Here is a 54993-nt window from a genome sequence, read left to right on the forward strand (position 1 = left end):
ACCTCTTCCAACCCCACGAGTGCGCCAACTACCTGCACAACTCCGGATACGGTTCCGTCTAATCGAGTCCCGCTCTAGGGGTCATTCTCCCGCTTAGGAACGACAACAACGCCGCGGCATCGCCCGCGGCGTTTGCCGTTGCGCCGCCGTCCGGGACACCCCAGCGGCGCCCACGAAAAAGGGCGGCGGACCGAAGTCCGCCGCCCCCGTTTCGTTAGCTCAGACTGGGCTTAGAAGCGCAGCTTCACGCCACCGAACACCCGACGACCGACGACGTCGTAGGAGGACGGATCGGTGCCGGATTGAACGTTCGGCGCGTAGGTCTCGGCTTCCTTGTTGAAGACGTTGTTCACGCCGAGCTTGAACTCGACATTGTCCGACAGCGCGTAGGTGCCGGCCAGGTCGAGGTACCAGACAGCGTCCGGACCCGTGAACTGGGTTTCGCCCGGGAACTCGACGTTCAGGCGGTTTTCCATCGCCGCGATGTAACGAGCGCGAGCGTCGAACTTGAAGTCACCGACAGACCAGTTGGTGTTGATGGTGGCCTTCCAGTCCGGGAAGCTCGTGCCGAGGCCGGCGCCGAAGTAGGAGACGGTGCCCGCGAAGTCGAGTTCCGGCACGCCGGAAATCGGGTCTTGTTGCTTGAACTCGATCACATGCGTCAGGACCGCGCCGATACGGACCGAACCCCAGTTCGAAGGCGCGCCGAACCATTCCAGGTCGAAGCCGTAATCGAACTGGAAGTCGATGCCGGAAGTCTTCTGGTGGCCGCCGTTGGAGGCGGTGAACTCGTTGTAGCCGTTGTTGGGGTTGTAGACCCAGAGGATGTCCGACCCGGTCCGCAGGATGCCGTCGCAGTTGCTGTTGGTCCGGCTATAGGTCGGGTTGGTGCCGTAGTAGTTGTAGCAGGCGGCCACGATCTGGTTGGGGGTCGGCGTCAGGATCGCATCGCTGATCTTGATGTTGTAGTAGTCGATCGAACCCTGAAGACGCGACAGCCACTGGTTTTCCCACGGGGACTTCCAGACGAGACCGGCGGTGAAGGTGGAGCCTTCTTCCGGCTTCAGGGCCTTGTTGCCCAGCAGGTCGACACCGATTTGCGAACCCGGGGTCTGCACGAAGGTGCTGATAGCGCCCGCGCCGACGCCGCCGTTGAAGCCGGCGGTCTGGCAGAGCGCCGTGACCTGGGCCGCAGTGGCGCCCTTACGGGCCTGGCTGGTGACCGAGCAGGGATCGAAGTACTGGGGCGCCGAACCGCCGCCGGAGAACAGTTCCGAGAAGTTCGGGGCGCGGACCGAGCGCTGGTACGAAGCCCGGGCGCGCAGGAGGTCGTTGACCTCCCAGTTCAGCTCGGCCTTGTAGGCCCAGACGCCGTCCAGCTCGACCTTGTCGCCGGCGATCTTGTCGGCGAATTCGTTCTGCGAGTAGCGGGCGCCGAGGGCGAGTTCCAGGCTCTGGACGAAGGGTTGGTCCTTCACCAGCGGGATGGCGATTTCGCCGAACACGTCCTTGAACGAGTTGGTGCCCCGGTCGGGGTTCTGGGTGTTGAAGCCCGAGATCGGCCCCGAGGCCGAGCCCGGATCGAAGTCGTATTCGAAGCCGCGATATTCGGCGCCGAGCACGATGGCGACGTCGCCAGCGGGCAGTTCGGCGACCTTGCCGGTCACGAAGCCCTGGGCGATCTGGGTGGTCATCGCCGTGGACAGGGTCGTCGCCGAGGCCAGGTAGGTACGGCAGGCGGCCGAGATCGGCTGACGGCCGAAGATGTTGAAGCCGCCGGCGCAGATGCTGGCGCCGCCATCGGCCGCTTCGATCAGGGTCTGCAGCCGCTGGGTGTTCAGGTTCCCGGTCTGCGTCTGGTCGATCTCGGTGCGGCCTTCTGAGACCGAGGCTTCGAAGGTGAAGCCGGTGTCGCCGACGGGGCCTTTCACGCCGGCCATGAACTGGACGACGGTGTTTTCGTAGTTCGACTGACGCAGGCCCAGATCCAAGGAGCGCTGACGCATCCGGAAGGGCTCGGTGGCTCCGGCGCCGACCAGGACCGGGTCATCACCCGTTCGCGAGTTCAGCAGGGTGCGCAGGTCGGCCGAGATGAAGGGGTTGGTGACCGGGATCACCAGCTGCTGGGCGACCTGTTGGCCCGGGGTGATCAGGTTCGACACGACGTCCTGCGTGCGCGCGGTGCTCGCGTTGCGGGTGTTAACCGTCGGGAACGGGGTCGGGGCAAGGGCCGTGGCGGCCTTGTATTCGGTCCAGCCGGCCGAGGCGAAGAACTCGATCCCATTGTCCAACTCGTAGTTCACCTTCGTCATGAAGGAGTACCGGTCGAGCGGCAGGGTAAGGATGTTCACAAAGTCGAAGTTGTAGCTGTACAGATCAGGGTACAGGCTACGGTTCACCGTGCCGTCGATCGGGCCGGTATAGTGCTGCACGTCCAGGGGATTGTTGAACACCCCCCGGTAGAACAGCGAGCCGTTCATATTGAAACCGAGCGTGCCCGATTGCAGGGAAATCTGCGCCGGGGTCACGCCGTACCCGGCGAAGACGGTGTCGAGCGCGGCCTTGGTCGGGGCGTTGGCCGACGCCCAGAACAGGTTGCCTTCCGGCAGGAAGGAGGTGGTGGAGGTGGCGTTCTGCGAGAAGGCGCGCTGCGACTTGATCATCGGCTCGCGATAGGAGCGGTCGAAGCCGAACACCGCGTTGCCCTTGCCGTCGGCGAAGTTGCCACCGATGGCGGCCGAGAGTTGATACTCTTCAGCGTCCCAGAATTCGGTCGAGTTCGAGTAGTTGGCGCGGATGTCGACGCCCTCGAAGTTGCGCTTCAGCTTGACGTTGACCGCGCCGGCGATGGCGTCGGCGCCGTAGGCCGCACCGGCGCCGCCGGTGATGACTTCGATGCTCTCGATCAGGGCCTGCGGAATGGTGTTCAGGTCGACCGTGAGGTTGTTGGCGGACACCATCGGACGACGGCCGTCGACCAGCACCACGTTACGGTTCGCGCCCAGACCACGAAGGTCGATGTTGGACTGACCGCCGTTGCCGGGGTTGTTGGAGGTGGTGGTCCCGGACGGGTTCACCTGCGGCAGGGTGTTCAGATAGGTGTCGAGCGTGATGTCCGCGTTCGCCACCGTCTGCTCGCCGGTCACGGTCGAGATCGGGCTATTGGCCACGTAGTCCTGGCGCACGATCCGCGAACCGGTGACGACGACTTCGGTGACTTCAGCGTCTTGCGCGTAGGCCGCGCCAGCGGCGGCGAACGCCGCACCGCAGATCATGGTCGACGCCAGCAGGCGCGACCGCATTGAGTCAGCTTTCAAGATTAAGTCCTCCAGCGGCTCGACAGGCCCAAGCGACCTTCGACGCACGCTCCCCAGAATCGGATTTCGAAAAATCCCACTGCCGTAACTAAGGCGTCTCGGATGTTACGGGGTCAATCGTCGAAACCGGGCGCACATGTGTTTGACCCCAATCTGTCACATTATCGCCACGCTCCGTCCCGTGCGGGTTCATTCAGGGAACGAATTTTACCGAACTGGTGGAGGGGCAAGGTGCACTTCCCCAAGGTGAGGGCCTGCGCGATGGTGGTTCACCATCGCCTGCGTCACGCCCACGTTTGAAACATTACGAGAATCTTCTCGCGCTCCTGGGTCGGAAGCCGGGCGTTCCCCCAAGCTGACGGCGCGAGCCGCCAAGGCGTGGGAGGGTCTATTTCTGAACTAAGTCGTCGACCTGAGGCAGGAAACGTTCAGCGGCGGCATCGATCTGTGAAACCATCTCCCAAATCCGAACCCCTTGGACTGACCGGCGCCGCGCCCGGCGCCTACTCGCTGCGCAGGGCCGGCGCCGGTCGGCGCGAGAGGGCCTGCAGCGAGGCCAACAGCCCCCCCATGGCCGCCAGCGTCGCCGCGCCGCCGACCAGGGCCGCGATCCCGGTCCAGTCGACGCTCCAGTCAGCCTGGAAGACCAGGGTGACCACGGGCCAGGCGGCGGCGCAGCCCAGGGCGACACCCGCCGCCCCCGCCACCACGCCGACCGCGCCGTACTCCAGGACATAGACGCTGAGAATCTGCCCGCGCGAGGCGCCCAGCACCTTGAGGATCGCGGCTTCTCGCATGCGCGACTGCGCGCCCGCGGCGATGGCGCCGGCCAGCACGAGCAGGCCGGCCAGGGCGGCGACGCCCGCCGCCCCACGGATGGCCAATGCCAAGCGCCCGAACAACTCCGTCGCCGCCTCGAGCTGCTCTCGCACCGAGATCACGTTCACCTCGGCGAAGTCCGATCCCAGCGCCCGCGTCGCAGCGGCTTCCTGCGCCTTGCTGGCCTTGGCGATGGCGACGTGCCGCAGATTGGCGCCCTCCAGGGCCGCGGGGTTCAGCACCAGGGGGAAGCTCGCCCCGAAGCCGCCGAAGTCCACCTTGCGCAGCACGGCGACCCGCGTCTCGATGTCCCGGCCGAGAACCGACAGGGTGACCTGGTCGCCGAGCTTCAAGCCGCCGGCCTTGGCGACGTCGGCTTCCATGGCCAGCAGGGGTGGTCCGGCATAGTCGGCGGGCCACCACCGCCCCTCGACGATGCCCGCCGCAGGCGGCTCCGCGCCGATCGCAGACAGGGAGATGTCGTTATCATAGGCCCAGCGTTCGGAGGCCTCGATCTGGCTGGTGACCACGGGCCGGCCCTTGATCTGGCTGATCCGTCCGGTGGCGAAGGGCGCCCGCAGATACATGTCGGAGGTCAGCGGCACGCCAAAGGCCCCGGTCAGGGCGGCGTCGAAGGCCGCGACGCGCTCGCCGGGGATTTCCGTGAAGACCAGGGCCGGAGCGGTGCGGGGCGCCACCTCCGCCACCTGACGCAGCAGGCTCGACTGGATCAGCACGACCGCCGCCAGCAGGGCGACCCCCAGGCCGATGGCGGGCGCTGCGGTGCGGGCCGCGGAGCGCGGTCCGGCGAGGCTGGCCAGGGCGATCCGAAGCGAGCCCCTCGCCCCGATCCGGGCCCGGCCCGCCAACCACGCCCCGCCGAGACCCAAGGCCCACAGGATGCCGAAGGCGACCACCACGCCGGCGATCATGATCCCGGCCGCCAAGGGGGTCGGGGCCGTCACCACCGCCAGTCCGGCCAGGGCGATGGCCGCCAGGCCCGCGCCGACGATCTCCACTCCCCAGGCGAACCGGGTGGGCAGGTCGTGGCGGAACAGGGTGGCCGGCGAGGTCAGGCGAGCCCGGGCCAGCGGCCCAAGCGCGAAGGCCGCCGCCGAAAGCAGGCCAAAGGCTCCGGCCTTCAGGAGCGGGGTGGGATAGACGCCGAACAGGGCCGGGATCGGCAGGTCGTCAGCGATGAGCGCACCAAGCACCAAGGGCGCCGCCGCGCCCACCGCCAGGCCAATGGCCACGCCGAGGCCGGCCAGAGCGCCGATCTGAATCAGGTACAGATTGCGCACCAGGGGCCCTTCGGCGCCGAGGGCCTTGAGGACCGCGATCACGGGCTTGCGCTGTTCCAGGAAGGCTGAGACCGCGCCGTGCACACCCAGGCCGCCGGCCACAAGGGAGGCCAGGCCGATGAAGCCGAGGAAGTACTCCAGCTGCTCGATCAGTCGCCGTACTCCGGGCGCCGCCTCGTCCCTCTGGCGGACCCGCGCGTCGGCGCCCTTCAACGCCTTGCGCAGGGTCTTGGCGGCAGGCGCCGTGTCGGCGCCCGGCGGCAATGCGATCCGCGCAGTCTCGCCAAACGGCAGGCCGGGCTCCAGGAAGCCGCCCTTTTCAACCACCGGCAAGGCGGTGAGCACGCGGGGCCCCAGCGCGAAGCCTCGCGACAGCCGGTCCGGCTCCTGCACCAGCACGGCGCGGGCGATGATGGGGGTGTTGCCCACCAGCAGCCGGTCCCCCAGCTTCAGCCCCAGGCGATCCAGCAGGACCTGCTCCACCGCCGCCCCAGGCACGCCGTCGACCGACGCCAACGCCTCTGAGAGTGACGAGGCGCCCTGGAGTTCGACCTTCCCGGCCAAGGGATAGCCGCCACCCACGCCGCGCAGCTCCACCAGCCGCCGCTCGCCGGAGGGCGCCTCGGCCATGGCCCGGGCGCTGACGGCGAAGGAGACCTCGCCCATCTTCGCCATGGCCGCCCGCTCGGTCGGCGTGAAGCGGCGCTGCTCCAGGGTGGCGGCCAGGTCGCCCCCGAGGATCTCCCGGGCCTGACCCGCCAAGCCTTGGCGGAACGCCTCCGCCGTCGAGCCCGCCGCGGCGATGGCCGCCACGCCCAGCGCCAGGCAGGCCAGGAAGATGCGGAAGCCCCGCACCCCGCCGCGCAACTCGCGCAGGGCGAACCTCCAGGCTAGCGGGCTCATGCAGCGGCGACCGTCCGGCCGTCACCGATCACAACCTGCCGGTCGGCCCGCCGCGCGAGGATGGGGTCGTGGGTGACCAGCACCAGGGCGGCCCCGGTCTCGATCACCAGGTCGAACATCAGGTCGGCCACGAGGGCCGCATTGGCGGCGTCGAGATTTCCAGTGGGTTCGTCGGCGAACAGCAGGGCCGGCCTCGGCGCCAGAGCGCGCGCCAGAGCCACCCTTTGCTGCTCGCCCCCCGACAGCTGGTGGGGATAGTGGCGACCACGCGCCGCCAGGCCCACCCGCTCGAGCCAGGAGCGCGCCAGTTCGGCGGCGTCGCGGCGTCCAGCGATCTCCAGGGGCGCGGCGATATTCTCCGCCGCCGTCATGTTGGGCAGCAGGTGAAAGGACTGGAAAACCAGGGACACCCGGCCGCGACGAAGACGCGCCCGGCCGTCCTCGTCCAGCTTGCCGAGGTCCTGGCCAAACAGGCGCACGGTCCCGGCGGTGGGCAGCTCAAGCCCCGCCGCGACCGAGATCAGCGACGACTTGCCCGAGCCAGAGGGCCCTGTCACCGCCACCCGCTCGCCGGTCTCGACCCGGAAGCTCAGGTCCCGCAGGATCTCCACCGGTCCCGCCGCCGACGGCAGGCTGAGGAAGACTCCGTCCAGTTCCACCGGCGCACCGGCCTGCGTCGTCTGCGCCAAGTGAACTCCCATCTATTGAGCCGACATGCTGAGCCCTTAAATAGGACAGACTCGTGACCGACACACCTGATCCATGCTGACACGCCGACATCTGATCGCCGCCGCCCTGGCCACCCCCCTCCCCGCCCTCGCCGCGGGCAGGCCCGTGGTGACCATTCTGGGGGATTCCATCACCGCAGGCTTTGGCCTGCCCGCGTCGGCCGCCTTCCCCGCCCGGCTGCAGGCCGAGCTCGCCAAGCTGGGCAAGAGCGCGGTGATCCGGCCCGCCGGCGTGTCCGGCGACACTACGGCCGGTGGCCTCGCGCGCGTCGATTTCAGCGTCCAGAAGGACACCAGCCTCTGCATCGTGGCGCTCGGCGGCAACGACCTGCTGCGCGGCCTGAAGCCCGGGACCACCAAGGCCAACCTCGACGCCATCGTGCGCCGCCTCAAGGCCCGCAAGATCCGGGTGCTGCTGGCCGGCCTTGCGGCGCCGCCCGCCATCGGCGGGGGCTACGCGCGGGAGTTCAACGCGGTCTTCCCGGCGGTGGCCAAGGCTCAGGGCGTCGCCCTCTACCCGAACCTGTTGGGGGGCGTCGCCGGCATGACGCGCTTCAACCAGCGTGACGGCATCCACCCCAACGCCCAGGGCGCGGCCTTGATCGCCCAGCGACTCGCGCCGACGGTGGCCAAAGCCCTCGGCTAGAGCCGCAGGTCGGCCTCACCCTTGGGGAACACCGACTTGACGTCGTAGAGGACGGCGCCGGGCTTGCCGAGCGCGCGGATGGCGGGCAGGCCCATCTCCAGGAAGGCCTGGTGCGCCACGGCCAGGACGACGGCGTCATAGGCGCCCGGCGTGAGATCCGCCACCGGTCGGACACCGTACTCGGCCAACGTCTCCTCGGCGTCGACCCAGGGGTCATGGACATCCACCGCCACGCCGTAGTCGGCCAGCTCGCGGACGATGTCGATCACCCGGGTGTTGCGTAGGTCGGGGCAGTTTTCCTTGAAGGTCAGCCCCATCACCAGGACCCGCGCGCCGCGCACCTTGGTGTCGCGCTGGATCAGGGTCTTGATCAGGGTCTGGGCGATATAGGCCCCCATCCCGTCATTGATCCGCCGTCCGGCCAGGATCACCTGGGGATCATAGCCGGCGTCCTGGGCCTTGTGGGTCAGGTAGTAGGGATCGACCCCGATGCAGTGACCGCCCACCAGGCCCGGCTGGAACTTCAGGAAGTTCCACTTGGTGCCCGCTGCGGCCAGCACCTCCTGGGTGTCGACCCCGAGGCGATTGAAGATCAGGGAGAACTCGTTGATCAGGGCGATGTTCAGGTCACGCTGGGTGTTCTCGATCACCTTGGCGGCCTCCGCCACGCGGATCGAGCTGGCCAGGTGGGTGCCCGCCGTCACCACTGCGCCATAGAGGGCGTCGACGAAGGCGGCCGCCTCCGGCGTCGAGCCCGAGGTCACCTTGATGATCGAGGCCAGGCGGTGCGCCCGGTCGCCGGGGTTAGCGCGCTCGGGGCTGTAGCCGGCGAAGAAGTCGGCGTTGAATTTCAAGCCCGAGACCTGCTCCACCACTGGCACGCAGTCCTCTTCCGTCGCCCCCGGATAGACGGTGGATTCGTAGATCACCACCCCGCCCTTGGAGATCGCACGGCCCACCGTGCGGCTGGCGGCCAGCAGGGCCGAGAGGTCGGGCCGCTTGTGGCGGTCGATGGGGGTGGGCACGGTGACGATGAAGACGTTGCACGCGGCAAGATCGGCCTCGTCCAGGGAGAAGGTCAGCGCGCTCGCCGCCGCCAGTTCCTCTGCGTCCACCTCCAGGGTGCGGTCATGGCCCGCCTTCAGCTCTGCGATCCGCTCGGCGCCGATGTCGAACCCAAGGACGGGATAATGGTCGGCCAGGGCCACAGCCAGGGGCAGGCCGACATAGCCCAGTCCGATCACGCCGATTTTCACCGGGGACTGGGTGAAGGGACTCTCTAGCATTCTTGTCTCGACCCCATCGCGGGCGTCCTCGCCGCGCGGGCCCTGACTAGCATGGATCGCCCGCCTGACAGCCCCCTCAGGCGCTGGCGGCCTCGCGGGCCAGGGGGTTGGGCGTCGGCGCGGCCACTCGGGTCAGTGTATTGCGGTCGGTGTGGTGGACGGGGTCGGGGCGGCCACGGACCTGCATAGTGGTGTCCTGGTCGTACGATCAGGCGCCGTCGGAGTTGATGGTCACCTTCATCCCGAAGCTGGTGTCGCTCGCCTTGGCGTGACCGGCCGCCAACACCACCTGGCCGCGCGGGGCGTCGGCGCGCGCCGCAGGGAACGCGCGGGCAAGCGTGAGCGTTCACTGGCGGCATCGGAGGGGCGCGTGGATCAGGCAAGCAGAGACTATGGCAAGGGGCTGGCCCGCGCCTTCGGCGGCGCGTTGCTGTTCGCCCTGCCCCTGCTGATGACCATGGAGATGTGGTCGCTGGGCGGGTTCGCCATCGACCGCGTCAGGCTGCTCCTGTTTGTACTGGCTAGCCTGCCCATGCTGCTGGGCCTCTCCTACTATGCCGGCTTCGAGCCCACCTTTCGTCTGCGGGACGAACTGCTCGACGCCCTGGCCGCCTTCGCCGTGGGGTTCATCGTGGCCACCCTCATGCTGACCGTGATCGGCGTCCTGACGCCGGACCTCACCCTCGCGGAGATGGTGGGCAAGATCGCGATCGCCGCCGTGCCCGCCGCTGTCGGCGCCCTGCTGGCCGGCAAGCAGTTCGGGACCCGAGACCTGCAGGATACGCGGGAGCGCGAGAACGCCGGCTTCCTGGGGATTCTGTTCCTGATGTCCGTCGGCGCCATCTTCCTGGCCTTCAACATCGCCCCGACGGAGGAGGTGATGGTGATCAGCTACCTGATGTCGCCGGGGCATGCGATCGCCCTGATCGCCGCCTCCCTGGTGGTCCTGCACGCCTTCGTCTACGCCCTGGGCTTCCGCGGCGAACACAGACGAAGAGAAGCCGGCCGGCTCGTGCCCACCTTCCTGCGCTACACCCTGCCCGGCTACGCCATCGCCCTGGTCATCAGCGTCTACTGCCTGTGGACCTTCGGCCGGCTGGACGGGGTGGCCCTGCATGAGCAGGCGACCATGGCGGTGGTGCTCGGCTTCCCCGCCGCCTTGGGCGCGGCGACCGCGCGACTGGTGACCTGAATGGCCAAGACCGTCCGACGCCCGCCTGCCGCCAAGCCGACAAAGCCCACCGCCAAGAAGCCGCCCCCTACCCCGCTGGTGGAATGGCTTGCGGCGGGGGTTGGGTTGTTCCTCGTCGTGGCGACGATCGTGTTGATCGCCTCGGAGGCCTTCATGGCCGACCCGTCGCCGCCCCAGGTGGAGGTCCGCGCCCTCGAGATTCACAGCTCGGGGCCTGGCTTCCTGGTGGTGGTCGAGGCCAGGAACGTGGGCGGTTCGCCGGCCGCGGGCGTGCTGGTGGAGGGTGAACTCGAGCGGGGTGACGCTCCGCCGGAAACGGCCGAGGCCAGCTTCGACTTCATTCCCGACCACTCGTCGCAACGGGGCGGCCTGTTCTTCGAGACCGACCCGCGGCAAGGACGCCTGTCCCTGCGCGCGAAAGGCTATGCCGAACCCTGAGCCTTGGTCCGGCGTCAGTGCTGGAGTCGCGCCTCCAGGCGGGCGCAGGCGGCCTCCAGGGTCTCGATGGCGCCCACCACCTCCTCGCGCTGCTGCTCCAGGGCCGCGATCCGCTGCTGGAAGGCGCGAAGGGCCACGGCGTTCTGCGCCGCGTCCTGGTCGGCCGGATTGTGCAGGTCCAGAACCTCCCGGATCTGGGCCAGGGACAGGCCGACCCGGCGGCCCCGCAGGATCAGCTGCAGCCGGGCGCGGTCTCGGCGGGAATAGAGGCGCTGCTGATCGCGCCTCTCAGGCGCCAGCAGGCCCTGCTCCTCATAGTAGCGCAGGGTGCGGGGCGTGACCTCGAACTCGCGGCAGAGCTGACCGATGGTCAACAGGGTGGTGGGACGGCGAAGGCTGGTGGTCATGGCTGGGCCTCTCTCACGCAATCGATCCTACTCGCTTAGGACTTCACGGTGAAGGACGTGGGCGCGTGCGCCCTGACGACTCGTCTTGGGCGGCGAGCTCCGGTGGATTCACAGGCTTGCCAAATGAGGCGACGCCGACAAGCTATTACCTGACAGCTTGTGGCCGGGAGGCGCGCCGACATGACCGGGATCGACGGCGACGTCCGCAAGGTCAGCCGAGCGGGGGCCAAGGTCTCCTCCCCCACGGCGCCCATGCTCCGCTCCGTCCTTCTCTGGGCCCTCGTTCTCGCCGCCGGCGCGTTTGCTTTGCAGTGGCTGGAGTACCGGTTCCAGGCGCGCGCGCTTTCGCGGGAAATCTACATCGCTCTCATCGGTGTGGCTTTCGCCGTCGGCGGCGTCTGGGTCGGGTGGAAGCTCAACACGCGCAAGGAGCCCGATCCCTTCCAGCCCAACACCGCCGCGGTAGCCTCCCTCGGCCTCACGCGCCAGGAGGTGAAGGTGCTGGAACGGCTGGCGGCTGGCGGCTGGCCAATCCAACAAGGAGATCGCCCGAACCCTGGGGGTCTCGCCCAATACGGTTAAGACCCACGCCGCCAACCTGTTTTCCAAGCTGGAGGTCAGCCGCCGCACCCAGGCGGTGCGCAAGGCCCGCGACCTGCACCTCCTGCCCTGAGCCAAACGGGCGAACCGCGCGATCTCACCCTTTTGGGCGATAGGCGGAAGCTCGGCCATGACCCATCTTGGCGGACACGCATCAGGGGAGCAGACAACATGACCCGCACCATCCTGACCTACGGCCTGATCGCAGGCCTGGTCGCCATCACCGGCATTCTCGGCACGATCTGGACGTCGGACGACAGCCACGGGAACGTATGGCTGGGCTACCTGATCATGCTGGTGGCCCTGTCCTCCATCCTGGTGGCCGTGAAGCAGTATCGCGACAACGTCCTGGGGGGCGTCATCAAGTTCCGCACGGCCTTCCTGCTGGGGCTTGGCATCGCGGTGGTGGCGGCCCTGGCCTATGTGGCGGTGTGGGAGGTCTATCTCGCCCTCACCGGCTACCGGTTCATGCCCGAGATGGTGGCCCAGACCCTAGCCGCCAAGCGCGCCGAAGGCGTCACCGGCGAGGCCTACGCCAAGCTGGCTTCGGACATGGGGGCCATGGCGAAGGCCTACGAGAACCCGCTCTACCGCCTGCCGATGACGGCTGTGGAGATCCTTCCCGTGGGCCTGCTGGTGGCCCTGGTCAGCGCCGGCCTCCTGAGGATGCCCGGCTTCCTGCCCGCCCGCTCAGGCCCCGCGTGACATCAGCGCCTGGACACTGGCCAGGTCCTGGACGATGTGGCCGAGCGACTTGTAGGCGGTGATCTGGTCGGCGGACTGACGGCCCGGGATGGCGCCCGACAGCACCTGGCCGATCTCACCCACCACATGGTCGTCGCCGACCCGGCCTGAGGCCTTGGCCCTGAGGAACTCCGCCCCCTGGGCCAGGACGCCCTCCCGGCTGTCGGCGATGAAGCGGCTGGCGGCCACCAGGTCGTCGTCCACCTCCGCAGGCCCGGCCCGGCTGGAGCCGACGAGGTTGAGGTGAGTCCCCGGCCGCACCCAGGCGCCCTTCAGGATCGGCTCGTCGGCCCCGCTGACGGTGCAGATAATGTCGGCTTGCGCGACGGCGCTCTGGACGTCGTCGGCGGCCACCACCGGCAGACCAGTCTCGGCGGCCATGCGCGCGGCGAAGGCCCCTCCCCGGTCGGGCGAGCGGCCCCAGACGGTGACGTGGCTGATGGGCCGCACATGGCGGAGAGCTCGGAGGTGGGTCTGCGCCTGTTCGCCATAGCCAAGGATGGCCAGGTGGGTGGCTTCAGGTCGGGCCAGGGCGTCGGTGGCTACGGCGCTGGCCGCCGCGGTGCGGATGGCGGTGACTTCGCCGGCATGGGCCACGCAGACCGGCGCGCCGGTCTCGGGGTCGAACAGGATCACCACCCCTTGGTGGGAAGGTTTTCCCTGGGCGAAATTCGCCGGAAAGATGCTGATCAGCTTGGCCCCGAAGACCGCCCGTTCACCCAGGGCACCGGGCATGATCCCGAACATCCGGCCCTCGGCCAGCGGAATGATGGAGCGCAGATGCTGCCGGGTTTCACCGCTGGACAGCGCGATCATCGCCGCGCGCACAATGGGAATACAGACCTCGTAGGTCAGCCGTTCCCGAACCTCGTCCTGATCGATCAGCCGCATGACGAGCCTTATCGGGTCCCGCGCGTTTCGATGGAAGCGGCGCGGGAGAATCTTGCGGCGGCGGCTCTCGCCACTCGACCTCTGAGTCTCGTCTCCAAGTGCGCGATATGGCAGAAACCCAACATGGCAAGTCCCTCGACAGCCCCGCAAACGCCCACCCCGGTCGTGGTCGTGATGGGCGTGTCCGGCGCCGGCAAGTCGACCCTCACCGCCGCCCTGGCCGCGCACCTTGGCTGGGCGCACCAGGATGGCGACGACCTGCACCCGCCGGCGAACGTGGAGAAGATGCGCCGAGGCGAGCCGCTGACCGACGCCGATCGCGCACCCTGGCTGGCCGCCGCCCGGCAGTGGATCGACGACCGTCGCGCCGAGAACACGCCCTGTCTGCTGGCCTGCTCGGCGCTGAAACAGAGCTATCGGGAGGGGCTGCGCGCGGGTCGTCCGGGCCTGCGGTTCGTCTGGCTGACCGGCGACCGCGATGTCCTGCACCGGCGGCTGGCCGAACGCACCGGCCACTTCGCGGGCCCGCAGGGGCTGGCTGGGCAGCTTACCACCCTGGAGCCCCCAGCTCCGCAGGAGGGAGCGATCGTCATCGACATCGCCCTGCCAACGGAACGCCAGGTCGAGCGAGTGCTGGAGGCGCTCGGCCTCGCCGGCCGGCCCAGGCCGGCCTGACCTCCCGCTGCAGCGGGCTCCGCGGGGACGCGTTGCGACGCCGCACAATCTCGGAAGCGGGCGACGGACTTGCTCACCCTGCCGCCGGCGCGGCGCTCACGTGCCTGATCCTATTGGTCAGCCTTGATCAAGCGTCGCCCCTGAAGCTGCTCCCTGCGGGTCGCCGGCCTCGATCTTAACTTGGGCAAGGGAGAGCCGACGGTAGAGCCTTCGCCGTCGCTCAATGGGCCACCAGGCGTAGAGGAAGATTTCCACCGGGCGCCAGTTTGCGACCCATCCCAGGATGATCAGTCCCTCGTCAAAAAAGCGCCCAAAGTAGCCCGCACCCAACAAGCCGCTGGCGACCTTGCCCAGGACAATGCAGGCCGCCAGGACGGTGAGGCCGATCGCGAGCGAGGCCCGGCCGGTGCGGAACATATCGCGGAGATCCCATCCCAGGACTTTCGAGCGGTACGCGAAGTAGTTCCGCATCGCCTCTCCGATGTGCCGCGCCTCGTCACGCCCTGCTTCGGCGGGCGGGAGGTAGACGATGATCGTGATCGCGCGCTTCTCGGCGATCTCGCCTGCCCAACCGACGATGTATTCCTCAACGCCAGCGTCGAGGTCACGCTCGCGAAACGGCAGGGGGTCGAGGGTGTGAAAGATCTGCCCGATTTCGTTGACGCGCAGCTGGATGGGACCATCCAGATGGCCGCTGGTTCGCGGACGCAACCAGCGTGGGCGAGCGGCTGGCGAGCGCGACCGGTTCATACCGCCCGCGCCCGGCATGAACGCGTGGCCCACAGACTTCCGGCTTGATGGCTGGTCACAGGTCGCGATCGCCTCCCACTGAGAGCCATCCTCCACCGGCGAGGACTTCGACAACGCCGCCGATCCATAGCCCCGCCAGCAGCAGCAGGACGCCGATGGCGACCTGCCGCCCGTAGACTCGACCTCCGGTCACGAAGGCTGTCGGAACCTTGATCGCCATGTTGGTGGTCAGCGCCAGCACGACCCCGATCGCGGCGGTCGACTCTGGCATACGCCCGACTGCCAGGAGGTTGGCCATGGATACCGAGGCCGCTTGCGCATCGGCGACGCCCATCGCCGCTGCGCCGATCAGGGCGCCGGCTGGGCCGAGCCAGCGAACAAGCAGTTCCGCGACCAGGCTGAAGACGCCGACCAGCGCTACGAACAGCAAGACAGCCGCGCCACTGAACGCCCGGCCGACGGTCTCGTGGTTTGCGGACTTCGGCGTGTGGCGCACGAGCCAGACGGCATAGGCGAGCGTCAGGAGGGAGGCCAGGCCCAGCGGGATGGCCAGGGCGACGATCAGCGGCGGACTTGCGGCGCCTATGATCGCCAGCAGGTAGGCGAGGCTGCCGATCATGGAGGCGATCGCACCCGCCGCGCTGGCGGCAGTCAGGTCCGGCTGCGCCTTGGCGCGCGCGCCCATGGCGGCGACCGCGGCCGTACTTGAGACAAATCCGGCGGCAAGGCCCGCGATCAGCAGCCCGAACCGCCCGCCCAATAGGCGCTGCGCGACATAACCCAGGAAGCTGAGCGCCATCGCCACCACGGCGAGACGCCAGAGCATGAAAGGATTCAGCGACCCGAACGGATCGACCGTCCGATTGGGCAGGAGGGGAAGAATGACGGCGGCGGCGATCGCAAACGTCAGGGCGTCCAGAAGTTCCTGATCGGTGATCCGGTCGCGCGCAAATCGGTGAAGTTGAACCCGAAACGCCAGTAGAGCCGCCACGACCACGCCGGCGCCAAGCGCGAGGGCGGGACGGGTCTGCGCCAGGACGCCAAGGGCGTAGGTCAAGACAAGCGCCACCTCGCCGGTCAGTCCGGGGTCCTTGCGGTCCCCGAGCCCGTACGCCACCAGGGTTCCAACGGCGACGAAGCCTCCAGTCAGCAGGATAAGTCCCGTACCGCCCGCGAGCCCCGCAACACCACCCAGCAGGCCAACCAGACCAAAGGTGCGCAAGCCGGCGGCTGAACGGGCGCTCCCGTCGCCCTTCCGACGCTCGCGCTCCAGCCCGATCAGCAGACCGATCGCCAGGGCGACCGCTAGCGGCCACTCGGCGCCGCTCAACCAGGGTGCCGTGTCATCGGGAGGCATAGGACGACGCGCCGGGAGCTCCGACGGCGGCGTCGAGCCGCCGACGCGGGAGGCGGCCGAGGACCGATTCAGTCGGCGGGTTTTTCATGGGTTCCCCCACGACCTGTCGCCTTAGCCGGGGCCGGGCCTTCCGTCGTCTTTCCGTCGAAATGCGCCTTGGTGGCCGCGGCGTCCGCCTTCGTCGCGCGCACCAGGCCGTCAGGGTGCTGGGGCGGCGCGTAGAGCGTATAAAGCTTCAGCGACTTTGAGCCGGTGTTGACGATGTTGTGGGTCGCGCCGGCCGGCACGACGATTGCGTCGTCGCGCTTGATCTTGGTGCGCTCGCCATCGATCCACACCTCGCCCTTGCCCTTCTCGATGCGAAAGAACTGGTCATGACCGACGTGGGTTTCGGAACCGATCTCTTCTCCGGCCTTCAACGCCATCAGCACCAGTTGCAGGTGCTTGCCCGTATAAAGCACCCGCCGGAACGCGGCGTTCTCAACGGTCAGGTCTTCGATGTCCTCGACAAAGCCCTTCACAGCGCATCTCCTCGTTTGATCCTGCGGGCCGCGCCGCGTCGCATAGCGTCGTCAGGGCGACGCTGCATCGTGAACTCGCCCAGGCCTCGTGCCCGCGCGCACGTTCAGACAGGGCCCGCCAGCCCTGACCTTCGCGGATTTCCAGCCTTTGTCTTTGACCAAGATCATGCGGGCGCCAGGCCAGGCGCTCCTGCAACGCGAGCTCGCTCGGCAGGAACATGACCGCGGCTGCGGCCCCCATTCGCCTCCGCCTGCGCGTGCCGGTTCGAAGCCCAACCACCTTGGTGGAGCCTGGCCGTGGCCTCGAAAGCTAGGCCGCCGCGGGGCCAAGTGCGGCGGCCGCGACGCCGAACCGGTCCCTGTAGGCCGCGGGGCTCAGGCCCAGGCGGCTGCGGAAATGGTGGCGCAGGGTGGTGGCCGCCCCAAAACCGCTCTCGGCCGCCACCTGTTCGATGCTCAGGTCTGTGGTCTCCAGGAGGTCGCGGGCGCGATCCACCCGCACCGCCACGAGCCAGGCGCCCGGGGCCATTCCCGTCGTCTCTCGGAACCGGCGGATGAAGGTGCGCTCACTCATCGCCGCGCGCGCCGCCAGCTGCTGGATGCTCGGCGACCCTTGGGGCTCCTCCTGAAGTTCGGCGATCAACTGCGACAGACGTCCGCCGGCGCTCGGCGCCAGCGGGCGCTCGATGAACTGGGCCTGGCCTCCATCCCGGTGCGGGGCGATCACCAGCCGGCGCGCCACCTGGTTGGCGATCCGGGCCCCGAAGTCCCGCCGCACCAGGTGCAGGCAGAGATCCAGGCCCGCGGCGCTGCCGGCCGAGGTGAGGATCTGCCCCTCGTCGACATAGAGGACATTGGGGTCCACCTCGATGCGCGGATAGCGCTGGCGCAGGGTCTCGGCATACCGCCAATGGGTCGTGGCCCGGCGGCCATCCAGCAGGCCAGCCGCCGCCAGGACAAAGACGCCTGAGCAGATCGTCACCAGCCGCGTCCCCCCGGCATAGGCGGCGCGCAGCGCGGCCACGAGCTCGGCGCTGGGCTGAACGTCGGCGCCCTTCCACCCGGGCACCACCACCGTCCCCGCGCCCTTCAGCACTTCCAGCCCACCGGACGCCTCAAACCTCAGCCCGCCCATCGCTGTGATCGGACCAGACTCCACGGCCGCGGTGGCGAAGCTGTACCAGTCGGGGCCTACCTCCGGACGCGGCAGGCCGAACACCTCGGCCGCGCAGCCGAATTCGAAGCTGCACAGGTTGTCGTAGACCAGGGCGACCACGCTCCGGTTCGGGGGCGTTGTGTCTGTGGGCATCGGTTTCGGTCTCCTTGCTCCAAGCCTTCAACGGTCGCCGCCCGGCTCGGCAATCGGGGCGAAGGCGTTTGGCGTGATCTTAGCGGAGCTTGGCGATCGCGCCGATTGTGATCGTGGCCTGGGCGTCGGACCGTAGGGCGACGCTTACAGAGGAGACGTCCGCCATGACCAACGCCGTAAGCCAGGTTCCCCCCGCTGATCCCCAGGCCGCGCTCGAGCATTTCGAGCGCGAGTTCCAGTTTGAAACCGATTGCTGGGACGTGCACGACGCGCTGGCCTCGGGCGATCCTGGCTTTGTGCTCCTGGATGTCCGCAGCCCCGCCCTCTTCGCCACGGGTCACGTGCCCGGCGCGACAAACCTTCCCCACGGCAAGATCATCGCCTCGCGAATGGATGCCTATCCCGCCGATACGCTCTTCGTCGTCTACTGCGCCGGGACCCACTGCAACGGCGCGGCGCGGGGTGCGGTGAGGCTCGCCCGACTTGGCCGCAAGGTGAAGCGGATGGACGGCGGCGTCACCGGTTGGATCGACGAGGGTTTCGATCTCGCCGTGCCAGTCCCGGCATGAAGGCTCGACCGGAGGTTGGCGTCCGCCTCCTGGTCCCAGGAGACCTCCCGGGTCTCCTGTCCCTGATGGCGGAGCATGCCGCCTTCGAAGGAGGCCAGGTGACGACCAAGGCGGCGCAACTGTCGCGCGCCGTCTTCGGGCTACCGCCCCGCCTGTTCGCGTGGGTGGCCGGGGACGGAGCCGACCTGCTGGGCTACGCGGCGGCCAGCCGCGAGTTCAGCGCCTGGCGGGGCCGGGATTATCTGCACATGGACTGCCTGTTCGTCAGCGCGGCCGCCCGCAATCGCCGCGTCGGGGCACGATTGGCTGATGCGGTCATCGGGTTCGCCAGGGCCCAGGGGCTCGATGAAGTCCAATGGCAGACCCCGGCCTGGAACCTCGACGCCGTGCGCTTCTATGAAAGACTGGGCGCCCTCGGAGACCAGAAGGTGCGGTTCTCGCTCGACTGCGCGCGCGAGGTCCGCCCGGCATAGGATGTCGCCATCCGGCTCGGCGAGCCGATCAGCAGGCCGCGACGCGCTCGGCCTGCTGATCGCCAGCCTCGATCGCCTCGGCGATGGCCTGGAAGAGCTTGGCCGCGTCGATGGGCTTGGCCACGAAACCATCCATGCCGACGGCTAGGTATTCCACGGTCTGGTGGGCCATGGCGTTGGCGGTCAGGGCGATGATCGGCGTGCGCGCGCGGCCGCTGCGGGCCTCGTCGGCGCGAATAGCGACAGTCGCGCTCGGGCCGTCCATGAGCGGCATCTGGACATCCATAAGGATGAGGTCCCAGTCATGGGCGCGCCAGGCCTCCAGGACCTGCTGCCCATCGCCCACCACGAAAACCTCGACTCCCACCTGCTGCAACAGGGTCTTGAGCACCAGCTGATTGACCGAGTTGTCCTCCGCGGCCAGCACGCGCAAGGCGCGTTCCGGCTCCAGTGTGGCGACGCCACCACCGGTCTCTATCGGGGCGGCCTCGGCGGACTTATGGCCGATCCGCTCCAGGGGAAGGACGACGCGGAATGTCGAGCAGCGCCCCTCGGCGCTGGTCAGCCAGGTGAGGCTGGCCTGCAGCACCCGCATCTCGCGATCGGAGACCATCACCGAGGCTGGAACCGCCTTCACGAAAGCTGAGAGGGCCGACTGGGTCTCTTCCAATTCCAGGGCGCCCAGCTGGCGGAAGCATTCGTCCGCAACGAACTCCGCCAGCTGCTGCAGCATCCGCAACTTCATGGCGTCGAAGGGCTTGGGATGCAGGCCCAGAACCGAGAGCACCCCGATCACCTCGCCGTCGCGGCTGAGGACCGGGACACCGAGGTAGAATCGCAGGTGATCGCCACCCACGACCAGGGGATGACCAGCGGAGACGGGGTGGTCAGTCAGATCCTCAACCCAGAGCGGGGCGCCCGAGCTGATCACCTGTTCGGCCAGCACACTGGTCTTCGGCAGCCGGCCCTCGGGATCGCGGCTGCGCCACATGCGACCCTGGTGGACGATGGCCAGGACCGCGGCATAGCCGTCGAACATGGCGACGGCCATATCGGTCGCGCGATCGAAAACGGGCTGTGAACCCGCCAGGCCGAAAGGGAGGCCGCGATGCGGAGGTAGGTTTGCCGACACCTCGGTGGTGATCCTTCCCGATTTTCGGCAAGCCTATGATTGGGACGCTTAATTTGCGGTTCACCGAACATCAGCACGGCCGCGGCGCGCCGCCGCAGACCGTGAGCAGCGAGGCGTAGCGCCACAATCGGGCGCGCGATCCTGAGGCGAAGGCGCCGCCTACTCCGGGTTGTCGTCCTGTAGAACCTGCAGCACCTGGGCCGCCACCGAGACAGCGATCACCTCGGGCGCCCGGCCATGGAGTTCGGGGATGCCGATGGGGCATTGCAGGCGGGCGACCTGGCCAGGCGAGACACCCGCTTGCGACAGCGCCGCGAGGATCTCGTCGCGCTTCTTGCGGGAGCCGATCATACCGCAGTACCGGAACCGCCCGGCCGTCAGGACGGCCTGGGCGATGCGGCCGTCCAGCTCATGGCTGGCGCTGGCGATCAGGACGTAGTCCCCGTCTTCCAGGCAGCCGGCCACCTCCACCAGCTCGTCCTCGCTGAGGATCGTGGCGTGGTCGGCGTTGTGGGGCCGAGTGTCGTAGGCCTCCACCTCGAAGGGCAACAGCGCGAACTGGCGCGCGAAGGCCGAACCGGCCGGGCCCGCGCCGAAGATGGCCAGGCGCGGTCGCCGGGGCGGCAAGGTCATGGCGCGCGCCGCCCGCTGTCTATTCCGCGACCATCATGGCCGGGCGGGCGGCCTGGGCCAGCCGGGCCACCAGGGCCTCGTGCTGGCTCCAAAGCGCCTTGGGCAGGTGGTCGCCGAACTTCTCATAGGCCGGCGGGATCAGCGCCGCCTCCTCCTGCCAGACCGCCGGATCGACGGTAAGCAGCAGGTTCAGCTGGGCCTCAGTCAGGCTGAGCCCGGAGAGATCGAGGCTCTCCGGGGTCGGCACGCGGCCTATGGGGGTGTCGGTGGCGGCGGCCTCGCCCTCCAGCCGGCCGAAGATCCACTTGAGCACGCGGCTGTTCTCGCCATAGCCCGGCCAGACGAACTTGCCCTTCTCGTCCTTGCGGAACCAGTTGACGAAGTAGATTTTCGGCAGCTTGGCGGCGTCGGCCTTGGTGCCCATCTTGAGCCAGTGGGCGAAGTAATCCCCCATGTTGTAGCCGCAGAACGGAAGCATGGCGAAGGGGTCGCGGCGCAGTTCGCCGATCTTGTTCTCCGCCGCCGCCGTGCCTTCCGAGGCCACGTTGGAGGCCAGGAAGACGCCGTGGGCCCAGTCGAAGGCTTCGGTCACCAGCGGCACGGCGCTGGCGCGGCGGCCGCCGAACAGGATGGCCGAAATCGGCACGCCCTTGGGATCTTCCCATTCCGAGGCGATCACCGGGCACTGAGCCGCGGGCACCGTGAAGCGGGCGTTGGGGTGGGCGGCAGGTTCGCCGCTCTCGGGCGACCAGGGCCGGCCCTTCCAGTCGGTGAGGCCTTCCGGCGGGGTCTCGGTGAGGCCCTCCCACCAGACGTCGCCGTCAGAGGTGAGCGCCACATTGGTGAAGACGCTGTTGGAATGCAGGGAGTCCACGGCGTTCTTGTTTGTCTCGATCCCGGTGCCAGGCGCCACGCCGAAGAAGCCGGCCTCCGGATTGATCGCATAGAGGCGGCCGTCGTCGCCGAACCGCATCCAGCAGATGTCGTCGCCGATGGTCTCGGCCTTCCAGCCCGGCAGGGTGGGCTGCAGCATGGCCATGTTGGTCTTGCCGCAGGCACTGGGGAAGGCCGCGGCGATGTAGCGTACGGAGCCCTCAGGCGAGGTCAGCTTGAGGATCAGCATGTGCTCGGCGAACCAGCCCTCGTCGCGAGCCATGACCGAGGCGATGCGCAGGGCGAAGCACTTCTTGCCCAGCAGCGCGTTGCCGCCGTAGCCGGAGCCGTAGGACCAGATCTCCCGGCTCTCAGGGAAGTGGACGATGTACTTGATCTCGTTGCAGGGCCAGGCGACGTCGGCCTGACCTTCAGCCAGCGGCATGCCCACCGAGTGGAGGGCCGGGACGAAGAAGCCCTCGTCGCCGATCTCCTTCAGGGCGCCGGCGCCCATGCGGGTCATGACGCGCATCGAGATGGCCACATAGGCGCTGTCGGTGATCTCGACGCCCAGCTGGCTGATCTTGGAGCCCAGCGGCCCCATGCTGAAGGGCACCACGTACATGGTGCGGCCCTTCATGCAGCCCTTGAACAGGTCCTGCAGATCGGCCCGCATCTCGGTGGGGTCGAGCCAGTTGTTGGTGGGGCCGGCGTCTTCCTCCTTCTCGGAGCAAATGAAGGTGCGGCTCTCGACGCGGGCGACGTCGCGGGGATCGGAGGCGGCGAAGAACGAGTTGGGGCGCTTGGCAGGGTTGAGGGGCTTCAGGGTGCCGCCGGCCACGAGTTCGGAGGTCAGGGCCGTCCATTCCGCTTCGGATCCGTCGCACCAGTAGACCCGGTCCGGCTGGGTCAGAGCGGCCGTCTGCTCCACCCAGGCGATGAGTTTGGCGTGTTTGGTCGGTGCGGGGAAAAGCCCCGGAATAGACGTGGTGGCGGTCAAAGCTAAAACTCCCAGCCGGCCCCAGACGCTGCAGCGCCTCAATATGGGTCCGATCCCTAATGAACCAAATTCTAAATGGCGAGAGCGCCCAAGCAAAGGTGGCGCCGAAATCTGTTGTTAAGCCGGGTGTTACGCCAGGGAAGCCGGAAATCACAGCCGGTTTGAGGATTATAAATATGACAATTTTGCTATTACACGCCGTGGCGTGCCGAGAGACCTGGGCGCTTCGCCTCCGCCGCTCGGCGCAATGACACCGGTGTCTATCGATACTTCGACATCTGAACGAAGAACGGCGCGGCGTTTGCACGCCGCGCCGTTCAGAACGCTCAGCGCAGGCTGAGGACTACCACTTGTAGCTCAGGCGGCCATAGACGAAGCGGCCGTTGAAGCCGAAGGGCGAGTAGCCCGGGAAGCCGATCGAGCCCGTCGCGCCGTTGATGCTGGTGGGTGTCGCGCGGGGGTACTCATCGAGGATGTTGTTGGCCCCAAGCGCCAGCGTCACACCCATCGGGAAGGTGTAACGCCCCTCCAGATCCACCAGGGTCGCCCGACCCGTGCCGATATCGAAGGCCGGATTGTTGCTGGGCGACAGGACACCGTCATAGTCGGTGACCTTGGTGCTGATGGCCAGGTTGTTCCGGGTCCAGTCGGCGCCGAACACCAGCTTGCGTTCCGGCGTGCCCTCTTCATAGGTCATGCGATTGGCGCGGTCGAAGAGGAAGGCCGGCTGCGGCAGGGCCGACAGGGTCGGCAGGGCCGGGGTCTTGGTGACTTCGGTGGAATTGAAGTTCGCCGCCGCTGTCAGGTCCAGGCGGCTGTCGCCCAGGTCCATACGGTAGCGGGCCACCACGTCGACGCCCTTGGTGGTCGTGTCCACGCCGTTGATGAAGAAGCGCGCGGCGCTGACGCCGAAGGGCGTCAACAGAGCCGTGATCGCCGCCGACGTCGCCGCGGGCGTGTTGGTGTTGGGCAGGTTCTCCGACAGGACGATGCGGTTTTCCAGGTCGATCTGGTAGGCGTCCACCGTCAGTTCGAAGGCGCCCGCGCGATAGACCATGCCAAGCGAGTAGTTGACCGAGGTTTCAGGCTCCAGCGGCTTGGCGCCAAGGGCGCGGGCCACGGGGCTGGACACCGGGAAGGTGCCCACCTCGATGAGCTGGAAGGTCGTCCCCACCAGCACGTTGTTGGTGGAGGTGTAGGTGAAGTACTGCTGCTGCAGGGCCGGAGCCTTGAAGCCGGTGGAGACCGCGCCACGCAGAGCGAAGGCCTCGTTGAAGTCATAGCGCAGGGCCAGCTTGCCGGTGCCCTTGCCGCCGAAGTCGGAATAGTCCTCGTAGCGGCCGGCGATGTCGAAGCCGAACTTCTCGGTCAGCTTGCCTTCGACGTCGACATAGACGGCGTAGTTATGACGCGAGACGTCGACCTCGTTGGCGGGACGGAACCCGGGGAAGCCCTGGGAGACGCCGGCCTTGGTGGGATCGGGACCCACCGTGTAGGAGGCCGCCTCCCCTGCGCCGATCCCGAAGGACTCGTCGCGGTACTCAAGACCGCCCGCCACGTTGAGTGGCTCCACCAGGCCGACATCGAAAGCGCGCGACAGGTTCAGGTCCACGATCCACTGGGCGTACTCGAGGGAGCCGGCCCGGAAGGTGCGCGGTGAGGCTGCGCCATAGGAGGCGTTGATCGAGTTGACGACCGTGTATTCCAGCTCGTTCTTGCCGTAGTTGGCCGACAGATCGACCTTCCAGCCGGCGGCCTCGCCCTTGACCCCGCCTTGCAGGGTCAGGTCGGTGATTTCAGTTTCGATCTGCGGCAGGAAGCCGCCCGGATAGACCGAGGGCACGTTGTTGGCGTTGTTGTAGGCGCGCGCGGTGGCCGCGGCGTTGGTGTCGCGGTGCTGGTAGCCCGCGAAACCATAGACCGACCAGGTGTCGTTCAGCGGCAGGCCCGCATTGGCGAAGACCGTGTAGCTCTCCACCTTCGGATCGCCGTAGCGGCCGATGATGCGGCCCGGGTTGTAGAGCGGCAGGGCGACGCGGTCGGCATAGTCGGACCGGTTGGTGGCGTTACGCTTCACATACTCGCCCGACACCGTCAGGAAGCCGTCGTCGCCAAGGCCGAAGCCCTGCCAGGCGGCGAAGGACTGGGTGACCCCGTCATTGGCGTCGCGCTTGCCGCGCGCCGTGCGCACAGTGGTGTTGTAGACGCCGTAGTTGTAGGTGGCGCCGCCGCCGGAGGCGGCCTCCCGCAGGCGGATGTTCATCACCCCGGCGATGGCGTCGGCGCCGTACTGGGCCGAGGCGCCGTCCCGCAGGATCTCGACGCGATCGACGGTGACGGTGGGGATGGTGTTGAGGTCGAAGGCGGTGGAGCCACGGCCGATGGAGCCATTCACCGCCACCAGGGCCGAGACGTGGCCGCGCATGCCGTTGACCAGCACCAGGGTCTGGTCAGGGGCCAAGCCGCGCAGGGTGGCGGGCCGGACGTGGTCGGTGCCGTCGGTGATGGCCGGGCGGGGGAAGTCCAGGGCCGGCGTCAAATTGGCCAGGGCCTGGGCCAGTTCGGTGGACGCGCCCTGACGGCTGATCGCCTCGGCGCCGATCACGTCGACGGGAGCCAGGGTGTCGAGCCGCGAACGGCCAACCGTGCGCGTGCCGGTGACGACCAACTCCTCGACATTGGCTTCACCAGAGGCCGAGCCTGAGGTTTGGGCGGTGGCGGCCCCAGCCCAGAGGGCGGCGACAGAGGCGGCGGCGAAGAGAAGGCGGCGATGGCGCATTTTGGAAACCCCAGGATCATCCGGACTCGGCGGATTGTTGTGCCGCTTCTAGTCCCTCTCGCCTCGCGCTGGGGGCGTATTTTTACAACAACTGCCAGAAACTTCGCAGTCGTGTTGCAGTCAAGCCAGAGCTTCGAGGGATCAGAATTTCACTTTCCCCTTAGTGACGCTTGTTTTGGATTGGACAGACGCCCGCCGTTTGGCGGCGCCGCCCCGACCTGCGTAGACGTCATCAGGCCGGGGCTATGCAGCTCGTGTTGGCGACTGGAGAACCAACAAAGCATCACGTGAAACAGCCGTGGCTGTTGCACGACCCCAGCCCGTCCGGGGGCTAGTCGGCCAAGCTGCGATTGGGCAAGTTAGCACCCTCTGGGGTTAACAACATATGGCGCATTCGCGCAGGGGCTTATCCGTGCCCCGCCCAGCGGTCCGCTGCAGAGCTCCACCGCGGCGGCCGAGCGCGGCCCCAGCCGCTCTCCTCAGCGGGGCCGCGCTCATCCTGGCGCCGCCCGTGCGAACCGGGTCCGCGGCGGGTGACACTCTGCCGCGGCTCATAGCCGATGAGCCGGGGTCTGACCCCGAGGCCCCTCCAGTGGGTCTTGGTGTCCCTTGCAAGACGGCGCTAACCCTGACCATCCCTACCTGCCGCAGAATTCTTTTTAGAAGGCTGTGGAAAGGGTCATGCCAATGGTGCGCGGCCGCTGTGGTGTGACCTGCCGGACCTGGCTGAAACTGAAGGGATTTCCGTAGGCGAAAGTGTCGCTGTAGGCGTTGGCCGGATTGGAGATGAAGAGCTCGGCGCCGGTTCGGCGGCCCCGAACTCCGACCGAAATTTTCGCCCTGACGTAACCCCCCATCTCCGGAGAGAGCGCCGGATCAAAGCTTACCCTTGAACGACCCACATAGTTGGCCTCGCCCACCAGCCGCAGCGTCAGGTCTCGGAAGACAGGGCGCTGGTAGATCGCCAGGACCCCGCCAGAGAAACCTGGTGCGCCCGGCAGCCCCCTGGTGAGTTCTGGCGCGTAGTCTGGATTGACGCGAATAATCCGCGTTTGCGAGAGCAGCCCATTGGCCTGCACCGTCAGGCCCATGTCCCATCGGTAACTGAGTTCGGCCTCAAACCCCGCGACCCGCGCGTCACCCACGTTTGCGGTGTACGGGATCCCCGACGGCCGAAACTGGTCGGTCTGGATGTTCTTCCACACATCATAGAACAGCGCTGAATGGGCCACGAGGCGACCGTCAAAGGCGTGGAGCTTGGCGCCAAGCTCATAGTTGCGCAGGCGATCAGGCCCGAAGGTTTCGCGTGCGGTCGCCAGCGGCCTGGCGCCGCCGGAATTGAGGCCGCCGGCCCGGAAGCCCTCGGAAATCACCGCATAGATCAGGTCTCCGGGTGACACTTGCCACTGCAGCGAAACCTTGGGTGAAACGCCGGAAAAGTCCGCCCGACGCTCAAAGGACCTTGGCGCAAAACGTTCAGACACCACATCGGACGTGGTCTTGCGGTTTATACTAAAAGCACGCCCGCCCACGGCCAGCGTCCACCCAGGCGTGATCTCCAGGGCGGCCTCGCCATAGGCCGCCAGTTCAAAAATCCGGTCGCGCCGGTCATCGCGATAGACCGTGGCGAGAGGACCTATCGGTCCCCGCGCCATCAGAGTGGCGGGCGAGTCTTCGACCGTGTCGGATCCATAGAGGCCGGCCAGCCATTGGAAGGGGCCCGCGCCACGCGAGGTCAGGACGAAATCCTGACTGAACATCTCGGTGCGCGCGGCGTCAGAATAGATCGCTCGCTCCGAGCCATTGGCTGTGTACAGGCTCGCGACCGCCGAAGCGTCGTAGATGCTGGAGTACTTATGGCGCACGAGCCCCGTTGAGGAGACGAGCTCGCCCCACCCCCAGGCCCCCCGAACCGTCGCGGCGAGCAGCCCGATGCTGCTGCCGTGCGGCTCAGCGACCCGGTGGGCGCGGTGAAGGCCCGATGCTCGGGCCGTGTAGTGGGTGTCATCAGACTTCAGGTTCTGCACGGTCCCAGCAAGATCCACTGTCCAGATATCGTTGGGCTGGAAGCTGACGGACAGGCGACCGCCGTAGCGTCGGGTGCGGTCGACGTCGGCGCGCCCCAGGTTGATGTCATCAAGATATCCGCCCTGCAGCTCATGGTAGGCCGACATGCGCAGCCCGCCGTCGCCATCAAACAGTGGGAGATTGGCGTAGCCTTCCAGCTCGCCACTCGGCGCGCCGTCCTGCGTCCAGGACGTCGAGGCTGAGACCTCCGCGGATCTGCGCGCCGGGTCGGGTTTGCGGGTGACGATCCGGTAGATGCCGCTGAGCGAGCCTCCGCCGTAGAGCGCGCCCTGCGGCCCGCGCACCACTTCGATTCGTTCCACATCCACAAGGCGCAGGTCCGGATCCGGGGCGTTGTAGTTAATCGGCGTATTGTCGAGATAGGTCCCCACCGTCGAGCGCGACCGGCCTGTGAAGGCGCCGTCCGACAGACCCCGCAGGATGAGCTTGTCCCGGCTTGGCCCCAAGTTGGTGGTCAAGACACCCGCAAGCTGCCCCGAAGTCTCACCGGGATCTGCCGCCCCGGTCGCTGCGAGTTGCTCGGCGGAAATGACGCTCACCGCCACCGCCAAGCGCTGGGTGCTCTGAACCCGTTTGGTCGCGGTGACGAGGACCTCCGAGACGGAGACCGGAGGGGTTGGAGTCATCGCGGCCGTGGCGGCCGCAGCCGCACTTACCTGCACAGAGCGGGAGCCCAGGACGCGCCAGCTGCACGGCGAGTCGGCCAGCAAACGGCCCAGCGCCTCTGGCACGGTGTAGGCGCCCTTCAGCGCCGCCGCGACCCCGCCGCCGCAGGCCGAAGCGCCGAGCAGCGAGACATCGGCCTGTAAGGCCAGGTCGATGAGGGATTCCGAATAGGGCTTGGCGTCAATGTCAAAGCGCACCCGCTCGGGCGCCGCCTCAGCCCCGCCCGCCGCAAAGACCAATGCGGACGCGCAGACGAAACCGCCCAAAACTGACCAACACTGATGGATCGGACGTCCCCCGCCGGATCGGCGCCTATTTTCTACGAAGCACGACGCCTTCGGGGGAGGTTATCGCCGTAATCGGCAACATTAAAGCCAGTCGTCCGACGACTTCGGATTGGCTGTCCATCACCAGGACCCCGGAAATAGGTGTCCGGCCAAGTTCCGGGTCGGCGATGATGATGGGTTTGGCGAATTGTCGGTTGAGGTCGGCGACCACATTGGACAGCGGCTCGTCGCGATAAACCATCCGTCCCGTGCGCCAACTGAACGCCACCGATGGTTCGATAGTGCTGAGGCGCGCTTGGTTCGCCTCGCCAATCGCCAACCGTTGGCCGGGGCGCAGAACATAGGTGCGGCTTGGCGCCCCTTTCGGATCAGGGGTGACTTCGACAACACCACGCCCAACCGTGACGGACAAACCGCCGTCACGGTGACGGACATCGAACTGGGTGCCCACCACCCGAACGACGTGGCCGCCGCTGTTGATGGTGAAGGGGCGACCGGGTTCGGCGGCCACATCGAAAATGGCTTCCCCCTCCCCCATCACCACGCGACGTTCGTCGCGGGAGAGAGTCACGACGAGCTTGGTCTCGGCGTTGAGCTCGACCTTGGATCCGTCGGCCAAGGTCACGGCTCGGCGCTGGCCGGTGGCCGTCGCATAGGTCTCAGTCACGGGCGTCGACGTCAGGGACGGGAGGACCGCCAGCACCAAGGCGGCCGCCGCGGCCGCACTGGCCGCCCCAGCCATCCATCGGCGCCTCAGTTGCTTGGCGCGGTGATGCTGGACGCGAGCGAGCTCGCGAACAATGTCTTGGCCAGAGGCCCCCACACTGTTCCAGACCGCCAGCGCCTGGTCATAGGCCAGGGCGTTTTCCGTGGCTGCATCCAACCAGGCGTCGAAGGCTTGCGCGTCGGCTGAGGTCAGGTCGTCGCTTTGCAGGCGCGCGATCCAGTCGCTGGCTTGCGCCAACGGCTCTTGCTCTCTGCCTTGGAGATCGCCGATCATCGGCCCACCTGCTCGATCCAAGCCGTAAGGGCGTGATCGAGAATTAAACGCCGCTGTAGCGCCCGATCCCCCCGTCCCATTCGAAATTGTGACAGGCTCATGGTCGCAGCTTTCGGATCAGCGTGCGCAAAGCCACGCTGACGTGCTTCTCTACCGCCTTGACGGAGACGCCCATGACCTGCGCCGTCTGGATCTGGCTCAGCCCCTCCAGCTTGTGCAGGCGAAACGCCCGGCCCATCTGCGGCGGCAACTCGGCGACCGCGTCGATAAGCTGGCTAAGCCTTTGGCGTGAGACAATCACTTCGTCGGCGGCGGGCGCGTCATCGATCTCCGCGCCACCGAGGTCTGTTCGCGCCACCATGCGCCATCCGGCGTCGCGGTTGGCCGAGCGTTGCGCGGCGCGCGCACGATCCAGCATAAGATTTGTAGCGATGCGGTAGAGCAACGCGACCGGCGCCCACGTCTCAAGCGGGTCCTCGCGGGTTGATAGCTTCAGATAGAGGTCCTGAGCGAGGTCCTCGGCAGCTTCCAGCGAACCTGTACGCGCCGCGAAGAAGCGCACCAGATTGGTCCGCTTCTCGAAATAGGCGCGCAACAGCGCGCTCTGCCCCTCATCCCTGGACGGCCCCGATGTGTTCAAGATCGTCCCGATTGCTCCAGTTGGCGACCTACACGGCGCTCGTTCATCAGGGCGCCTATTCCTGTCGGTCGCCAGGGTAGGGATCGGAGCTGTGTTGCGATAGCGGGCTCTCGCATCAGGGCATCTCAGCCGGAAACGGCTCAGCGCCGCCACACAAGGGCTGGCTGGCCCGAACCAGGCGTCTCAGCTAAGCGCGGATTGAGACCGCCTCAGCTCGGCGATGGCGCAGATGATGTCGTCCTATGCGACGAATGCATCCAAATCAGATGCATTGGTGGACGTCCCGAGGGTGATCTTGCGCAGCCAATGCAGTGGCCAGCATATCTCCACCTGGGATGCGATCCGGAGAGGTGACGGAACGGTCAAGGCGACCAGCTCGCTATGGCCCGGTCAGACGTTCGATGGCCGAGAGCTGGGCCTGTTGCAGCGCCTGCCCGGCCAGGAAGATGGCCCCAGACATGACTCCGCCCAAGGTCGAGTATTCCACAGTGCTGAGGCCACGCTGGTCAGCCATCAGGGCGCGGAGCGCCCGGATAGGAGCGGACCAAGATGAAAAGGCATGCGGGAATTCGAAGATTTTGTTTAGCACGTACGTCGCCTGAACAACTGCTGTGTTGTTCAAATTACGTTTTCGACCCTAAAGGCCGGACAACGGACGTAGTTTCATTAGTATGACGACGGCCGACGCAGGCAACATCTTGTAAACTATGGCGATGTCGCCGAGGGCCGAAGGCCTGCCCCGGTTCAGTCGGGGATCAGCGCGCGATCAGGCCTCCGATCTCATCGACGATGTCCAACTCGCTCCAGTGACCGTTCAGGCGATAGGAGCCGTCGGCCTGCAAGGTGATATAGCCGAGCTCCTGAAGGGTCTGAAGCCGACGCCGAACGGTCTGGCGTGGGATTCCCGTCATGTCTGAAAGCGCAGTCGCCGACAGGACTGCGCTGAAGGGGGCGTCGCCGAAGGTGGTCCCGCCGCCGTAGGCCCGCTGCTGTTCGGCGAGACCGGCGAGGTTGAAGGCCGACATGATCTGGAAGGCAGCCACATCCAGGCCCTTCTTCTTCCGAAGCATGACGAAGAAGCTGAACATCCGGGTGGAGATGCGCAGGCGCTGAGCGATGGTCTCCCCCCCCGGCGACGGGTGCGCCTGAGGCTCCAAAATCAGTTTCATGGCATTGTTGAACGAAATGACCGCGCCCCCCCGAACGATGTTCTCTCGGGACAAGGCGTCACAGTGCGACCCGACTCACAAGCCTATGGCAGCACGTCGTTACTCATTATGTGGGACAAACAACCTTTGGCTGAGCCCAACTCCACCTGACGTGGTTTAACCCACGCTTGGATTGTCTCTCAACAACTCCACTTGGCTGTGGAGTTTCTGAAACGTGCCGTCCTCGACGGCGATGGAAACCTGAGTCGCGGCGGTCAAGAGCGCGCCGACAGCGCCCGGCGCGGAGGCCTCTAGGCCCGCCAGAAACCCCATGAACGAGATCAGCAGAACCTGGATCCCCAGCATCTATGCCGGTCCCGTGGGGCAGGAGACTGGCAGCGGTTGGCCGGCTTCAGCGGCGGAGAGGCAGCGCGCCTCCACCACCAGATTCGTGAGTCGCTCGGCATAGGCCTTGACCGCCGGGCCGGCGACGTAACCGCCGGCGATCAAAGCCACCCCCAAGGTCGCCAGCACGATGGTGGCCTCGACGGAGGCCACGCCACGCCCGTCCCTCAGAAAGTTGCCAAGCAAGGCTCGCATCGCGATGAGACCCTTCAGCCTACGCCGGTTTGGGCGCCGGCGCCTTCCTGGGCGGCGGCAGCTTCTTGGCCAGCTTCACCTTGGTCGGCGCCTTCTTAAGCTTGGCAAGCTGAGCCTTGGTCGGCACCTTCTTAAGCTTGGCAAGCTGAGCCTTGGTCGGCTTCTTCTTAAGCTTGGCAAGCTGAGCCTTGGTCGGCTTCTTCTTAAGCTTGGCAAGCTGAGCCTTGGTCGGCGCCTTCTTAAGCTTGGCAATCGCTTTTTTGGTCGGCGGCTTCTTGACCTTGGGCAAAACCTTGCCGGCGACCTTGGCTTCCGCAGGCGTCGCAATCGGGACGACCGTCGCCGTAGTGAACATCAATGCTGAGGCCAGCACCATCGCGCGCAAAGCTGGTTTCATAACGCCCCCCAAATCTCGAGCTGGCGCGTCACGCGCCACATCCCATTTTTGTAATATGGATACCTGGCGATCTCTAGGATACGGGCGCTCAGATTGAGCGCGGCTCAGACTTCGTAGAGCACGCGCAGGAGAGCAAAGAAGGAGGGGCCCACCAGGACGATCAGGATCGCCGGCATGAAAAACAAGACCAAGACCACGATCATATAGACGGGGAACACCTCTATACGCTGACGGAGCTCGTACTCCCGGCGCTCAAAACTGTTTTTCAGGAAGATTTGCAGGCGTTCTCGGAGATCGTCCCCGTTCCGCTCAGCCTCGGCGACCTCGGCCACCAGGGCGGCGCCAGGGCCTTGGGAGGCCAGATTCCGCGCCACTGCGCCGCCGTCGAGGCCAAAGCGCAGGCGCCGCTCCACCACGCGAAGCGCCTCGATCATGGGCCCGAAGCGAACGGCGGTGACATCGAGCGCCAGGGCCAAGGCGCTGGCCGGCGGCGAGCCGGCCTCGGCCGCGGCCAATGTGGCCACCGCCACCAGCTCACAGGCCTCGTCCTCCAGAGCGGCGGACTTCCGCAGGCGATCGATCAGGCTCACTTCATGGCGTCCGAAATTAGGTTCAGGCTGATCCGCCCCCAGATCACCAGGGCCGCCGACAGGGTCACCATAAGCCGGCCCTCATCGGTGGCCAGGAGGCTGGCGAAAAGGGGGCCGGCTCGCACGGCGGAGGCCAACAGCACCAGGAAGAAAAAGGCGGTCATGATATTGGCCTGCCAGCGGATCTGGATCAGGGCCAGATTCCGCTTCTTGGCCAGATCCTCGGCCATGCCCAGGGCCTCGCGGAAGGCCATGAGGAACCCCTCCGGCGCCCCGCCCTGTTCACGATGCACCAGGCAGAGACGATAGGTAAGGTTGGAGAGAGGCCAGGCCTCGACCCGCCGCGCTGCGGTCTCCTCGGGCTGCCCCGCCGACAGCCCTTGCAGGGCTTGGGCCAGGGCCTGGGGTCCGGGATGAGGCGAACCTTGCGCGCTGGCCATCATGGCCGCCAGCAGCGGCGTGCCCGAACGTGAGACGGGGCTAACCTGCTCCAGTAGACGCGCCACTGCGGCGCGTTCGGCCGCAAGCACGTTGGCCTGACGCCCCCGCAGCAACTGAGCCATCAAGATCAGGGCGCCCAACCCCACAACAAGGCCCATGAGCAGGCTCTTGGCCCACCACGCCGTGGCGCCCAGAGCCACCAACCCCACCATCAGGGCGGGCCATGGCAGGGAGCGCAGCCACGACACTAGGCGCGTTCCAACCTGTGGATCTCCGACACCAGTCGACGGCCCGAGGCGTCGCGCTGCAGGAACACGATCGCATCGACGGCGTCACGCAAGGCCTGGCTCGGATTGATCCCCGACTGCCCCGCGGTCGCCGAGGCGTAGAGCGACTCCAACCGATGAACAGCGCCGGTGACCGATCCGGCGTGCAGGGTGCTCAGGGACCCTGCCAGTCCGATCGACATGGCGGCGATCATGTCGAACACCTCCTCGCCGCGCACCTCACCCACCACCAGGCGGTCGGGCCGCATCCGCAGGGTCTCCCGCACCAACTTGCGGATATTGGCTTGCTCCCCGTCGCCATGGTCGATCCGGCGGGTCTGCAGCTTGATGCAGTGGGGATGATCCACCTTCAGCTCGCTGACGTCCTCCACCAGCACGATCCGCTGATCGGCAGGCACCCGGCTGAGCATGGCGCCCAGCAGTGTGGTCTTGCCCACCCCCGGCGCGCCGGCGACGATCACGTTCAACCTCTTATCCACCGCCGCTTCCAGCCAAAGGCGCTGCTCGGCGGTGACGCCGCCCATGCGCTCCAGGTCCGCCAGGGTGTAGGGACGCGCCGGGAAACGGCGGATCGAGACGAAGGGACCGCCCATGGCCACCGGAGGCGCGACGGCGTGCATCCGCGACCCGTCCGGCAGTTCGACGTCGACCCAGGGATTGGCGCGGTTGATCGCGCGTTCGGCCCGGGCCACATGGCGATGAACGAATGCCACCAGATGCTCGGGGCCGAAGAAGGCGCCCTCGAAGGGCGTCAGCCGTCCGTCCTTCTCGTAGACGATGGCGTCCCAGCCATTGATCAGGATGTCGGTCACCCCGGGATCGGTCATTAAAGACTGGATAGGTCCATAGCCGAGGACTTCGTCAATCGCGCTCTGGGCCAGCTCGTCGGCGTACTGACCCGGAACATCGGGGCCGCGGGCGAGCAAGCCCAGGAAGAAGTCGCGAAGAGTCTCAGGTTCAACGGCCAGGGCGCCGACCCGCGCGGTGGGATAGGCGCGCGCCGCCTCATCGACGAGGGCCGAGACGATCTGCCGACGATCGAGAAGGCTGGTCATTTCAGAGGCGACAGCTTCGCCTCGACGGCCGGCGACGGCATGTGCTTGGCGGCATCCTCCACCCGTTCGGGGGTCACGATCAGCACCAGCTCGGTGTCGCTGTCGCGGGAGTCCCGCGAGCCGGCCAGCTTGTCGCCGATGTCGAAGGGTGTCCGGAAGGGCAGCCCCCTCTTGTTGCTCTGCGACTCAGACGACCGAAGGCCCGCGATAGCCACGCTTTCCCCGAATTTCAGCGTCACTGTGGTTTCGGTCTTGCGGGTGATCAGGCTTGGCACCTTGGCGCCGTTGAACTCGACAATATTGGCCATGTCTACCTGGCTGACTTCCGGGGCCAGTTGCAGGCGGACCGACTCGCCATCGACGATCAGGGCGGTGAACTCCAGGGTCACGCCATAGGGCTTGTAGGTGTATCCCACGGCGTTGTTCGTCACGCCGTTGGTCTGAGGGCTGGGAACCGGGAGCTCGCCGCCGGCCAGGAAGCGGGCCTTCTGGCCGCTGGTGGCGACGATGGTGGGCTCCGCCAGCATCGTGGCCGCCCCCTCGGAGCGCAGGTAATTCAGGAAGGTGTCCAGGACCAGTCGGTCGATTGTGAACTTGGCTGAGGCGAACAGGTCGGTGGTTGTGGCCGTGCCGATGGCGCTGGCGAACAGGTTGCCGATGGCGCCGGTCCCGCCATTGAAGCGGTTCTGCGCCTGCCAGCGGATGCCCAGCTCCTTGGCCTTGTTGCGGCGAACCTCCAGGACGCGGACCGAGACGGCCAGTTGATCGTTGGTGGCGCTGCGGATCAGGTTGATGATCTTGACGCCAGGCATGGCGCCGGTGGCGATATCCCCGGCCAGAACAACTGTTGCGGCGTTCGGCGCGTCGCCGGTCAGCACGGCGACGCCCGAGGATTTCGACACCGAGAGGTTCGGCACCTGGGCGGTGCGTGAGATCAGGGCCGCAAGGTTGGCGGTATCGGCGACGACCTCGACAGTCCGCCGCTCGATCTGCTGATTGGCTGCGTTCATCAGCATGACGTCGGCGGAACCCTCCTTGACGCCGAACAGCACAATCCGCCGGGCGCCGCGCACATCCACCTTCAGGGTCGCGTCATTGGACATGACCACGGAGCTGACGTCACTGGAGGGTGTGAGGACGAGAAAGCCACCCTCAGAGATCGTGTTGCGGACCTGGGCCAGGGCGGGCGAGGCCAGCGCCCAGACGACGGCGGCCAGCACCAGGTGACGCATCATTGCAGCTCCTGCTGCGCGACACCCGAAGGGGTGACCACCGATACGCTGCGGGTGGGCGCCGACGGCGCCTGGGCCGTAGCGTAAACGGAGGTATCGGCGCCCGCCTCGGCGTGATCGGGGACGGTTTCCAAATCCCAGATCTGGCGTAGGGCGCCCTGATTGGTCGATCGGGGGCTGTTGGCGCTGGCCAGCACCACCACGAGCGAACCCGCCTGACGCCAAGCGGCCAGGTCCTCGGCCTCTTCGGGCGAAACAGCGATGGTCACGGACGGATCCAGGCCACGGCCGCCGCGCTTGAGGCCAGATCGAACATGGAGAACCTGCGAGCCCTCCACCACGGTGGCGACGGAGGGCGACTCGGCATCGGCTTTGTTTCGGGCGCCGCCACCGACCACCGCGATGATGTTCACCCAACTGCCCTCACGGAGCATCTCCGTGGCCACGGAGAGTTCGTCGCCCATGAGGACGAAGCCAACCTTGCCGGGGGGCAGGGTCAGGGTCATTGCGCCGGCGTTGACGGCGATGACCGATTGCTTGAGCACGGGCTGGCCAGCGCGGATCGGCGCCACCGCCCGCCAGCCCCAATAGGCTTCTGACTTCTTGGAGCTATCGGTGATCCATTCCCCGCTGCGCTTACCCACGGCCGAGCGCCACACCGTGGTCTCAGGACTGATCACGTCACCAGGCTTCATGGCGCTGGTGGCTTGCAGATAGAAGGCGCCCGAGCCCTTGCCGCCGCCGGCGCCGGCGTTCGCCTTCAGGAAGGAGCCCAGGGCGATGGTGATCAACAGGGCGCCCAGGAAAAGGCTGACGTTCTTGATCAGAGGGGTGAGTTTGGAGGTGGGCTTGTTGCCGCCCCGGACGCCGAATAGGTCGGTTTCGCTCATTGACGTGCCCCCACGAGTTCTGCGATCGGCGACGGAAGGCGCGGGAACAATTGGGTCTTGACCAAGTGAACCACGACCGCGGCCACAGCCGCGGCGACGATGAACATGAGCAGGTTCTTGATCAGCGGGCCCAGCGGGCGCGCGGCGCTTTTCGGACTACTCAATGGATGCTCCCTGGCCATCGCGTTACAATACCGTTGAGGTCAGAACCTCGGGCCGCAAGGCGAGGAACCCCCCGACGATGGCCAAGGCATAGGGCACGCCCGCCGCGGCCGGGGCCTGCTTGTCGCGCAGCCTACGGACAAACCCGACCGCCAGATAAGCGGCTCCCACCAGGCCACCGGCGATCATGATGGACAGCACAAAACGGGTCAGCTCGATCGGCAGGAGCCAGACGCTGAGGGCGGAAATCAGTTTGATATCACCCCCGCCGAGGACCTTCTTCTGGTGAAGCCCTAGCCCCCCCAGCAGCACAACGCCACAGCCCACTAGAGAGTAAATCCACTCGCCCGAACTCAGCAGTACGGCGTGGACCAGCCCGAGTAAAAAGATCCCCAGGCAGACGAAATTGGGTATCAGCCTGCGGGTCAGGTCGGAAAAAACTGACCCCGCCAGCAGAGCCAGAAGGGTCAGGTTCAACACAGATTCTAGGTCGGCCATGATTGGGGCGCTGCGCCGGAAACCGGCGCAGCCCGCCATCAGACCGCGGGAGCGTCGCCGCCGGAGACGGCGTTCACGACGTTGTCGATCGCCGTACCCGCAGCTTGCGACAGGGCGTCGGAGGCGGTGAACACGCCGCCGGCCATCGCGCCGCCCATGGTCGAGTATTCGGTCGAGGTCAGACCGGATTCGTCCTTCAAAAGAACGGCCACTTGATTCAAAAGCTCGCGAAGCATTTCGCCCACTCCCCAATTTGCTCAGAGCACAGTGCTCGTCGCACGGACTTGGCCTCACGCTCCCGCTTCCGTCAAACCTCTAGGCGCTCACTTTGAGCGCGCCCGGCCGCAGGCTCCGGGCCCGAAAGTTAACGCTCGCCTCCTGAGGGGCGCCACCCACCGGACAAGCCAAGCCAGGCAGGGCAAGCGATCGCGGGGAAAGTGATCTTCCCTCGAAATAGTGGACGGGGTTAAGCCGCTCTACGGTCCATCTCGGCCGGACTGATATACCCCGTGCCGAGGGTGGGCGGCGGGGAGTGTGGCCTCGGCCAACCAATCCATCCGGTCCGGATGCATTGGTAGACGTTCCGAGCGTGGAATTACGCGACTAATGCATCCAGATCGGATGCATTGGCGGACGGTCCGAGCGTCGACGGCCTCCTGGATCGCAGCTTGACGGAAGTGCGGAAAATCCGTATTTTGCGGACTTCGGAGATGGCCATGCTCGAAGTCCCAGCAACCGAAGTCGCCAAGCGCTTCTCACGCTACCGCCAAGCGGCTCAACGAGAGCCGGTCGCTGTGACGCACCACAACCGCGTCACAGAGGTCTTGATGTCGAAACACGACTACGACGAGTTCGTACGGCTCAAGAGCCTGGCCACCCGCGCCCAATGGACCCACGAGCTGTCAGCGGAGTCGCTGGCGGCGCTCACCGAAGCGCGCGTCGACCCGGCGCATGACCACCTCGACGCCCTGCTGGACGAATAGGTCTCGTGGCCCTTCCGAAGCCGGAAGTCGGCCTCGTGATCCGGCTCAACTATCTCTGGCGACGTGAACGCGACCAGGGGCGTGACAACGCCCGCTACCCGCGCCCTTGCGCGATCATTCTGTCGCATCGGCGCGCTGCCGATGGGCTGACGATCGTCCTGGTCGCGCCAATCACCCACTCCGCACCGACCGCCGCTGGATCAGCCTTGGAGATTCCGCCGAGGGTGAAGGAACATCTGGGGCTGGACGATGCGCGATCTTGGGTGGTCACCGACGAAGTCAATGAGTTCGCCTGGCCCGGATTCGACTTAGAACCCAACCAGGATGGCGAGATCGCTTACGGCATCCTGCCTCCGCGGCTCTTCAACAAGATCAGAGACATGGTGCTTGAGAGCGCCCGATCCGGGGGCTTGGGTCGCATTCTTCGTTAGCCATGAGGCCGACGATCGCCTCAGCGACGCTCCGCCTGGAACCGGCTCAGCTCCGCGATGGCGCAGATGATATGGTAGAAGGAACTGGCGGGGGCAGGTTCGTCCACGAAGGTCCCGTCGGGCCGGAGCTTGTCGTACCAGACGCCGGCCGCCGGGGTTTGCAGGTAAAGCCACAGGCCGTTCGCGGCGGCCAAGGCGTCGGCCTCCTCGCCCAAGGCCAGAGCGGCCTTCATATATTCGGTCTGGGGCCAGAGCCGGGCCTGGGGCTCCATGACGGTGAGGTCGTCCCAGAGCGCGTTGACAGCGATGCCGCGGGCGTCGACGCCGCGCTTGCCGTGCTCGAACAAGTTTCGGGCGGCGTCGAGGGCGTCCTGGCGGCCCCGCAGCCGTCCCCAGCGCGACATCAGCCAGGACCATTCAAACTGATGGCCCGGCTCGACCCGCCGCCCGTCATCGCCGGCCGCAGGCTTCCAGTCCTCGTCGAAGAACTCCCGCAGGAAGCCGCCGTCCGCGTCGATGAAGGTGGAGAGCGCCATTTCGGCCATCTCGTCGGCGAGGCTGTCCCAGTCGCCCTCCCCCGCCTCGATCCAGGCCAGAGAGGCCTCGAGTATATGCATGTGGCAGTTGGACTGGTTGGGATGGTCGTCGGTCTCGCGGAAACCGGCCTTCGGGTCGCGCAAGGCCTGCAGGCCCGCGCGGGTCCGGGCCGCCTCGGCTGGCAGGTCGCGGCCATAGCCGCCTGCCCCGTGCATTGTCGCCATGCCCAGCAGAGCAAATGCTTGATCATAGACCGCGACGCCGTCGTCCAGCACCTGCCCATCGAGGGACACCAGCTTGCGGACCAGACCATCTGGGCGTTGGAAGTGCTCGAAGGTGTAGTCCAGGGCGTGCGTCGCCGCCTGCTTCCAAGGCCCCGCCCAACCCAGGCCGCCGGCCGTCGTGAAGACATAGACCTGTCGGCCCTGCACCCGTCCGCGGCGCGGCGCGGGCGCCGGATCGCCCTGAACGGTGAGCGCTTCCAGGACGCCACCGCGCTCATGGTCGACGCCGAGCCTCCACCAGAGCGGCAGAGCCGTGTCCTTCAGCCAGGCGTCGTAGGTGGCCAGGGCTTCGGAAAGCGTGTTGAAGGTCGCCATCTAGTCCTTCGCTCGCGCCGACTCGGCCTGATGCCAGCGCCAGGCGGACTCTATGATGTCGTTGAGACGGTAGCGTGGACTCCAGCCCAGGACCCCTCGCGCCTTGCGATTGTCGGCCACCAGGGCCGGCGCGTCGCCGGGACGGCGCGGCGCGGTCTGTGCATCGAAACCGCCTCCGGCCACAGCCTGGATGGCCGCCACCAACTCGCGGACGCTGGTCCCCGTGCCGGTGCCCAGGTTGAACACATCGCTCCCGCCGCCCGCCAACAGGTGACCCAGCGCAAGGACATGGGCGTCAGCTAGGTCGAGCACGTGAATATAGTCACGCACCGCCGTGCCATCGGCGGTAGGATAGTCGTCGCCGAAGATCTTGAAGCCGTGGTTCGAGCCCATGGCCGCGCGGATCGCCAGGGGGATGGCGTGGGTCTCCGGCTCGTGTCGTTCGCCGATGCGCCCCTCGGGGTCGCAACCGGCGGCGTTGAAGTAACGCAGGATCACCGAGCGGAAGCTGGAATAGCGGTCCAGATCGCGCAGGATCTGCTCCACCATCAGCTTGGAGTGGCCGTAGGGATTAAGCGGCGCCTGGGGATGGCTCTCGTCCATCGGAACCTGCACCGGATCGCCATAGGTGGCGCAGGTCGATGAGAACACCAGGGCATTCACCCCGGCGCGACGGGCCGCCTCGATCAGGCTGACCGCGCCCGAGACATTGTTCTCGTAGAAGCGGCCTGGATGCAGGACGCTCTCGCCAACCTCGATCAGGGCGGCGAAGTGGATGACCGCCGCGGGCTTGTAGAGGCTGAACACCTCGTCCAGACGCGCGGCGTCCCGGATGTCGCCCACCTCCAGCGGCCCCCACTGGGCGAACGCCGCGTGGCCGTTCGACAGATTGTCGAAGACCACGGGACGAAAGCCGGCTTCGGAGAGCCTCAGGCAGGTGTGCGAGCCGATATAGCCGGCGCCGCCGCTAACCAGGATTGTCTGCATCTATCCCCCAGTCGCGGCGGCGGAGACCGGCCCCTAGAAGAACCGTTCGGCGATCCGGATCGTGTCGCCCGGCGCAACCGGCGTGTTGGCGTCGAGGGAGTATCTCTCTTCCTCTTCGCTGTCCGGGCGCTTGATGAAGACCTTCTTCATGTTGGCGCGGTCGGTGAACCCGCCCGCCGTCGCCACGGCCTTCACCACGGTGAGGTCGCTGGTGAACGGGTAGGTGCCCGGGGACTTGACCTCGCCCAGGATATAGAACGGGCGATAGCTGAGGATCTCGACACTGACCCGCGGCTCCCGCAGGTACCCTTCCTTAAGCGTCGTCTCGACCGAGGCCTGCAATTCTCGCGCGGTCAGCCCGAGAGCGGGCAGCTCGCCGACGAGGGGCAAGGACACCTTGCCCGTGCCGCTCACCAGGAACTCACCCGTCAGGGCCGCCTCGCCAAAGGTGGTGATCCGCACCTTGTCGCCTGATCCGAGCCGGTACTCCGGAAGCGAACGCGACGCGACGTCGGGCTCGGCGGCCTTCGCCTCCGCGGCGACCACAACACTCCCAAAGCCCAAGCTCAGCGCCACTGAAACCAGCGCAATCCATCTCTTCATTTACAAAAACTCCGCACGCGGGCGTCCCATCAGGTTTCTACCGCAACGCGGCGCCTCACGGAATAGCAAGAATTGGACCACATCGCGCAGCAATGACTCGCGGATGGTTAATATCTAAAAACACGTATTAATAGATATATATCTCAATTTACAAATATATAACCACAACACTTCGATGACTTCACAGTTAACGCCAGGAAACCATCTCAATCAAGGCATACGAAACTACGTCAATTCGCCGTTCGGAAGGCCGTAAACTCTAAAAAACATCTGACAAGACCTTAATTGGGTGTGGCAGATGTTTGTTCTCCGGGCGCTTTTCAAGACCTCAGTTATACTAGGTCTGTCCATGCCCATGGCCGCCCAGGCCGGGCCGCTTTCGCGCTCCCCCCAACTCCCCGTTTCCACGGCCCAACAGATTTCCCAGCCGACCCTCGCGCCTCAGGGTTTCCTGGCGTTCTGCAAGCGCAATCCGGAAGAGTGCGCGCCGGCCGCGTCGCCTTCCGCGCCTGCTGAAACGTCGACCTTCGCCGCCGCGGTCTTGACCGGCCTCGACAGCCAGGACGACTTCGGGACCATCGTCAGCCGCACGGTCACGGCCGCCAATCGGCCTACGCCGATGAACACTTGGTCGCCGATGAACACCTGGTCGATGTCCGACTCGTCCTGGCGGACGACCCCTTCCTACTTTGCGGCCGACCGCGAGATGTTTGCGCCGAAGGCCAAGCTCGGCCGCTCGGTCACCGTCAACGCCGCCGTCCGGATCGACGTGACCAGCGCGATCTCCGAGTTGCAGACGATGCGTCGGTCCCCGGAACCGGTGGCGGTCGCCCCCGAAGGCGGACCAGTATCGCTGGGCTCCGACTTCTGGACTGAGGTCGAGGCGATCAATCGGCAGGTGAACAGGGCCATCGTCTACCGCTCGGACATCTCCGAGCACGGGAAGTCTGAAGTCTGGAGCCGGCCCCTGGCCGAGGGCCGCAGCACCGGCGACTGCGAGGACTATGTTCTCGAGAAGCGCCACGCACTCATCGCCGCCGGCGTGCCCATGCGCGCACTCTCCATCGCGGTGGTTCGCACCTTCCGCGGCGAGACTCATGCCGTGCTCCTGCTGGACACCGACCAGGGCGAATACGTCCTCGATAGCCTGAGCAACAAGATCCAGCCCTGGAGGAAGACCGGCTATGAATGGCGCGAGCGTCAGATCGCCGGCTCGATGACCAACTGGGCGATGGTGGCCGACCCCAGAAACCAGGCGCCCTCGCGTAATCGCCGACCTGCCATCTTGCTCGCCTCCCTCAACTAGGACTGTCGCACCACGCCGACCAGCCTGCCGCCCCACGGCTACCGCACCCAGGGTGAAAACACCGCGGGCGCAGACCTCATCTCAGACGCGAGATGTGTAACCCACCAAGTGTGAAGAGCTTAAGTCAATTCTACCGAATCTGAGCCAAGTTCTTCGTCTCGGTGAATACAGGAAGAAGGCCAGACGCCAGTTCTAGCAGCAGGCGAACCCGGCTTCCGCTGTCGAGACGATCAATCGTTCCCACCAAATCAACTAAGGGACCGTTAACTATACTGACGCGCTCCCCCACCTGAAACGGCGCCAGAGGCGGCAGCCGGCCGTCCTGATCGAGGTGGCCGCGCAGAATCTCGATGAAGGAGGTGGGCACGGCGGCGGGTCTCGCGCCGACCATGACCAGGGAGCGGACGCCGAAGGTGTTGTTGACCCGGGTCCAGGGCTCCCGCGTCAGGTCCAGCGATACGAAGATGTAGCCGGGAAAGTAGCTCGCCTCCCGCTCCAGCACCCGGCGGGCATGGCGCACCGTGATCAGGCGCCTGGGGAAGAACACCTCATAGCCCTGGTTGACCAGCTGCTGGACAGCGTAGGCTTCGCGCTTGGGCTGGGTTTGCACCGGGTACCAGCGGCGATCATCTTCAATCATCGGCTCGAACCTCCAGCGCCAGAGTGTTGCTGCAATGCGGCATGGCGGTCAACCAACACCGCCGGCCTCCCCTCTCGTGGGTCCAGGACGCTGGTCTCAAGCGGCCTCAAGCACAGCGCTCCAGCGCTTCAGGGTCTGCTCGCAGGCAAAGCCAGCCTCGAGCATGACCAGGGATCGCTGGCCCAGAACCCGGGCCGCCTCTCTATCGTCGGCCAGCCGGGCGATCAGCGACGCAAGCCCCGCCCCATCGCCCACCGGCGTAGCCTCCCCGCTGCCGTGCGCCTGCACCAGGTCGGCCAGGTCCGACGGGCTGTCGACAATGGCGACCATGCCTCGGCCGGCCGCAGCGATGCCGAACACCTTGGAAGGAAACATCAGGCCGCGAAACTCCGGCAGCAACGACACCAGGTGCACCTGCGGCAGGCTCAGCGAGCAGGCCAGCAATGAGTGCGGTTGGTAGGGCTCAAACCGGAAGCTCCCCTGCAGACCCAGCCGCTCGACCTCGGCGCGCAAAGGCCCCTGCCCGGCACCGCCGCCAATCATCAGGAACAGGATGTCGGGCCGCGCCCGCAGGAGGTCGGCCGCCGCGACGATGGTGCGCCAGTCGTGGGCGCGCCCGAGGTTTCCGGAGTAACCCACCACGAACCGATCCTTCAGGCCCCAGGCCGCCACCAGGGGATTGTCCTCCGGCGCCACCGGACGGACGATCGTGTCGTCGCTCCAATTGTGCACCACCTCGACCCGCGAGGTCCCGGCCAGCGGCGTTACGATCTTGGCCATGTCCTCGCAGATCACGACATTGACGCTGGCGCCCCGCAGGCTGGTGTTGCGCAGCGACTTCAGGACTGCGCCGAGCGGACCGCGCGCGGCGCGCACCCCATAGGCGACGGCTATCTCCGGATAGAGATCCTGCAGCCAATTGACGAGGCGCGCGCCCTTCAAGGCGGCCGCCCAGTGGGCGAAGACCGAGATCAAAGGCGGGTCGGTCTTGGCCACCACGATGTCGCCCCGCTTCAGAGTGGTCAGCAGGGCCAGGAAGGCCGTCAGGTAGAAGGAGAGATAGTCCAGCGCGCGCCCTGCCAGGCCGGCGTTGCCGAAACGCGTCGTGAGCACCCGTTGGACCTGGACGCCCCCGATCTCCTCGTTTGAGGGCAGGATGCCCGGCGCGCCATAGAGCTGGCGGCTGGTGATCACGCTCACCTGCCAGCCACACGTGACGAGGTGTTCTGCGAGGCGGGTCAGGATCTGGCTGGTGGCCGACATGTCCGGCGCATAGAAGCGGTTCACGAACACAACCCGCCGGCCCGGGGTCGAAGGTTCTCCCACCCTAGGCCTGATGCGCCAGGAACCAGGCGTAGACGTCCTCGACGCCCCGCTTCAGGTCGATCCGGGGCGTCCAGCCAAGGGCGGCGAGCTTGCCGGCATCCATCAGCTTGCGCGGCGTGCCGTCCGGCTTGGAGCGATCCCAGGCGATGTCGCCCTTGAACCCCACGGCGTCGGCCACCAGCTGCGCCAAGTCGGCGATGGCTATGTCGTCGCCATATCCGACGTTCACATGCTGGTCGCCGGAATAGCTGGTCATCAGATGGACCAGGGCGTCGGCGCAGTCATCGACGTGCAGGAACTCCCGCCTGGGGGTTCCGGAACCCCAGACATCGAACGAAACCTCCCCGCGCACCTTGGCCTCGTGGGCCTTGCGGATCAGGGCCGGCAGAACATGGCTGTTCTCAAGATCGAAATTGTCGCCGGGACCGTAGAGATTGGTGGGCATGGCGGAAATGAAGTCATCCCCATGCTGCTGGCGATAGGCCAGGGCCAGCTTGAGACCGGCGATCTTGGCGATCGCGTACCACTCATTGGTCGGCTCCAAGGGGCCAGTCAGCAGAGCGTCCTCAGTGATCGGCTGGGCCGCCATCTTGGGATAGATGCAGCTCGACCCAAGGAACAGCAGCTTGCCCACACCTTCCCGATGGGCGGCCTCGATGACATTGGCTTCGATCATCAGGTTGTCGAACAGGAAGTCGGCCGGATAGGCCGCATTGGCGCCGATGCCGCCCACCTTGGCGGCCGCCAGGAAGATGGCGTCCGGCCTGGTCTTGGCGATCCACGCTGAGGTCTCGGCCTGCCGCCGCAGATCCACCTCGTCGCGGCCGCAGGTCAGAACCTCGCAGTCTTCGGCCGCCAGACGGCGGACGATCGCCGCCCCGACCATGCCGCGGTGACCGGCCACCCAGACCCGCTTGCCGGCCAGGGGGTAGATCACCTCACTCGCCATGACGGCGCTGCTCCCGAGCCACCACGATCAGGTCTTCGCGGACCATTTCTTCGCACAGCGCCTGCCAGGGGGTGTCGTGGCTCCAGCCCAGCTTGGCCTTGGCCTTGGAGGCGTCTCCCAGCAGGAGTTCGACCTCGGTCGGCCGGAAGTAACGAGGGTCGACCTCGACCAGCACGCGGCCGCTCGCAGCGCAGACGCCCTGCTCAGTGACGCCTGAGCCCCGCCAGTCGAGCTTGATGTCCACCTGAGCAAAGGCGTGGCCGACAAAATCGCGCACCGTCGTGGTCTCGCCCGTGGCCAGGACATAATCATCAGGCTCGTCCTGCTGCAGCATCAGCCACATGCCGCGCACATATTCTCGCGCATGGCCCCAGTCGCGTTTGGCGTCCAGATTTCCCAGATAGAGCCGGTCCTGCAGGCCGAGCTTAATGCCAGACACCGCCCGCGTGATCTTCCGTGTCACGAAGGTTTCGCCGCGCAGCGGGCTTTCATGATTGAACAGGATGCCGTTGGAAGCGTGCAGGCCATAGGCCTCTCGATAGTTCACCACCATCCAGTAGGCGTAGAGCTTGGCCACCGCGTACGGACTGCGGGGATAGAAGGGCGTCGTCTCGCTCTGCGGGACCTCCTGCACCTTCCCGTAGAGTTCGGAAGTAGAGGCTTGATAGAAGCGGCTCTTCTTTTCCAGACCCAGAATGCGGATGGCTTCCAGCAAGCGGAGCGCGCCCATAGCATCGGCGTTGGCGGTGTATTCCGGCGTCTCGAAGCTGACCGCCACATGCGACTGGGCGGCCAGATTGTAGATCTCGTCGGGCTGCACCTGCTGGACGATGCGGATCAGATTGGTGCTGTCGGTCAGGTCTCCATAGTGGAGAATGAAGCGCTGATCGGCCTCATGCGGATCCTGGTAGAGGTGTTCGATCCGGCCGGTGTTGAAGGACGACGAACGGCGCTTGACGCCGTGCACGACGTAACCTTCCGCAAGGAGTAACTCCGAGAGATAGGCGCCGTCTTGCCCCGTCGCCCCGGTGATCAAAGCCACCTTACCCGACCCAGATTTACCCACGCATCACGCTCCTTGGTCTACTCGCGCCCGGTATCGCGCAGGTTTGAACTTGCTCAGATCAGGTCGGATTTTCGAAAACCGTATCCGCCCGACGCCTATCAGGTCGTATCCAGATTTCAGTGCTAGAGGGCAAGACAAAGTGAAGGCTGAACGAAGTTAGAGCCCTACCGCGATCGAGTTTAGATCTGACCCCGTCCCGACAGCACGATCATCGCCGTGCGCCAGAAGATGAACAGGTCCACCCGGGGAGAGACGGTCCGGGCATAGAGGGCGTCTAGACGGGCCTTGCGGCGCGGCGTCACCTCATTGCGTCCGACGACCTGGCGAGCCCGCTGAGACCGGGCCGCGCCAGCATGGCGTGCGGAAAGCTGTGGCGCTCGAAGATGGCCGGATCATCCGGCAGCAGTGGGCGGGGACCAATCAGGCTCATCTGACCGAAGAACACGCAGAACAGCTGCGGGAGTTCATCCAGGCTCGACCTGCGCAGGAATGCGCCAAGCGGCGTGATGTGACCGTTCGCGCCCTGCAGGGTTTCTCGCGGCGACAGCGGCGCGTTGGCGTCCATGGTGCGATACTTCGGCATCCAGAAGGTGCGTCCATGACGGCCGATGCGTTCGGACCAGAAGAGGCCCGGTCCGCCATTGAACAGCACCACGAGAAGCCAGAGCGCAATCATCAGCGGCGCCAGGGCCACAAGCGCCGCGCCGGCCACGCAGACATCGATGATCCGCTTGGAAGGATAGAGGCCGAGGGGCGCGGCGGATGACTTCAAGACGGGTTCCGAACGCTCTGCCCGAGGTCGGGCCCGAAAATAGGCGACAAGCTCCGCACCCGCCGGCGGCGGGACTTCGACGCGTGCGTCTGAGTGGGTGATTTGCGTCAAGGAAGTCATGCAGCCCGTCATCAAGCCCTGGTTGCAACCTACAAAGGCCGGCCGGCCGTGGCAACGATTTGCAGCACCCGCCGCAATTTAGGCGCCATATCAGAAGGTTTCGCGAAGTTCAGTGACAATCAGACCTGAAAATGAGCGGCCGTTCGCCTGACGAGCGAACCTTCACGCGCCCGCCAAGCCCACTGGGCAGGGCGTGTTTGCTTTAGTGGGGTTGTTAAGCGGCGTCCATCACGGCGTCAGGCAAGACGACCGAAGCTGCGCTCATGTGTTCATGCGCGCTCGACACAGCTTGGACTCCGGGTCATTTCGGGTCGCGGTCGCCACGTCCGTAGACAAATCGACCCAAAGCGGGACGCGCGCACCCCAATGCTATCGGCCCGCCCCGACCTAGGCCGGGATCGCGAGCTCCGCCACCTTCGCCACCCCGGCCGCCTCGAGCGCCGCGATCAACTCCGCCACCGTCGCCTCCAGCTCCACCGCGTCCCGCCCGCGCAGCACCAGGTTCGAGCCGTAGCCGCCCTCCCCGTAGAAGGGGTAGCTCCCAAGGCTCATCCCCGGGTGCGCCTTGGCCACCGCCTCCAGGGGCGCGGCGATGACGCCCTCCCCCGAGCCCTCGACCCGCACCGTGCGGCTCAACACCACCGCCCCGCCCTTCAGCCGATGACCCACGTCCTCCAGCATGCCGCGCATGATCTGCGGCACGCCGGCCAGGACGAAGACATTGCCGATGGTGAAGCCGGGCGGGCCCTGGACCGGGTTCTTCACCAGGTCGCCACCGACCGGCACCCGCGCCATCCGCCTGCGGGCCGCGTTGGGTTCGGCGCCCCACCGGGCGCTCATCATCGCGATGATGTCGGGGTGTTCGTAGAGCTCGACCCCGAAGGCGGCCGCAACCGCATCGGCGGTGATGTCGTCGTGGGTGGGGCCGATGCCGCCGGTGGTGATGACATAGTCGTAGCGGGTCCGCAGGGCGTCCAAGGCGGCGATGATGTCTTCATGCACGTCGGAGACGGTGCGGGCCTCCATCAGGTCCACGCCGTGGACGCCGAGGTATAGCGCGATGTCACGCAGGTTGGTGTCCTGGGTGCGGCCCGAGAGGATCTCGTCACCGATGATCAACACCGCGGCGGTCACCGCCCCCTGCCCCGCCGGACTACCCATCGCCGCTCTCCTCGCCTAGATCAGGTTTCCGCTTAGCGTATCGGACGAGCCGCGCCCATGGACTTCGACCAACCGCTCGTTCGTGGCCGCCTGGTCAGCCGCTACAAGCGCTTCTTCGCCGATGTGGTGCTGGACGACGGGACGGAGCTGACCACCCACTGCCCGAACCCCGGCGCCATGCTGGGGCTGAACACGCCGGGCTTCCCCGTCTGGATTTCGAAGTCGGACAATCCCAAGCGCAAGCTGGCCCACACCCTGGAGATCGTCGAGGTCGACGGCGGTCTGGTGGGGATCAACACCATGCACCCCAACCGCCTGGTGGCCGAGGCCCTGGACCTGGGCCTGATTCCGGAACTGGCCGGCTACGCCTCCATCCGCCGCGAGGTGAACTACGGCGTCGCCAGCCGGATCGACTTCCTGCTGGAGAGCCCTGGTCGCCCGCCCTGCTGGCTGGAGGTGAAGAACAGTCACCTGAAGCGCACCGGCACCCTGGCCGAGTTCCCCGACTGCGTGGCGGCCCGGTCCCTGAAGCACCTGGGCGAACTCAAGGCCATGGCCGCCCAGGGCCACCGCGCGGTCATGCTGTTCGTGATCCAGCGCACCGATTGCGACGTCTTCGCCGCCTGCGCCGAACTCGACCCCAAATACGCCGCCGGCCTGATCGACGCGGCGAAGGCGGGGGTTGAGGTTTTGTGCTATGCTTGCCACATCGGTGCGGACGCCATCCGCATCACCCACGCCATCCCCTGGCGCGACGCCCCGGCCGTCGCGGAGTAACGAGCATGACCCTGACCGACGTCCTCGAGGCCGAGACCCGTACCGGCGAGATCCGCCTCCATGGCCCGGAAGGGTTTGAGGGCATGCGCGCCGCCGGCAAGCTGGCCGCCGAGTGCCTGGACATGCTGACCCCGCACGTCGTGCCCGGCGCCGTCACCGACGACCTGGACCGGCTGGCCCGCGAGTTCGTCCTCGATCACAAGGCCCTGCCCGCCTGCCTGGGCTATCGCGGCTACACCAAGACGGTGTGCATCTCAGTCAACCACGTGGTGTGCCACGGCATCCCCGGCGAGCGGGCCCTGCGCGAGGGCGACATCGCCAATATCGACGTCACCGTCATCGTCGACGGCTGGCACGGGGATCACAGCCGCATGTACGGCGTCGGCCCCATCGCCCCGCGCGCCAAGCGGCTGATCGACGTGACCTATGAGGCCATGCAGCACGGCCTGGACGCCGTAAAGCCCGGCGCCCGGACCGGCGACATCGGCTTTGCGATCCAGCAGTATGTGGAGGCGCAGCGGTGCTCGGTCGTGCGGGACTTCTGCGGCCATGGCCTGGGCCGGGTGTTCCACGACGCGCCCAACATCCTGCACTTCGGCCACAAGAACAGCGGCGAGCTGCTGCGGCCGGGGATGTTCTTCACCATCGAACCCATGGTGAACCTGGGCAAGCACCCGGTGAAGGTCCTCGCCGACGGCTGGACGGCGGTGACCCGCGACAAATCGCTGTCGGCCCAGTGCGAGCATTCGGTGGGTGTGACGGAGACTGGCTACGAGGTCTTCACCCTGTCGCCCATGGGCCTGTTCAAGCCGCCGGTTCAGGGCGATTGAGGCCTAGAAGAACATCGCCCGGGCGGCGATGATCAGCAGGGCCCAGCCCGCGAGACTGCCCACGGTGATGAAGGCCAGGGACCGGCGCGGCGACCAGCGGCGGTCATCATCCTGGTGTTGAGAGAGACTGGCGGCCAGATCGGCCTGCAGCTGGCGGGCCGGACTGTCGATCGGATCAAAGGCGCCGTCCGCCAGACGCACCGGCGACGGCGCGAGAACCCAGGCGTCGGCCGGGACCGGCGGAATGCCGAGGGCCTCATGGGCCGCTGCAGCGCGTTTCTGTGGGCGGGCCATCGCTTGGATCTCCAAGAAGGACTCAACCTGACCACCTTGAGTCTAACAAATCATCTCCCTGCGTAGTTACTGAGCGGTTAGCTGCGTCGATCCGCCTCGTCCGCCCCTTGCCATTCGGGAACGAATAAGGAACATTACCGGGCGAACGGTGGCGGAGCGGGTCCATGGCGGACGGTGGCGAACTTCAGGAGGCCTGGAGCGGCGAGCTCTTCCCCGCCAAACCTGCCCCCAAGGCCCGGCCGCACTACCACGGCCACCGCGACCGCCTGCGCGACCGCACCCGGGCTGGCGGGTTTTCGGGCCTCCCGGACTACGAATTCCTGGAGCTCTATCTCTTCCGCACCATTCCGCGGGGCGACGTCAAACCCCTGGCCAAGGCGCTGATCACCCGGTTCGGATCCCTGCCCGGCGTGCTGGGCGCATCCGTCGACGAACTGAAGACCGTGGTCGGGGTCGGCGACGCCGTGGCCCTGGACCTGAAGCTTCTGCAGGAGGCGGCGCTGAGGGTGGGCAAGTCCGCAGTGATCAAACGCCCGGTGATCTCGTCGTCCAGCGCGCTGTCGGCCTATGTCCGCACGGCGCTCGCCCACGAGGCGCGCGAGCAGTTCCGGGTGCTGTTCCTGGACAAGAAGAACCAGCTGATCGCCGACGAGGTGATGAACCACGGCACGGTGGATCACGCGCCCGTCTATCCGCGAGAGGTGATGCGGCGCGCCCTGGAGCTATCGGCCAGCGCGCTGATCCTGGTTCACAACCATCCCAGCGGCGATCCGACGCCGTCGGGCGCCGACGTTCAGATGACCCGTGAGATCGTCGAGGCCGGCCGGTCCCTGCGCATCGCCATCCACGACCACCTGGTGGTGGGCCGCGATGGGGTCGCCAGCTTCAAGGCCCTGGGGTTGTTCTAGTGGTCGTTGCTCACCAGCAGGTCGCCAAGCCGGGCCCAGTTCAGCGCTGAGTGCATCTGGGCGTAGATGGCGCTCATCCAGCCCTGGCGGCGCAGCAGCAGGAAGACCTCGTCAGGCAAGGCGCGCAGCTTGGCCTCGTCGATGGTGGCGAAGCCCGCCATCTTCAGGTCGCCGCCGGTGGGCAGCTGGATGGTGGCCGCCCGGCCCTCGAGCATGCCGCAGGCCACCAGGGCCTCGACGAAGGGCGCGGTGGCGAGGTCCGCCGCGCGCAGCGATTTGCAGAAGTCGAAGGCCGACTTGACGATCCGCGACGGCTCTCCATCGGCGAACAGGGGCTGACCCGCCCCGTGCACCAGGATCTCCGGATGATCCTCGATGCAGAGCTGCACGCCCCGATCCTCCCCTTCGCCGTATTCGGCCAGGATGAAGGGGTAGCGGCGGACATAGGCTGGCACATAGGCGCCCTCCAGCCAGGCGCCCTTGGCGTCAACGAACAGGTTCTCGTCCTGCCGCAAACCCACCACGGCCACCGGCCGCGCGCCGCCCTCGGTGGTGAAGGCGATGGGATAGGAGAGCGCCGCGATCGGAATCTCCGCCAGGCTGACGGGAATGGCGTTGGTCTTGCGCGCAAAGCCGTAATCCAACGCCTCCGCCAGCCCCGCCGCGCCATGCGCGGTCGGGTGAAGGGCGACCGGATTCTGATAGAAAAGTGGTCTCATCACGTAACGAACAGCTCCCCCAAGCTATTCCGTCCGCAAACCTAAGGCGGCGGACGATTGCTCCTTTAATCATGGGTTAAGGACTGACGCCATCCCGCATGCCACAGCATGGGTGACAACAGTCGCCGACCCGCTCGCGCCGCGCTTGCGTCCAGCTTGGTAGGGACACCGGGAGTCGAACCCGGACGGGCTATGCCCAACGGATTTTAAATCCGGTGCGTCTACCAGTTCCGCCATGTCCCCGCGCCAGAAGCGCACTCACGAGCACCCAACAGGCTGGAAAATCAGGCCTACAGCACGAAGCTTGCTGACGTCGAGCAGAACGATGCAGGCGACTTTGCCTCGGACGAGCCCCCGGGAGAGATATTCCAGCAAAAACAACAGACTGTCTGCACTAGTCACTCGACTGTTCCGCTCTTACTGAGCATCAATGCGCTCAGGACATGCCTTCGTTCGCGCCCCGGATTTTGGGGCTTCTGGCAGTGGGGCGCTCATCGCGCCGGCCAGGAGACACTGCATGACGCAATTTCAGATCACTCAATCTCGAACCTGGGGCCACAACCTCACCGCGACGGTGCGCGAGAAGCCAAGACTGCTCGCCCTCCCCTCGCCTCTCCACCAGGAGGAAATCCGCGAGATCCTTACTCTCCAGCAGGCCCTTGATCGGTATCTCGCGCGCTGTCGTTTGAAAGGTCGATCTGAAGCCACGATCCAAGGCTACCAGGACGTAATCACCCGCCACGGTCGCGATTGGCTGGACCGGACTCTCGACGAGTTGGGGCGCAGTCGACGGGCCTTTACCGCTCGCCATACCCACGTCACGCTCAACTCAGGCCCAACCACGGCCAACCACTTCATGCGCGCGTTCCGAACGATCTATCGCCACGCGCGCAGGTTCGACCCGGACCTTCCGGCGCCCCCGACGGAAGTGATTGAGTATAATCCTGAGCATCGGCGGGAGACGATCATAACCGACTGGCCCGGGTGGCTGGAGGCGGTCCAGGCGCAGCGGAACCCCATTGTCAGGGACTGGTACCTGTTCCTTGCGTTCACCGGCATGCGCAAGACGTCTGCAGGCGCCGTCCGGGTTCGGCACGTCAAATTGGATCGCGGATTCCTGCATGTGCCCAACCCAAAGGGTGGGACTCGCCGCGCCTTCGACCTGCCTCTGTCGCGGCACTTGACGGAAATTCTCGGGGCGCGGATCGCAGAGAACGAGACCCAGTATCCTGGATCTCCATGGCTATTTCCGTCCCTGTGGTCAGCGCCTGGGCACATTACCGAGGTCAATTCTCGCTACCTCCCCTCCCCGCACGTCCACCGACACTCCTATGCGACGGGCGCCAAGGCCGCGGGCCTGGACGGATACGACATCAGACTCCTTCTCAACCACAAGATCACCGACGTGACAGGGCGTTACCTCCACGCCTCCATGCTCGGCGCCCACCTGCAGGCCTGCCAGGAGCGTGTGACAGCCTGGCTGCTCAATCAAATGACGCCCCCAGCCCAAACCGCGGGGAGGGCCCATGAAGGTCAATGACTTTGAGCAGGCCCTCAAGGGCCTGGAAACGGTCATCGGGTGGATGGTGGAGGATCACCATGACCTGGCGATCAGCGCCATTCCCCGGGACCCTCAGGATCGTCGCCGGCGCCTGGAACACCTCGGCGCCTTTGCCGGAGATCTCACCGAGATCTGCCGGGCGGCCACCGTCGTCATGGAGCGCTGGGAACAGCTGGTCATCGCCACACAGGAGGCCCGCCAATGAAGGCCATCAGCGAACGCCAGGGCCGCCTGCTGGCCCAAGCCATAGCCTCTCCGCTGGGCGCAGTGCCTCTTGGCGAGAGGGGGTCCATCGCCGGCGCCGGGAATAGTTTTGCGGCGCTCGTCCGCCACGGACTGATGGTGGTTGCGGAAGACGAAGACGGTGTTCGGCGGCTCGTGATCACGTCGGCCGGCCGGGCGGCGATGAGCATAGAGCCAACACCTGACCGCGTGCGGCGAAAGGTGAAAAGGGCATCGCGGACCCACGACGCGATCGCCGGTTTGGAGCCGCCAGAACCTTCAGAGGAGGAGTCCGAAATAGCAGCCGAGGCCGGCCCGGGGGGGCGGACTGGCGTGATGTTGCGCCTCATCAGCCGACCGGAAGGCGCAAGCGTCCCCGAAATCATGGCCGCGACGGGGTGGCTCTCCCACTCCGTCCGGGCCGCCGTCGCGTCCTCCCTACGGGCCCGGCTGGGCTATCAGATCGAGCATCTGAAGGGGCCCGATGGCGGGGGCTACAGGCTGTTGAGTGATCCTCCTTGAGGTCGAATGGAAACGGCAGCCACCATGTCGTCGAGATCGATACGGAGTTCAGGAAGGCATCTGGTTGCCGCCGCCTACGAGCCTGGAGTCCAGAGGCTAAACTCTCTGAATCGGCCCCGGATACTGCGCCACAATCGCGTCGGACGTGACCAGAACCATGCCTTCGGTCGTCGCCTGCGCCACCAGAATCCGATCAAAGGGGTCCTTGTGGATCGGCGGCAGACCCTCAATCGCGACCGTATGCACGCTCGTTATTGAAAGCTCACTATAGCCATTGTCCATGAGACCCCGCCTCAGCAGATGGGGATCGACCTTAAAGTCAGCCCGGCCAAGGCCGTTCTTAATAACGACCTCCC

At 66.5% G+C, this 54993-nt stretch carries 61 protein-coding genes and 1 tRNA gene (1 of these 62 only partly in view); 18 read left to right on the forward strand and 44 right to left on the reverse strand.

Translation table 11 applies throughout. The features are described from left to right. Window positions 1–230: 230 nt before the first annotated feature. The 3 genes from OCL97_RS05845 to OCL97_RS05855 all read right to left on the reverse strand — a co-directional run bounded on the left by OCL97_RS05845 (window position 231) and on the right by OCL97_RS05855 (window position 6999). Complete coding sequence (locus OCL97_RS05845; protein WP_377368443.1) at window positions 231–3317, reverse strand: TonB-dependent receptor domain-containing protein; 3087 nt, start codon at window positions 3315–3317, stop codon at window positions 231–233. Window positions 3318–3820: 503 nt separating this feature from the next. Further along, a complete protein-coding gene (locus tag OCL97_RS05850) occupies window positions 3821–6340 on the reverse strand; it encodes an ABC transporter permease (protein WP_377368445.1) in 2520 nt (839 codons plus the stop codon). Then, window positions 6337–6999: an ABC transporter ATP-binding protein gene (locus OCL97_RS05855; RefSeq protein ID WP_377368668.1), complete on the reverse strand. Its 663-nt coding sequence runs from the start codon at window positions 6997–6999 to the stop codon at window positions 6337–6339. Before OCL97_RS05855 ends, OCL97_RS05850 begins: the two co-directional genes overlap by 4 nt. A gap of 103 nt (window positions 7000–7102) precedes the next feature. Here OCL97_RS05855 and OCL97_RS05860 point away from each other — a divergent pair, with 103 nt between their 5' ends. Next, window positions 7103–7714, forward strand: coding sequence for an arylesterase (locus tag OCL97_RS05860; RefSeq protein ID WP_377368447.1), 612 nt, complete (start codon window positions 7103–7105; stop codon window positions 7712–7714). Here OCL97_RS05860 and OCL97_RS05865 read toward each other — a convergent pair. Continuing rightward, window positions 7711–9000: a nucleotide sugar dehydrogenase gene (locus OCL97_RS05865; protein WP_377368449.1), complete on the reverse strand. Its 1290-nt coding sequence runs from the start codon at window positions 8998–9000 to the stop codon at window positions 7711–7713. The genes OCL97_RS05860 and OCL97_RS05865 overlap by 4 nt on opposite strands. Before the next feature lie 370 nt (window positions 9001–9370). Between OCL97_RS05865 and OCL97_RS05870 the strand changes: the two genes are divergently transcribed. Next, complete coding sequence (locus tag OCL97_RS05870; RefSeq protein WP_377368451.1) at window positions 9371–10192, forward strand: TIGR02587 family membrane protein; 822 nt, start codon at window positions 9371–9373, stop codon at window positions 10190–10192. Beyond that, window positions 10193–10630 (forward strand): hypothetical protein, encoded by a 438-nt coding sequence (locus OCL97_RS05875; protein WP_377368453.1) that lies wholly within the window; start codon window positions 10193–10195, stop codon window positions 10628–10630. Window positions 10631–10644: 14 nt separating this feature from the next. Here the strand turns inward: OCL97_RS05875 and OCL97_RS05880 are convergent, their stop codons facing one another. After that, window positions 10645–11037, reverse strand: coding sequence for a MerR family transcriptional regulator (locus OCL97_RS05880; RefSeq protein ID WP_377368455.1), 393 nt, complete (start codon window positions 11035–11037; stop codon window positions 10645–10647). A 180-nt stretch (window positions 11038–11217) separates the two neighbouring features. Here OCL97_RS05880 and OCL97_RS05885 point away from each other — a divergent pair, with 180 nt between their 5' ends. The 3 genes from OCL97_RS05885 to OCL97_RS05895 all read left to right on the forward strand — a co-directional run bounded on the left by OCL97_RS05885 (window position 11218) and on the right by OCL97_RS05895 (window position 12342). Continuing rightward, window positions 11218–11619, forward strand: a complete 402-nt coding sequence (locus tag OCL97_RS05885; protein WP_377368457.1) for a hypothetical protein — start codon at window positions 11218–11220, stop codon at window positions 11617–11619. Beyond that, on the forward strand, window positions 11594–11710 hold the full coding sequence (locus OCL97_RS05890; RefSeq protein ID WP_377368670.1) for a response regulator transcription factor: 117 nt from the start codon (window positions 11594–11596) through the stop codon (window positions 11708–11710). The genes OCL97_RS05885 and OCL97_RS05890 overlap by 26 nt, the downstream gene beginning before the upstream one ends. 98 nt (window positions 11711–11808) lie before the next feature. Continuing rightward, on the forward strand, window positions 11809–12342 hold the full coding sequence (locus tag OCL97_RS05895) for a DUF4199 domain-containing protein (RefSeq protein WP_377368459.1): 534 nt from the start codon (window positions 11809–11811) through the stop codon (window positions 12340–12342). Here OCL97_RS05895 and OCL97_RS05900 read toward each other — a convergent pair. After that, window positions 12328–13272, reverse strand: coding sequence for an ornithine cyclodeaminase family protein (locus OCL97_RS05900; protein ID WP_377368461.1), 945 nt, complete (start codon window positions 13270–13272; stop codon window positions 12328–12330). The genes OCL97_RS05895 and OCL97_RS05900 overlap by 15 nt on opposite strands. A gap of 123 nt (window positions 13273–13395) precedes the next feature. Between OCL97_RS05900 and OCL97_RS05905 the strand changes: the two genes are divergently transcribed. Continuing rightward, window positions 13396–13947: a gluconokinase gene (locus OCL97_RS05905; protein WP_377368463.1), complete on the forward strand. Its 552-nt coding sequence runs from the start codon at window positions 13396–13398 to the stop codon at window positions 13945–13947. Between the two features lie 117 nt (window positions 13948–14064). On the opposite strand, the gene OCL97_RS05910 is transcribed toward OCL97_RS05905, so the two are convergent. From OCL97_RS05910 to ftrA, 4 genes are all read right to left on the reverse strand, one after another. Continuing rightward, window positions 14065–14811: a hypothetical protein gene (locus OCL97_RS05910; RefSeq protein WP_377368465.1), complete on the reverse strand. Its 747-nt coding sequence runs from the start codon at window positions 14809–14811 to the stop codon at window positions 14065–14067. Continuing rightward, on the reverse strand, window positions 14753–16027 hold the full coding sequence (locus tag OCL97_RS05915) for an MgtC/SapB family protein (RefSeq protein WP_377368467.1): 1275 nt from the start codon (window positions 16025–16027) through the stop codon (window positions 14753–14755). The genes OCL97_RS05910 and OCL97_RS05915 overlap by 59 nt, the downstream gene beginning before the upstream one ends. Window positions 16028–16122: 95 nt before the next feature. Next, complete coding sequence (locus tag OCL97_RS05920; protein ID WP_377368469.1) at window positions 16123–16575, reverse strand: cupin domain-containing protein; 453 nt, start codon at window positions 16573–16575, stop codon at window positions 16123–16125. 310 nt (window positions 16576–16885) lie between these two features. Next, on the reverse strand, window positions 16886–17884 hold the full coding sequence (gene ftrA / locus OCL97_RS05925; protein ID WP_377368471.1) for a transcriptional regulator FtrA: 999 nt from the start codon (window positions 17882–17884) through the stop codon (window positions 16886–16888). A 164-nt stretch (window positions 17885–18048) separates the two neighbouring features. Here ftrA and OCL97_RS05930 point away from each other — a divergent pair, with 164 nt between their 5' ends. Next, window positions 18049–18453 (forward strand): rhodanese-like domain-containing protein, encoded by a 405-nt coding sequence (locus OCL97_RS05930; RefSeq protein ID WP_377368473.1) that lies wholly within the window; start codon window positions 18049–18051, stop codon window positions 18451–18453. 98 nt (window positions 18454–18551) lie between these two features. Continuing rightward, on the forward strand, window positions 18552–18926 hold the full coding sequence (locus tag OCL97_RS05935) for a GNAT family N-acetyltransferase (RefSeq protein WP_377368475.1): 375 nt from the start codon (window positions 18552–18554) through the stop codon (window positions 18924–18926). A 28-nt stretch (window positions 18927–18954) separates the two neighbouring features. Here the strand turns inward: OCL97_RS05935 and OCL97_RS05940 are convergent, their stop codons facing one another. From OCL97_RS05940 to OCL97_RS06035, 20 genes are all read right to left on the reverse strand, one after another. Next, window positions 18955–20058, reverse strand: coding sequence for a response regulator (locus tag OCL97_RS05940; RefSeq protein ID WP_377368477.1), 1104 nt, complete (start codon window positions 20056–20058; stop codon window positions 18955–18957). A 159-nt stretch (window positions 20059–20217) separates the two neighbouring features. Then, entirely contained in the window at window positions 20218–20691 is a 474-nt protein-coding gene (locus tag OCL97_RS05945; protein WP_377368479.1) for an XdhC family protein, read from the reverse strand. A gap of 19 nt (window positions 20692–20710) precedes the next feature. Continuing rightward, the gene (locus OCL97_RS05950) at window positions 20711–22564 is read right to left on the reverse strand and encodes a phosphoenolpyruvate carboxykinase (GTP) (RefSeq protein WP_377368481.1); all 1854 of its coding nucleotides are present in this window, start codon (window positions 22562–22564) and stop codon (window positions 20711–20713) included. 343 nt (window positions 22565–22907) lie between these two features. After that, window positions 22908–25343: a TonB-dependent receptor plug domain-containing protein gene (locus tag OCL97_RS05955; protein ID WP_377368483.1), complete on the reverse strand. Its 2436-nt coding sequence runs from the start codon at window positions 25341–25343 to the stop codon at window positions 22908–22910. 659 nt (window positions 25344–26002) lie between these two features. After that, window positions 26003–28363 carry a TonB-dependent receptor gene (locus tag OCL97_RS05960; RefSeq protein WP_377368485.1) on the reverse strand — a complete coding sequence of 787 codons (2361 nt, stop codon included), beginning with the start codon at window positions 28361–28363 and terminating at the stop codon, window positions 26003–26005. Window positions 28364–28409: 46 nt separating this feature from the next. Continuing rightward, complete coding sequence (locus OCL97_RS05965; protein WP_377368487.1) at window positions 28410–29384, reverse strand: FecR family protein; 975 nt, start codon at window positions 29382–29384, stop codon at window positions 28410–28412. A gap of 97 nt (window positions 29385–29481) precedes the next feature. Then, window positions 29482–30024, reverse strand: coding sequence for a sigma-70 family RNA polymerase sigma factor (locus OCL97_RS05970; RefSeq protein ID WP_377368489.1), 543 nt, complete (start codon window positions 30022–30024; stop codon window positions 29482–29484). A 379-nt stretch (window positions 30025–30403) separates the two neighbouring features. Beyond that, the gene (locus OCL97_RS05975) at window positions 30404–30538 is read right to left on the reverse strand and encodes a hypothetical protein (protein ID WP_305337911.1); all 135 of its coding nucleotides are present in this window, start codon (window positions 30536–30538) and stop codon (window positions 30404–30406) included. 241 nt (window positions 30539–30779) lie between these two features. Further along, the gene (locus OCL97_RS05980) at window positions 30780–31193 is read right to left on the reverse strand and encodes a helix-turn-helix domain-containing protein (protein ID WP_377368491.1); all 414 of its coding nucleotides are present in this window, start codon (window positions 31191–31193) and stop codon (window positions 30780–30782) included. 156 nt (window positions 31194–31349) lie between these two features. Continuing rightward, window positions 31350–31538: a hypothetical protein gene (locus tag OCL97_RS05985; RefSeq protein ID WP_377368493.1), complete on the reverse strand. Its 189-nt coding sequence runs from the start codon at window positions 31536–31538 to the stop codon at window positions 31350–31352. Next, entirely contained in the window at window positions 31539–31772 is a 234-nt protein-coding gene (locus OCL97_RS05990) for a hypothetical protein (RefSeq protein ID WP_377368495.1), read from the reverse strand. Between the two features lie 19 nt (window positions 31773–31791). After that, window positions 31792–32169 (reverse strand): hypothetical protein, encoded by a 378-nt coding sequence (locus OCL97_RS05995; protein ID WP_377368497.1) that lies wholly within the window; start codon window positions 32167–32169, stop codon window positions 31792–31794. 104 nt (window positions 32170–32273) lie between these two features. Further along, window positions 32274–32759, reverse strand: a complete 486-nt coding sequence (locus tag OCL97_RS06000; RefSeq protein ID WP_305337916.1) for a type II secretion system F family protein — start codon at window positions 32757–32759, stop codon at window positions 32274–32276. Next, the gene (locus OCL97_RS06005; RefSeq protein ID WP_377368499.1) at window positions 32756–33448 is read right to left on the reverse strand and encodes a type II secretion system F family protein; all 693 of its coding nucleotides are present in this window, start codon (window positions 33446–33448) and stop codon (window positions 32756–32758) included. The genes OCL97_RS06000 and OCL97_RS06005 overlap by 4 nt, the downstream gene beginning before the upstream one ends. Next, window positions 33448–34542 (reverse strand): CpaF family protein, encoded by a 1095-nt coding sequence (locus tag OCL97_RS06010; RefSeq protein WP_305337918.1) that lies wholly within the window; start codon window positions 34540–34542, stop codon window positions 33448–33450. The genes OCL97_RS06005 and OCL97_RS06010 overlap by 1 nt, the downstream gene beginning before the upstream one ends. After that, on the reverse strand, window positions 34539–35777 hold the full coding sequence (locus OCL97_RS06015; protein WP_377368501.1) for a type II and III secretion system protein family protein: 1239 nt from the start codon (window positions 35775–35777) through the stop codon (window positions 34539–34541). The genes OCL97_RS06010 and OCL97_RS06015 overlap by 4 nt, the downstream gene beginning before the upstream one ends. Further along, window positions 35774–36664 carry an RcpC/CpaB family pilus assembly protein gene (locus tag OCL97_RS06020; RefSeq protein WP_377368503.1) on the reverse strand — a complete coding sequence of 297 codons (891 nt, stop codon included), beginning with the start codon at window positions 36662–36664 and terminating at the stop codon, window positions 35774–35776. Before OCL97_RS06020 ends, OCL97_RS06015 begins: the two co-directional genes overlap by 4 nt. Next, on the reverse strand, window positions 36661–36828 hold the full coding sequence (locus OCL97_RS06025) for a hypothetical protein (RefSeq protein ID WP_305337921.1): 168 nt from the start codon (window positions 36826–36828) through the stop codon (window positions 36661–36663). The genes OCL97_RS06020 and OCL97_RS06025 overlap by 4 nt, the downstream gene beginning before the upstream one ends. 22 nt (window positions 36829–36850) lie before the next feature. Further along, the gene (locus tag OCL97_RS06030) at window positions 36851–37324 is read right to left on the reverse strand and encodes a prepilin peptidase (protein ID WP_377368506.1); all 474 of its coding nucleotides are present in this window, start codon (window positions 37322–37324) and stop codon (window positions 36851–36853) included. 38 nt (window positions 37325–37362) lie between these two features. Then, window positions 37363–37560 carry a Flp family type IVb pilin gene (locus tag OCL97_RS06035; RefSeq protein WP_305337923.1) on the reverse strand — a complete coding sequence of 66 codons (198 nt, stop codon included), beginning with the start codon at window positions 37558–37560 and terminating at the stop codon, window positions 37363–37365. Window positions 37561–38151: 591 nt separating this feature from the next. On the opposite strand from OCL97_RS06035, the gene OCL97_RS06040 reads away from it, so the two are divergent. Together OCL97_RS06040 and OCL97_RS06045 are read left to right on the forward strand one after the other, a co-directional pair. Then, window positions 38152–38307: a hypothetical protein gene (locus OCL97_RS06040; RefSeq protein WP_377368508.1), complete on the forward strand. Its 156-nt coding sequence runs from the start codon at window positions 38152–38154 to the stop codon at window positions 38305–38307. Window positions 38308–38312: 5 nt separating this feature from the next. Next, on the forward strand, window positions 38313–38738 hold the full coding sequence (locus OCL97_RS06045) for a hypothetical protein (RefSeq protein WP_377368510.1): 426 nt from the start codon (window positions 38313–38315) through the stop codon (window positions 38736–38738). Between the two features lie 20 nt (window positions 38739–38758). Here the strand turns inward: OCL97_RS06045 and OCL97_RS06050 are convergent, their stop codons facing one another. Genes OCL97_RS06050 through OCL97_RS06060 form a run of 3 tightly spaced genes read right to left on the reverse strand, consistent with a single transcriptional unit; the run spans window position 38759 to window position 41407 of the window. After that, window positions 38759–39874: an AGE family epimerase/isomerase gene (locus tag OCL97_RS06050; protein WP_377368512.1), complete on the reverse strand. Its 1116-nt coding sequence runs from the start codon at window positions 39872–39874 to the stop codon at window positions 38759–38761. Next, entirely contained in the window at window positions 39875–40861 is a 987-nt protein-coding gene (gene galE, locus OCL97_RS06055; protein ID WP_377368514.1) for a UDP-glucose 4-epimerase GalE, read from the reverse strand. It abuts the gene before it with no gap. 33 nt (window positions 40862–40894) lie between these two features. Next, window positions 40895–41407: a polysaccharide biosynthesis/export family protein gene (locus tag OCL97_RS06060; RefSeq protein ID WP_377368516.1), complete on the reverse strand. Its 513-nt coding sequence runs from the start codon at window positions 41405–41407 to the stop codon at window positions 40895–40897. Window positions 41408–41813: 406 nt separating this feature from the next. On the opposite strand from OCL97_RS06060, the gene OCL97_RS06065 reads away from it, so the two are divergent. Beyond that, complete coding sequence (locus OCL97_RS06065; protein WP_377368518.1) at window positions 41814–42770, forward strand: transglutaminase-like cysteine peptidase; 957 nt, start codon at window positions 41814–41816, stop codon at window positions 42768–42770. A 130-nt stretch (window positions 42771–42900) separates the two neighbouring features. Here the strand turns inward: OCL97_RS06065 and nusG are convergent, their stop codons facing one another. The 7 genes from nusG to OCL97_RS06100 all read right to left on the reverse strand — a co-directional run bounded on the left by nusG (window position 42901) and on the right by OCL97_RS06100 (window position 48804). Further along, the gene (nusG, locus tag OCL97_RS06070) at window positions 42901–43410 is read right to left on the reverse strand and encodes a transcription termination/antitermination protein NusG (RefSeq protein ID WP_377368520.1); all 510 of its coding nucleotides are present in this window, start codon (window positions 43408–43410) and stop codon (window positions 42901–42903) included. A 96-nt stretch (window positions 43411–43506) separates the two neighbouring features. After that, the gene (locus tag OCL97_RS06075) at window positions 43507–44697 is read right to left on the reverse strand and encodes a glycosyltransferase family 4 protein (RefSeq protein WP_377368522.1); all 1191 of its coding nucleotides are present in this window, start codon (window positions 44695–44697) and stop codon (window positions 43507–43509) included. 40 nt (window positions 44698–44737) lie between these two features. After that, the gene (gene fcl, locus OCL97_RS06080; protein WP_377368524.1) at window positions 44738–45685 is read right to left on the reverse strand and encodes a GDP-L-fucose synthase; all 948 of its coding nucleotides are present in this window, start codon (window positions 45683–45685) and stop codon (window positions 44738–44740) included. Then, entirely contained in the window at window positions 45675–46751 is a 1077-nt protein-coding gene (gene gmd, locus OCL97_RS06085; protein ID WP_377368526.1) for a GDP-mannose 4,6-dehydratase, read from the reverse strand. Before gmd ends, fcl begins: the two co-directional genes overlap by 11 nt. Before the next feature lie 179 nt (window positions 46752–46930). Continuing rightward, window positions 46931–47053 (reverse strand): hypothetical protein, encoded by a 123-nt coding sequence (locus OCL97_RS06090; protein ID WP_377368528.1) that lies wholly within the window; start codon window positions 47051–47053, stop codon window positions 46931–46933. Further along, window positions 47050–47634: a sugar transferase gene (locus tag OCL97_RS06095; protein WP_377368530.1), complete on the reverse strand. Its 585-nt coding sequence runs from the start codon at window positions 47632–47634 to the stop codon at window positions 47050–47052. The genes OCL97_RS06090 and OCL97_RS06095 overlap by 4 nt, the downstream gene beginning before the upstream one ends. Before the next feature lie 396 nt (window positions 47635–48030). Further along, entirely contained in the window at window positions 48031–48804 is a 774-nt protein-coding gene (locus tag OCL97_RS06100; RefSeq protein ID WP_377368532.1) for a competence/damage-inducible protein A, read from the reverse strand. Between the two features lie 57 nt (window positions 48805–48861). Between OCL97_RS06100 and sfsA the strand changes: the two genes are divergently transcribed. Then, window positions 48862–49581 (forward strand): DNA/RNA nuclease SfsA, encoded by a 720-nt coding sequence (gene sfsA / locus OCL97_RS06105; RefSeq protein WP_377368534.1) that lies wholly within the window; start codon window positions 48862–48864, stop codon window positions 49579–49581. A 5-nt stretch (window positions 49582–49586) separates the two neighbouring features. Then, entirely contained in the window at window positions 49587–50411 is an 825-nt protein-coding gene (gene map, locus OCL97_RS06110; protein ID WP_377368536.1) for a type I methionyl aminopeptidase, read from the forward strand. A gap of 3 nt (window positions 50412–50414) precedes the next feature. On the opposite strand, the gene OCL97_RS06115 is transcribed toward map, so the two are convergent. Beyond that, complete coding sequence (locus OCL97_RS06115) at window positions 50415–50705, reverse strand: hypothetical protein (RefSeq protein WP_377368538.1); 291 nt, start codon at window positions 50703–50705, stop codon at window positions 50415–50417. Between the two features lie 164 nt (window positions 50706–50869). Between OCL97_RS06115 and radC the strand changes: the two genes are divergently transcribed. Beyond that, window positions 50870–51613 (forward strand): RadC family protein, encoded by a 744-nt coding sequence (gene radC, locus OCL97_RS06120; RefSeq protein WP_377368540.1) that lies wholly within the window; start codon window positions 50870–50872, stop codon window positions 51611–51613. On the opposite strand, the gene OCL97_RS06125 is transcribed toward radC, so the two are convergent. Both OCL97_RS06125 and OCL97_RS06130 read right to left on the reverse strand, forming a co-directional pair. Further along, window positions 51610–52332, reverse strand: a complete 723-nt coding sequence (locus OCL97_RS06125; RefSeq protein WP_377368672.1) for a SapC family protein — start codon at window positions 52330–52332, stop codon at window positions 51610–51612. The genes radC and OCL97_RS06125 overlap by 4 nt on opposite strands. Before the next feature lie 157 nt (window positions 52333–52489). After that, window positions 52490–52575 (reverse strand) — tRNA-Leu (locus OCL97_RS06130). A gap of 274 nt (window positions 52576–52849) precedes the next feature. Between OCL97_RS06130 and OCL97_RS06135 the strand changes: the two genes are divergently transcribed. Genes OCL97_RS06135 through OCL97_RS06145 form a run of 3 tightly spaced genes read left to right on the forward strand, consistent with a single transcriptional unit; the run spans window position 52850 to window position 54637 of the window. Next, entirely contained in the window at window positions 52850–53872 is a 1023-nt protein-coding gene (locus OCL97_RS06135) for a tyrosine-type recombinase/integrase (protein ID WP_377368542.1), read from the forward strand. After that, window positions 53859–54098, forward strand: a complete 240-nt coding sequence (locus OCL97_RS06140) for a hypothetical protein (protein WP_377368544.1) — start codon at window positions 53859–53861, stop codon at window positions 54096–54098. Before OCL97_RS06135 ends, OCL97_RS06140 begins: the two co-directional genes overlap by 14 nt. Then, on the forward strand, window positions 54095–54637 hold the full coding sequence (locus tag OCL97_RS06145; RefSeq protein ID WP_377368546.1) for a DUF3489 domain-containing protein: 543 nt from the start codon (window positions 54095–54097) through the stop codon (window positions 54635–54637). The genes OCL97_RS06140 and OCL97_RS06145 overlap by 4 nt, the downstream gene beginning before the upstream one ends. Before the next feature lie 96 nt (window positions 54638–54733). Here the strand turns inward: OCL97_RS06145 and OCL97_RS06150 are convergent, their stop codons facing one another. Beyond that, window positions 54734–54993: the 3' portion of a type II toxin-antitoxin system VapC family toxin gene (locus tag OCL97_RS06150; protein WP_377368548.1), read on the reverse strand. The gene runs 115 nt beyond the window's last position; only the last 260 of its 375 coding nucleotides appear in the window; its start codon lies beyond the right edge, outside the window; its stop codon occupies window positions 54734–54736.

The organism is Phenylobacterium ferrooxidans, assembly GCF_042714595.1.
Taxonomy (GTDB): domain Bacteria; phylum Pseudomonadota; class Alphaproteobacteria; order Caulobacterales; family Caulobacteraceae; genus Phenylobacterium; species Phenylobacterium ferrooxidans.

Bases quoted from the DNA above. Each gene is read 5' to 3' on its own strand.
- OCL97_RS05850 (WP_377368445.1), bottom strand. From the start codon at position 6,340: ATGAGCCCGCTAGCCTGGAGGTTCGCCCTGCGCGAGTTGCGCGGCGGG.
- OCL97_RS05860 (WP_377368447.1), top strand. From the start codon at position 7,103: ATGCTGACACGCCGACATCTGATCGCCGCCGCCCTGGCCACCCCCCTC.
- OCL97_RS05865 (WP_377368449.1), bottom strand. From the start codon at position 9,000: ATGCTAGAGAGTCCCTTCACCCAGTCCCCGGTGAAAATCGGCGTGATC.
- OCL97_RS05875 (WP_377368453.1), top strand. From the start codon at position 10,193: ATGGCCAAGACCGTCCGACGCCCGCCTGCCGCCAAGCCGACAAAGCCC.
- OCL97_RS05880 (WP_377368455.1), bottom strand. From the start codon at position 11,037: ATGACCACCAGCCTTCGCCGTCCCACCACCCTGTTGACCATCGGTCAG.
- OCL97_RS05885 (WP_377368457.1), top strand. From the start codon at position 11,218: ATGACCGGGATCGACGGCGACGTCCGCAAGGTCAGCCGAGCGGGGGCC.
- OCL97_RS05895 (WP_377368459.1), top strand. From the start codon at position 11,809: ATGACCCGCACCATCCTGACCTACGGCCTGATCGCAGGCCTGGTCGCC.
- OCL97_RS05900 (WP_377368461.1), bottom strand. From the start codon at position 13,272: ATGCGGCTGATCGATCAGGACGAGGTTCGGGAACGGCTGACCTACGAG.
- OCL97_RS05905 (WP_377368463.1), top strand. From the start codon at position 13,396: ATGGCAAGTCCCTCGACAGCCCCGCAAACGCCCACCCCGGTCGTGGTC.
- ftrA (WP_377368471.1), bottom strand. From the start codon at position 17,884: ATGCCCACAGACACAACGCCCCCGAACCGGAGCGTGGTCGCCCTGGTC.
- OCL97_RS05930 (WP_377368473.1), top strand. From the start codon at position 18,049: ATGACCAACGCCGTAAGCCAGGTTCCCCCCGCTGATCCCCAGGCCGCG.
- OCL97_RS05945 (WP_377368479.1), bottom strand. From the start codon at position 20,691: ATGACCTTGCCGCCCCGGCGACCGCGCCTGGCCATCTTCGGCGCGGGC.
- OCL97_RS05955 (WP_377368483.1), bottom strand. From the start codon at position 25,343: ATGCGCCATCGCCGCCTTCTCTTCGCCGCCGCCTCTGTCGCCGCCCTC.
- OCL97_RS05965 (WP_377368487.1), bottom strand. From the start codon at position 29,384: ATGATCGGCGATCTCCAAGGCAGAGAGCAAGAGCCGTTGGCGCAAGCC.
- OCL97_RS05975 (WP_305337911.1), bottom strand. From the start codon at position 30,538: ATGGCTGACCAGCGTGGCCTCAGCACTGTGGAATACTCGACCTTGGGC.
- OCL97_RS05980 (WP_377368491.1), bottom strand. From the start codon at position 31,193: ATGAAACTGATTTTGGAGCCTCAGGCGCACCCGTCGCCGGGGGGGGAG.
- OCL97_RS05985 (WP_377368493.1), bottom strand. From the start codon at position 31,538: ATGCTGGGGATCCAGGTTCTGCTGATCTCGTTCATGGGGTTTCTGGCG.
- OCL97_RS05990 (WP_377368495.1), bottom strand. From the start codon at position 31,772: ATGCGAGCCTTGCTTGGCAACTTTCTGAGGGACGGGCGTGGCGTGGCC.
- OCL97_RS05995 (WP_377368497.1), bottom strand. From the start codon at position 32,169: ATGAAACCAGCTTTGCGCGCGATGGTGCTGGCCTCAGCATTGATGTTC.
- OCL97_RS06010 (WP_305337918.1), bottom strand. From the start codon at position 34,542: ATGACCAGCCTTCTCGATCGTCGGCAGATCGTCTCGGCCCTCGTCGAT.
- OCL97_RS06015 (WP_377368501.1), bottom strand. From the start codon at position 35,777: ATGATGCGTCACCTGGTGCTGGCCGCCGTCGTCTGGGCGCTGGCCTCG.
- OCL97_RS06020 (WP_377368503.1), bottom strand. From the start codon at position 36,664: ATGAGCGAAACCGACCTATTCGGCGTCCGGGGCGGCAACAAGCCCACC.
- OCL97_RS06030 (WP_377368506.1), bottom strand. From the start codon at position 37,324: ATGGCCGACCTAGAATCTGTGTTGAACCTGACCCTTCTGGCTCTGCTG.
- OCL97_RS06035 (WP_305337923.1), bottom strand. From the start codon at position 37,560: ATGCTTCGCGAGCTTTTGAATCAAGTGGCCGTTCTTTTGAAGGACGAA.
- OCL97_RS06040 (WP_377368508.1), top strand. From the start codon at position 38,152: ATGTCGAAACACGACTACGACGAGTTCGTACGGCTCAAGAGCCTGGCC.
- OCL97_RS06050 (WP_377368512.1), bottom strand. From the start codon at position 39,874: ATGGCGACCTTCAACACGCTTTCCGAAGCCCTGGCCACCTACGACGCC.
- galE (WP_377368514.1), bottom strand. From the start codon at position 40,861: ATGCAGACAATCCTGGTTAGCGGCGGCGCCGGCTATATCGGCTCGCAC.
- OCL97_RS06065 (WP_377368518.1), top strand. From the start codon at position 41,814: ATGCCCATGGCCGCCCAGGCCGGGCCGCTTTCGCGCTCCCCCCAACTC.
- nusG (WP_377368520.1), bottom strand. From the start codon at position 43,410: ATGATTGAAGATGATCGCCGCTGGTACCCGGTGCAAACCCAGCCCAAG.
- fcl (WP_377368524.1), bottom strand. From the start codon at position 45,685: ATGGCGAGTGAGGTGATCTACCCCCTGGCCGGCAAGCGGGTCTGGGTG.
- OCL97_RS06100 (WP_377368532.1), bottom strand. From the start codon at position 48,804: ATGGGTAGTCCGGCGGGGCAGGGGGCGGTGACCGCCGCGGTGTTGATC.
- sfsA (WP_377368534.1), top strand. From the start codon at position 48,862: ATGGACTTCGACCAACCGCTCGTTCGTGGCCGCCTGGTCAGCCGCTAC.
- map (WP_377368536.1), top strand. From the start codon at position 49,587: ATGACCCTGACCGACGTCCTCGAGGCCGAGACCCGTACCGGCGAGATC.
- OCL97_RS06115 (WP_377368538.1), bottom strand. From the start codon at position 50,705: ATGGCCCGCCCACAGAAACGCGCTGCAGCGGCCCATGAGGCCCTCGGC.
- radC (WP_377368540.1), top strand. From the start codon at position 50,870: ATGGCGGACGGTGGCGAACTTCAGGAGGCCTGGAGCGGCGAGCTCTTC.
- OCL97_RS06125 (WP_377368672.1), bottom strand. From the start codon at position 52,332: ATGAGACCACTTTTCTATCAGAATCCGGTCGCCCTTCACCCGACCGCG.
- OCL97_RS06135 (WP_377368542.1), top strand. From the start codon at position 52,850: ATGACGCAATTTCAGATCACTCAATCTCGAACCTGGGGCCACAACCTC.
- OCL97_RS06140 (WP_377368544.1), top strand. From the start codon at position 53,859: ATGAAGGTCAATGACTTTGAGCAGGCCCTCAAGGGCCTGGAAACGGTC.
- OCL97_RS06145 (WP_377368546.1), top strand. From the start codon at position 54,095: ATGAAGGCCATCAGCGAACGCCAGGGCCGCCTGCTGGCCCAAGCCATA.